Genomic DNA, 56,333 nt, shown 5'->3' on the forward strand with positions numbered 1-56,333 from the left:
CCGGCGGCATCACCCAGGCGCCGGCCGGCTACCGGCCCGGCATGCATCACCTCGACCCGTTCGCCGCCGATCGTCCGCGCCTGGTCGTCGACAGCCGCAACATGGCCGCCTACCAGGCGCTGCTGACGCCGGGCACCCAGGCCTTGCTGCAGGCCAACCCGGACTACCACCTGCGGGTCTTCCCCACCCGCCGCAGCGCATCCCTGCCGCAGCGCCTGTACGACGCTACCCGCGCCAACGCCAGCCGCGCCGAGCTGATCGCCGACGGCAACGGCGTGCAGGGCGCTGCCGCCGGCGTGCCCTTCCCCCTGCCGCAGAGCGGCCAGGAAGCGATCTGGAACCACATCATGCGCTACCGCGGCGAGCAACTGCACCTGCAGACCAACCAGGCGGCGGTGCTGGCCAACGGCAGCTACAACCTGCTCAAGCTAGACCGCTACCTGTACTTCGTCTATGGCCGCGAGGGGATGATCCCGGAGAACCTCGACAACACGTTGTTCTACTACAAGTACAAGGTGGTCGCGCCGGCGCGCCTGGCCGGTTCGGCGCTGGTGGTGCAGGAAACCCTCGACCAGGTGCTGTCGATCCGCAAGGCCTGGCGCTTCAACCGTGGCGAGCGGCGCGTGCGGCGCTTGCCGACCCTGGCCTACGACAGCCTGCAGCCGGATACCAACGGCATGGCCACGGCGGACACCGTGGATGTCTACAACGGCGCACCGGACCACTACGAGTGGGCGTTGCTCGGCAAGCGCGAGATGCTGGTGCCTTACAACAGCTACGCGGTGCACCAGAAGGGCCTCGCCTATGGCGACATCCTCAAGAGCCGCTTCATCAATCCCGACCTGCTGCGCTACGAGCTACATCGCGTCTGGGTGGTCGAGGCGACCCTGCGCAAGGGCTTCAGCCATCCCTACGCCAAGCGCCGCTTCTACCTCGACGAAGACAGCTGGCAGATCCTCGCCGCCGACATCTACGACAAGGATGGCGTGCTGACCCGGGCCCAGGAGGTCCATCCGATCAACTACTACGATGTGCCGCTGGTCTCCAGCACCCTGGAAGCGATCTACGACTTCAAGGGCGGCCGCTACTTCGTCGATGGGCTGGACAACAACGAGCCGATGTACGACTTCGGCGTGCAGGTCGGGCCGCGCGACTTCACCCCGCAGGCGCTGCGCCGGGAGGGTAACTGAGGCGGACGGCCCTCAGACGATCAGCTCGGCGCCGCGCAGCGTGCCGTCGTCGTCCAGGCGCGCCGGCGCCGGGCTGATCTGCAGGTACTTGATGCTGTCCCGCGGGATCAGCAGCAGGTCGCCGTCGACCTCGACGCTGAGATAGGGCGTGTCCAGTTGCTGGCGGATGCTGCGGGCGACCTCGGCCGGGTCGTCCTGCTGGCGCGGGAAGCGCAGCGACAGGCGCTGGCCGTCGGTGAAATGCAGATAGAGGTGCTTGATCGGTTTCATGCGGGCTCCCGGAGGCCATGACGCTCTTGGGGACGGCGCTGGCCGCCGGGAGACCGGGGGCTCAGCTGCGATCGGCGATCATGCCGATCACGAAGAACACTAGCAGGAGCACGGGCGCCAGGGTGTAGTTGTTGAAGTAGCCGAGGCCCTTGGCCAGCCAGGGGGTGACGAAGACCATCGCCAGGCCGTAGCCGACCGCGCAGATCAACACGAACAGCAGGGTGCGGAAGACGAAGTTGAGGCTGCCGATGCGCTGCTGTACCCAGGCGTTGATCGCCGGGCCGAACAGCACCAGCAGGGTGGCCATGATGGCCAGGGAAATGTCCGACAGGTGGCTGCGGCTCCAGCGCGACAGGGTGGCGATCAGGTCCAGCGCGTAATCCATCGAGGGTTCCTTGTAACGAATCGGCGTGTCGGTCGGCGGAGTTTACCTGCCTGCCGGCACGGATGGGCGTGCATCCGTCGTCACGGCAGGAAATGTTGCAGCAGGTCATTGAGGAACAGCTGGCCGCGTTCGCTGGGACGCAGGCGCTGCGGGTCGTCGGCGAGCAGCCCGGCGTCGCGCGCGGCGGCGCAGGCATCGGTGATCGTCGCCAGCGGCTGGCCGGTGCGCTGCGGGTAGAGCGCGGCGGGGACGCCGTCGACCAGGCGCAGCACGTTCATCATGAACTCGAATGGCAGGTCGGCCGCTTCCAGCGGGCGCTCGCCGGCCTGGAAGGCCTTTTGCGGGTTGAGGTAGTCCTTCGGCAGGCGGGTCTTCCAGGTCCGCACGATGCGTCCGTCCGGCGCGCTCAGCTTGGAGTGGGCGCCGGCGCCGATGCCGAGGAAGTCGCCGAAGCTCCAGTAGTTCAGGTTGTGCCGGGCGCGCAGGCCGTCGCGGGCGTAGGCGGAGGTCTCGTACTGGCGGTAGCCGTGCGCGTCGAGCAGGGCCTGGCCGGCTTCCTGGATGTCCCAGAGGATGTCGTCCTCGGGCAGCTCCGGCGGCTGGCTCCAGAACACCGTGTTCGGCTCCATGGTCAGTTGGTACCAGGAGAGGTGCGTGGGGGCCAGGGCGAGGGCCTGGCGCAGGTCGGCCAGGGCGTCGTCGAGGCTCTGCCCGGGCAGGCCGTGCATCAGGTCGAGGTTGAAGTTGTCGAAGCCGGCCTGGCGCGCCATGTCGGCGGCGCGCACTGCCTCGGCGCCGTCGTGGATGCGCCCCAGAGCCTGCAGCTTGTCGGCCTGGAAGCTCTGCACGCCGATGGACAGGCGATTGATGCCGAGGCGCCGGTAGTCGGCGAACTTGACCTGTTCGAAGGTGCCGGGATTGGCTTCCAGGGTGATCTCGATGCCGTCGGCGAAGCCGACCCTGCGCTCGACGCCTTCCAGTAGCCGGCCCAGGGCCTTGGCCGAGAACAGGCTGGGCGTGCCGCCGCCGAAGAAGATCGAACCCAGGCGCCGGCCGTGGACATGGCGCAGGTCCTGCTCCAGGTCGGCGAGCAGGGCGTCGACATAGGCCTCTTCGGGCAGCTCCGGGCCAGCGGCGTGGGAGTTGAAGTCACAATACGGGCACTTGCGCACGCACCAGGGGATATGCACGTACAGGGCCAGGGGCGGGAGCTGGAACGGGGTGGCTTGGGTCACGGCGGGGCAGGGTGGGGGCGGTTTCGGGGCGCTATCGTGGCATGAGTTCGGCCAACCTCCAAGGCGGCCGGACGAAACGCCGTGCCGACGCCGCCCGGGGGCGGCGCCGGCGGTTGCGGCTCAGAGACCCAGGCGCTGCTTGAGCAGGGCCATGGCGCGGGCCCGGTGGCTGAGGCGGTTCTTCTCCTCGGGCGCCAGCTCGGCGCTGGAGCAGTCGCGTTCCGGCACCCAGAACAGCGGGTCGTAGCCGAAGCCGTGGGCGCCGCGGGCTTCGCGAAGGATGCGGCCTTCCCAGATGCCCTCGCAGAGGATCGGCAGCGGGTCGTCGGCGTGGCGCACCAGCGCCAGCACGCTGACGAACTGCGCGCCGCGCTCGGCGTCCGGGACATCCTTCATGGCCTCCAGCAGCTTGGCGTTGTTCGCCGCGTCGCCCCGGCCGTCGGCATAGCGCGCCGAGTAGATGCCCGGCGCGCCGCCGAGGAAGTCCACCGCCAGCCCGGAGTCGTCGGCCAGCGCCGGCAGGCCGGAGAGGCGTGCGGCGTTGCGTGCCTTGAGGATGGCGTTCTCGACGAAGGAAAGACCGGTTTCCTCCGGTTCCACCTGGCTGAACTCGCCGATCGAGCGCACCTTCACGCTGGCGCCGAGCATGGCCTGGAGTTCCTTGAGTTTGCCGGCATTGTGGCTGGCCAGCACCAGCTGTTCGAGCTTGATCATTCGTCCGGGAAGATTTCCTTGTTGAAACTGAAGGTTTGCGCAGGTTCGCCCTTGGCCTCGACCTTGATGGTGAAGACCAGGGTCTCGCGCTGGCTGATCGGGAATTGCGCCAGGTTGTAGATGGCGCCTTCCTCGCTGACCCGGCGGAACTCCAGGGGAATGACCTTGCCGGTCAGGTCCTTGGCCGAGCCGGTCACGCTGGCCTCCACCGGCTTGCCTTTCTCCATCGGCACCACGTTGATCACGCCCTGCGCCTTGCTGCGTACCAGGCCGACCGCGCTGGCCACGTTGGGTTGGAGGAAGCTGGAGTTGAACACGTTGTAGTGGACGTCCAGGTCGCCGAAGCGCTGCACCTGCTCGGCGAGGACCGGCAGGCTCAGGCAGAGGCCGAGGACGAAAGCGGTGAAGCGGCGCATGGTGGTTTCTCCTGAAAGGTGGCATGGACGTTGTCCATGGTCTGCTGCTGGCGGCCTTGGCCGGCTTCGGCAGCGCTCTCCCGAGGACGAGCGGAGGGGCGCCCGGCCCTGGCCCGCAGCCTGGCGCGTTCCTAGACGGCGAGGTTGCGGGTCTGCACTCCGGGTCCGGTGACCCGGTAGATTCCAATCTCACCCAATAGATTAGGCCACAGCCGGCTGGCCCAGCCATGCCGGTGGTCACGGTCTACGGCCAGGCGGTCGAGCACGCGCATGCGCAACTGGCGGCACAGGCGCTCGAAGTCCTGGAAGGTGCAGAAATGGATGTTCGGCGTGTTGTACCAGGTATACGGCAGGAACTCGGAGACCGGCATCCGGCCGTTGCGCGCCAGGTACCAGCGGCAGCGCCAGTGGCCGAAGTTGGGGAAGGTGATGATGCAGGTCTTGCCGACCCGCAGCATCTCTTCGAGGATCTTGTCCGGATAGTGCACGGCCTGTAGCGCCTGGGTCATCACCACCACGTCGAAGCTGTCGCTGGCGAAGTTGCCCAGGCCCTTGTCGAGGTCCTGCTCGATCACGTTCACCCCGTTTTCGATGCAACGGGCGATGTTGTCGGGGTCGATCTCCAGGCCGTAGCCGCTGACCTGCTTGTGGTCGCGCAGCCAGGCCAGGAGTTCGCCGTCGCCGCAGCCGAGGTCGAGGACGCGGCTGCCGGCGGGAATCCATTCCTGGATGATTTCGAGATCGGCGCGCATCGGGTCCTCACACGCTGATGCGGTTCATGTAACCGCTGAAGGCTTGCAGGTACCGGGGGATCGGCATGAGGAAGGCGTCGTGGCCTTGCGGGGCGTCGATCTCCAGGTAGCTGACGTTCTTTTTCGCCGCGATCAGGGCGTCGACGATTTCCCGCGAGCGGGCCGGCGAGAAACGCCAGTCGGTGGTGAAGGACATCAGGCAGAAGTCCGCCTCGACGCCCTCCAGGGTGCGCACCAGGTCGTCGCCGTGGGCGGCGGCGGGGTCGAAGTAGTCCAGCGCCTTGGTCATCAGCAGGTAGGTATTGGCGTCGAAGCGGGTGGAGAACTCCTCGCCTTGGTAGCGCAGGTAGCTCTCGACCTGGAACTCGACGCTGTGCAGGTCGTAGTTGAGCTTCTCGGTCTTCAGTACACGGCCGAACTTGGCGCCCATGGCGTCGTCGGACAGGTAGGTGATATGGCCGACCATCCGCGCCAGCTTGAGACCGCGCTTGGGAATCACGCCCTGTTCCTGGAAGTAGCCGCCGAGGAACTCAGGGTCGGAAAGAATCGCCTGCCGGGCGACTTCGTTGAAGGCGATGTTCTGCGCCGACAGCTTCGGCGCGCTGGCGATGCACAGGCAGTGACGGACGCGTTCGGGGTAGCTGATGGTCCATTGCAGCGCCTGCATGCCGCCGAGGCTGCCGCCGACCACCGCGGCCCACTGGCGGATGCCGAGGCGGTCTGCCAGGCGCGCCTGGCTATGCACCCAGTCTTCCACCGTGACCATCGGGAAGTCCGCGCCGTAGACCTTGCCGGTCGCCGGATTGATGCTGGCGGGGCCGCTGGATCCGTTGCAACCGCCGAGGTTGTTGAGGGCGACGACGAAGAACTTGCGGGTGTCGATCGGCTTGCCCGGACCGATGCAACTGTCCCACCAGCCCGGCTTGCGCTCGTCGACGCTGTGGTAGCCGGCGGCGTGGTGGTGGCCGGAGAGGGCGTGGCAGATCAGCACCGCGTTGCTCTGCGTGGCATTCAGCTCGCCGTAGGTTTCGATCACCAGGTCGTACTCGGCCAGGGACTTGCCGCTGGTCAGCTCGAGCGGTTCGTTGAAGTGCAGCGTCTGGGGGGAGACCAGACCGACGGAGTCGTCGGGGAAGACTGTGGGCATCGACCCTGCTCTCGAACAAAGGAGGGCGCCAGTCTAAAGAGCGTCGCCCCCAGCGGCAAGCGCGCTGGCGCGCGCCGTGGGAGCGGGGTCAGGCGCGCTGCGAGCCGGGCAGGTTGACCACCTTGGCCTGGCGCTGCAGGGGCGAGGGGCGGCGCAACTGGCGGAGAATGTCGCCGGCTTCGCGCAACTGTTCCTGCAATTCCTCGGCGAACCCGGCGAAGGCCTGGCTGCGCTGGCGTACCTGCTGGGTCTCCTGGGCCAGGCCCTTGAGGCGGAGCATGTGGCTTTCGAGCAACTGTTTGTTTTCCAGGGTGTGCTGCATCAGCGGCATCAGCGCGTCGTTGGCCCAGCGCTCGGTTTCCTCGCGCAGACGCTGGTGCAGGCCGACCACCTCCTGCACCAGGGTGGCGAAGAAGCGCCGGGTCAGCAGGCGTTGCTCGGTAAGCACGGTCTTCAACTGCAGGCGGAACTGGTCGCCCTTCTTCTTCAGTTGCAACAGTTCGCGCTGGTAGCGCTGGACCCGCAGCTGCGGCGCGTCGAGGGCGTAGAGCGGGTTCTCCTCGTTGTGCCGGCGGTAGATGGCGGCGACCATGCGGTTGGCCATGCCGGCCTCGTGCTCGAGGTTGTCGAGGTCGTGCTCCACCGCGCGGAAGAACGCCAGGATCGCCTGGTTGATGCCGACCGTGGTCAGGCTGCCGTTGAGGTTGCGCCGCACCTTCTGCAGGTGCTGTTCCATGCGTTCGCTACGGATCGTCTCGCGCAGCGTCGCGCCCTGGTGCTGCAACAGGCGCTGGTTGGTCTTCAGGTTGAGCAGGCGGCGGTGGTGGCGGCCGTGGTCGTCCTTGGTCTTCGCGGTCAGTTCGAACAGCAGTTGGCCGCTGTCGCGCTGCTTGTCGTCGAGCAGCGCGCGCTGTTCCTCGACCTTCTCCAGGCGCAGGCGCAGCAGATGCTGGCTGTTGTGCAGCAGGCCGAGGACCTGGCCGAGCACGGCGTTCTCCAGCAGCGCTTCCTTCTGCGCGACGATGCGCTCGCAGAGCAGCGCTTCCAGCCGATCCAGGCGACTGCGTTCGAGCAGCGCCGGTTCGCCGCGGACCTTGGCCAGCAGCGCCTGCTTCGCCGACAGCGGCAGCACGTCGCCGCGCTGCAGGCCGAGCTGGCGGGCCGTGCCGTCCTGGATCAGGCGGATGGCGTTCTGTACGAAGCGCTCGCCGGAGAGGTCGTCCCAGAGCACGTCGATCTTGTTCAGCACGGCGAACAGGCTGCTATGGCCGTCCTCGCGCAGTGGCTGGATGTACTTCTGCCAGATTTCCATGTCCGAGGCGGTGACACCGGCGTCGGCGGACAGCAGGAACAGGATCGCCTGGGCGTTGGGCAGCATCGACAGGGTCAGCTCCGGCTCGCTGCCGAGGGCGTTCAGGCCGGGCGTGTCGAGGATCCGCAGGCCCTGGCGCAGCAGCGGGTGGTCGAAGTTGACCAGGGCGTGGCGCCAGGCCGGGACGCGCACCTGGTCGGGCTCGTCGGCGGCTTCCAGGGCATCCGGATGGAAGCCGAGCTGGATCGCCTGTTCCACCGGCAGCGCCTTGGTCTTGGCGACCTGGGCGAAGGCCTGGGCCATGCCCTCCGGGTCGCCGGTGTCCAGCGGAATGTTCACCCAGTGGCGCGGCACGCGCTTGAACTGGGCGACGCTGGCGTCGGCCAGGCGCGTCTCGATCGGCAGCAGGCGGATGTAGCTGCGCTCGGCGCGCGGATCGTGGAACAGCTCGGTGGGGCACATGGTGGTGCGCCCGGCGTGGGACGGCAGCATGCGCTGGCCGTAGCCGGCGAAGAACAGGCTGTTGATCAGCTCGGTCTTGCCACGCGAGAACTCGCCGACGAAGGCCAGGGTGATGTGGTCCGCGCGCAGTTGGCGCAGGGCGCGTTCGAGCTTGGCCTCGACCGCCGGGCTGTTCAGCCGGCTGCGCTCCAGCCAGCCGCGATAGCGGGTGATTTCCCGCATCAGCTCGCGCTTCCAGGCGACGTAGGCGTCGATTTGATGGCTGAGTCTTTCCATGCTCATCCAGGGGCTCCAGGGCGCGGGACCGGCGGGGGAAGGATGGCGTGGATTATGCGGGGGAGCGGGGGAGCGTCAATTGGCCTGCTTCACATTCCTGCACGTAAGGTCGGTCAAGCGGGTCGAGCGGCGATCCCCAGTTCCTCCGGCAATCGGGTCGGACGGCGGATGCGCACCCGTTTCTGCCGGTTCAGCTCGCCGCTTTCGAGACTCACCAGGCTCTTGGCCACGCCGAAGGCCTTGCCGAGGAAGGCCAGCAGATGGGCGTTGGCCTTGCCCTCCACCGGCGGTGCGGTGAGGCGGATCTTCAGGCGTTCGCTGTGCAGCCCGGCGAACTCGTCGCGGCTCGCCTTGGGCTGCAGGTGGCAATCGAGGAGCAGGTCCTCGCCGTCCCAGCGGTAGAAGCTCAGAGGAAGATGCTCAACTGCTGGGGCATGCCGGTCATGGCCGCCAGGTTGTTGATCACCAGCATGTCGATCAGCTTCAGCGCGAGGAACGCGAAGATCGGCGAGAGATCCAGTCCGCCGAGGTTCGGCAGGAGCTTGCGGAACGGCATCAGCAGCGGTTCGCAGATCTGGTTCACCAGTTGCGCGCCGGGGTTGTAGCTGCCCGGGGCGACCCAGGAAAGGATCACGCTGATGATCAGGGCGAAGAAGAACACCTTCAGGAACAGCGAGGTGACGGCGATGATCGACCAGATCAGCAGTTGCATGATGAAGCCGCCGACGCCGTAGCCCATCAGCATCAGGATCAGGATCATCAGCACTAGCTGGATCAGGATCGCCAGCACCAGCGAGGCCAGGTCGATCCCGCCGAAGCCGGGGATGATCCGCCGCAGCGGGTTCAGCAGCGGCTTGGTGGCGCGCACGATGAACTGGCTGAGGGGGTTGTAGAAGTCCGCGCGGACCAGTTGCAGGATGAAGCGCAGCAGCACGATCAGCAGGTAGAGGCTGCCGAGGGTCTGGAGGATATAGATAGCAGCGGTGTTGAGGCCGATCATCGACTACTCCTTATTGGCCAAGCTGTTCGGCCAGCTCGGCGGAGCGCTGGCTGGCGGCGTTCAGGGCCTGCTCCACCAGTGCTTCGAAGCCGTTGGCCTGGAAGGATTTGATCGCCGCCTCGGTGGTGCCGTTGGGCGAAGTCACCCGGCGCCGCAGTTCGGCCGGCTCGACCTCGCTGGACAGCGCCATCTGCGCCGCGCCGAGGGCGGTCTGCAGGGTCAGGCGCGAGGCTGTCTCGCGGGACAGGCCGAGCTTCTCGCCGGCGTCGGTCATGGCCTGCATCAGCAGGAAGAAATACGCCGGGCCGCTGCCCGACACCGCGGTCACCGCGTCGATCTGCGCTTCGTCGTCCAGCCACAGGGCGATGCCTACCGCAGACAGCAGCTGCCCGGCCTGCTCGCGTTGCGCGGCGCTGACCTGCGCGTTGGCGTACAGCCCGCTGGCGCCCTGGCGCAGCAGCGCCGGGGTGTTGGGCATGCAGCGGACCACCGGGCGCGGCTGGCCGAGCCAGGCTTCGAGGCTGGCGCAGGGGATGCCGGCGGCGATGGAGACGATCAGTTGCTCCGGCTTCAGCGCCGGCGCCAAGGCCTGGCACACGGCTTTCATGGCCTGCGGCTTGACCGACAGGACCACGACGTCGGCGTCGGCCACGGCCTCGGCGTTGGACTCGACCACGTCGATGGCGAACTCGCCGGCGATCTTCGCGCGTTGCTCGGCGCCCGGGTCGCTGGCGCGGATCTGCGCCGCCGGCACGCCTTGGGCGCGCAGGCCGCCGATCAGGCTGGCGGCCATGTTGCCGGCGCCGATGAACGCTATGCGGGGTGTGCTCATAGGGGATTCCTTCAAGAAGCCGGCGCGCCGTAGTCGCGGGCGCCGAACAGGGCGGTACCGATGCGGACCCAGGTCGCACCTTCGCCGATGGCTGCCTCGAGGTCGTCGCTCATGCCCATGGACAGGGTGTCCAGGCCAAGGTTCAGGTCTAGCAGCAGTTCGCGCAGGCGGGCGAACGCGGCGTGTTGCGCGGCGCGTTCGGCGGTGGGTTCGGGGATGGCCATCAGGCCACGCAATCGGAGGTTGGGCAGTTGCTTCACGGCCTCGGCCAGGGCCGGCAGGTCCTCGGGGGCGCAGCCGGACTTGCTGGCTTCGCCGCTGACGTTGACCTGCAGGCAGACATTCAGGGGCGGCAGCCCGGCCGGGCGTTGCTCCGACAGGCGCTGCGCGATCTTCAACCGGTCCACCGAGTGCACCCACTGGAAATGCTCGGCGATGGGCCGCGTCTTGTTCGACTGGATGGGGCCGATGAAGTGCCAGTTCAAGGGCAGGTCGGCCAGTTCGGCCTGCTTGCCGAGGGCCTCCTGCAGGTAGTTTTCGCCGAAGTCGCGAAGGCCGGCGGCGTGCGCCTCGCGCACCGCGGCGGCGGGCTTGGTCTTGCTCACGGCGAGCAGGCCGACCGTGGCCGGATCGCGCCCCGCAGCTTGCGCTGCCTCACGGATGCGCGCGGCAACCTTTGCAATATTCTCTGCTATCGTGGACATTACCTGCGCCCTATGGAAGTGCGGTCGGCGTCGGCTCGACGCCCTCGAAACCGCCGGCCTCGATGGCCATCTTCCTGTTCCAGTGTCGAGGTTCCGCGTCTGGCGCAGGACACCACGCGTGTCCTGGAAGCACCCTGGTTCATCCGGTGTTTTCCTTGTCCGAGACGGCGGCTTTGGCGGCATTCTACCTGCTTGCTTGTAATTGGGGAGTCCCATGGATATTACCGAGCTGCTCGCCTTCAGTGCCAAACAGGGCGCTTCGGACCTGCACCTCTCCGCCGGCCTGCCGCCCATGATCCGGGTGGATGGCGATGTACGCCGGATCAACCTGCCACCGCTGGAACACAAGCAGGTGCATGCGCTGATCTACGACATCATGAACGACAAGCAGCGCAAGGACTTCGAGGAATTCCTCGAGACCGACTTCTCCTTCGAGGTGCCGGGCGTCGCGCGTTTCCGGGTCAACGCCTTCAACCAGAACCGTGGCGCCGGCGCGGTATTCCGGACCATTCCCTCCAAGGTACTGACCATGGAGGAGCTTGGCATGGGAGAAGTGTTCAAACGTGTTTCAGACGTCCCGCGCGGGCTGGTACTGGTCACCGGGCCGACCGGTTCGGGCAAGTCCACCACCCTGGCGGCGATGCTCGACTACCTGAACAACACCAAGTACCACCACATCCTCACCATCGAGGACCCGATCGAATTCGTCCACGAATCGAAGAAGTGCCTGGTCAACCAGCGCGAGGTGCATCGCGACACCCTCGGCTTCAGCGAAGCGCTGCGCTCGGCGCTGCGGGAGGACCCGGACATCATCCTGGTCGGCGAGATGCGCGACCTGGAAACCATCCGCCTGGCCCTGACCGCGGCGGAGACCGGCCACCTGGTATTCGGCACCCTGCACACCACCTCGGCGGCGAAGACCATCGACCGGGTGGTCGACGTGTTCCCGGCCGAGGAAAAGGCCATGGTTCGCTCGATGCTCTCCGAGTCGCTGCAATCGGTGATCTCGCAGACCCTGATCAAGAAGATCGGCGGCGGCCGGGTGGCGGCCCACGAGATCATGATCGGCACCCCGGCGATCCGCAACCTGATCCGCGAGGACAAGGTCGCGCAGATGTATTCGGCGATCCAGACCGGCGGCTCGCTGGGCATGCAGACCCTCGACATGTGCCTCAAGGGCCTGGTCGCCAAGGGCCTGATCAGCCGCGAGAATGCCCGCGAGAAGGCGAAGATCCCGGAAAACTTCTGATCCTGGCGCCGATCCGCCGCGCTTCGCCCGAATCCCGGAACTGCGTCTAGGATTCAAGAGCGGGAGAGCGGTACCGTAGGCGCATTCCTACCTATCCTTGCCGGCGAGCGCGTCCAGCGCCCGCTCGCCCGCATCCGGCTCGCCGTCGCGGCGCGCCCCTGAGTGAGCGAGAACATCATGGAATTCGAAAAGCTGCTGCGCCTGATGGTGGAAAAGGGCGGCTCCGACCTGTTCATCACCGCCGGCGTACCGCCGTCGATGAAGGTCAACGGCCGGGTGATGCCGGTGACCAAGACGCCGCTGTCGCCGGAGCAGACCCGCGAGACCGTGCTAGGCGTGATGAACGAGCAGCAGCGCCGCGATTTCGCCGAGAACCATGAGTGCAACTTCGCCATCAGCGCCCGCGGCATCGGCCGCTTCCGGGTCAGTGCCTTCTACCAGCGCAACCTGGTGGGCATGGTATTGCGCCGGATCGAGACCAACATCCCGACCCTGGAAGAGCTGAAGCTCCCGGAAATCCTCAAGAAGCTGGCGCTGACCAAGCGCGGCCTGGTGATCTTCGTCGGCGCCACCGGCACCGGCAAGTCCACCTCGCTGGCGGCGATGATCGGCTACCGCAACAAGAACTCCACCGGGCACATCATCTCCATCGAGGACCCGATCGAGTACATCCACCAGCACCAGGGCTGCATCGTCACCCAGCGCGAGGTGGGGCTGGACACCGACTCCTTCGAGGTGGCGCTGAAGAACACCCTGCGCCAGGCGCCGGACGTGATCATGATCGGCGAGGTGCGCTCGCGGGAGACCATGGACCACGCCGTGGCCTTCGCCGAGACCGGCCACCTGTGCCTGGCGACCCTGCACGCGAACAACGCCAACCAGGCGCTGGAGCGGATCATCCACTTCTTCCCGGCTGATCGTCATGGCCAGGTGTGGATGGACCTGTCGCTGAACCTCAAGGCCATCGTCGCCCAGCAACTGGTGCCGACCCCCGACGGCAAGGGGCGGCGGGCGGTGATCGAGGTGCTGCTGAACACCCCGCTGGCCGCCGACCTGATCCGCAAGGGCGAGGTGCACGAGCTGAAGCCGCTGATGAAGCGCTCCACCGAGCAGGGCATGCAGACCTTCGACCAGGCGCTGTACCAGCTCTACACCCAGGGCGAGATCACCTACGAGGACGCCCTGGCCCACGCCGACTCGGCCAACGACCTGCGCCTGATGATCAAGCTCGGTTCGGAAAGCGACGCCGACCACCTGTCGAACCTGACCCAGGGCCTGAGCCTGGAAATCACCGACGACGACCCTGCCGGCCGGCGCTTCCGCTGAACCGCCTTCAGTAGGCCAGCGGCTCCTCGGCCTGGGCGCAGGCCGAGGTTTCCAGTTGCAGGGTGCTGTGTTCGATCTCGTAGCGGTCGTGCAGCAGCGCCTTCACCGTGCCCAGCAGCGCCTCGGCGTCGACCAGGGCCGGGTCGTAGACCAGATGGCTAGTCAGGCTGATCTTGCCGCTGGTGATCGACCACACATGCAGGTCGTGCAGCCCGGTCACGCCGGGAATCCCCAGCAGCGCTTCGCGCAGCTCGGCCAACTGGATTTCCTTCGGCACCCCTTCGAGCAACACATGCAGGCTCTCGCGCAGCAGGATCCAGGTGCGCGGCAGGACCCAGAAACCGATCAGCACCGCCACCAGCGAGTCGACCCAGGCCCAGCCGGTGAAACGGATCACGATCGCGGCGACGATCACCCCCAGCGAGCCGAGCATGTCGCTCCAGACCTCCAGGTAGGCGCCCTTGACGTTCAGGCTGTTGCCCTGGGCCGGCGCCAGCAGGCGCATGCTGGCCAGGTTCACCAGCAGACCGAGCACGGCGATCACCAGCATGCCCACGGACTGGATCTCCGCCGGCTGGTTGAGCCGCTCGTAGGCCGCGTAGAGGATATAGAAGGCCACGCCGAACAGCAGGAACGCGTTGAACGCCGCGGCGAGGATCTCGAAGCGGTGGTAGCCGTAGGTCAGGCGATCGTTGGTCGGGCGCCTGGCGATGTTGATCGCGGCCAGGGCGATGGCCAGGGCCACGGCGTCGGTGAGCATGTGCGCGGCATCGGAGATCAGCGCCAGGCTGCCGGTGAGGATGCCGCCGACGACCTCGGCGACGAGGAAGCTTCCGGTCAGCAGCAACGCCCATTTCAGGCGGGTCGAGTTGGTCTGGGCGAAGCTGTGCTCGTGTCCGGCACTCATGGCGGCTCCTGTGGGGCGGTGGCGGCAGCACCAGCCTACAGGATAGGCAATTGCAAAACTGTCATGCGCCGGGCCGCTCTGGCGCGGCGTCCGCCGCTCCGCTAACCTGCGGCTCAAGCGCGGCCGCAGCCGCGCACGGAACGAGGGGGACGCATGACTCAACAGCACGACACCCATAGCAAGGCCATCGGCTACCTGCTGTGGATCTTCGGTTTCACCGGTTCGCACCGCTTCTATTACGGCAAGCCGATCACCGGGACGATCTGGTTCTTCACCTTCGGCCTGTTCTTCATCGGCTGGATCATCGACCTGTTCCTCATCCCGTCGATGGACCGCGAGGCCGACCGGCGCTTCCAGGGCGGCAACCTGGACTACAACGTGGCCTGGATCCTGCTGACCTTCCTCGGCGTGCTCGGCGTGCACAGGATGTACATGGGCAAGTGGATCACCGGGATCATCTACCTGTTCACCGGCGGCCTGTTCTTCCTCGGCGTGCTCTACGACTTCTGGACCCTCAACGGACAGGTGTCCGAGCGCAACGGGCCGCAGCGCATCTGAGGCTCGTCGCCAGGTGCGAGAAGCCCGCCATCCGGCGGGCTTTTTCATGGGTGGCGCCACGGTCGGCAGGGAATTCCTCCGGCGGGACTTAAGGAACCAAAGGTTCTAACGTTCTACCTGTAGGTTATTGGCGCCCGCGCGCGCCAGCCCCTATGGTCTGCAAGCCCCAGAACGGATAGGTGCAATGGCTCACGAGGCCGCGCACCGTATCGCTCCGTGCGGAAACACCGAAAGGAGAAAAGATGACTTCCGACTCACGTCCCGCCGTGCTCGACCTGATCGGCAACACCCCGCTGGTTCGCGTGACGCGCTTCGATACCGGCCCCTGCACCCTGTACCTCAAGCTCGAATCGCAGAACCCCGGCGGCTCCATCAAGGATCGCATCGGTGTCGCCATGATCGAGGCCGCCGAGCGTGACGGCCGCCTGCGGCCCGGTGGCACCATCGTCGAGGCCACCGCCGGCAACACCGGTCTCGGCCTGGCCCTGGTCGGCCGCGCGAAGGGCTACCGGGTGGTGCTGGTGGTGCCGGACAAGATGTCCACCGAGAAGGTCCTGCACCTGCGCGCCATGGGCGCCGAGGTGCACATCACCCGCTCGGACGTCGGCAAGGGCCATCCGGAGTACTACCAGGACGTTGCCGCGCGCCTGGCGCAGGACATTCCCGGCGCCTTCTTCGCCGACCAGTTCAACAACCCGGCCAACCCGCTGGCCCACGAGTGCGGCACCGGCCCGGAGCTCTGGGCGCAGACCGGCCACGATCTCGACGCCATCGTCGTCGGCGTCGGCTCCTCCGGTACCCTGACCGGCCTTACCCGGTTCTTCCAGAAGGTCCAGCCGGAGCTGGAGATGGTGCTCGCCGACCCCGAGGGCTCGATCATGGCCGAGTACTCCCGCTCCGGCACCCTGGGTACGCCGGGTTCCTGGGCGGTGGAGGGCATCGGCGAGGACTTCGTACCGGCCATCGCCGACCTCTCCAGCGTGCGCCATGCCTATTCCATCAGCGACGAGGAAAGCTTCGCCATGGCCCGCGAACTGTTGCGCGTCGAGGGCATTCCCGGCGGCTCCTCCACTGGCACCCTGCTGGCCGCGGCGCTGCGCTTTTGCCGCGAGCAGAAGGAGCCGAAGCGGGTGGTCAGCTTCGTCTGCGACACCGGCACCCGCTACCTGTCGAAGATCTACAACGACCAGTGGATGACCGACCAGGGCCTGCTGCAACGCAAGCACTACGGCGACCTGCGCGACATCATCGCGCGGCGCTTCGAGGAGGGCCGGGTGATCAGCGTCGGTCCGGACGACACCCTGCTCACCGCCTTCCAGCGCATGCGCCTGGCCGACGTTTCGCAATTGCCGGTGCTGGACGATGGAAAACTGGTCGGTGTGATCGACGAGTCGGATATCCTGCTCGGTGTCCACGCCGACGCGCCACGCTTCCGCGATGCGGTAAGCAGCGCGATGAACGCCGCGCCGGAGACCCTCGCGCCCGGCGCCAGCCTGGCCCAGTTGCAGGCGGTCCTGGACCGCGGCCTGGTGGCGATCGTCGCCGACGCCAGCGGCTTCCACGGCCTGATCACCCGTTTCGACCTGTTGAACCATTTGCGGAGAAAGCTCGCATGAGCCAGCACGACCAGCATCCCGACGCCCCGGCCCAGGCCTTCGCGACCCGGGTCATCCACGCCGGGCAGGCCCCCGATCCCTCGACCGGCGCGATCATGCCGCCGATCTATGCCAACTCCACCTACATCCAGGAAAGCCCCGGGGTACACAAGGGGCTCGACTACGGCCGCTCGCACAACCCGACCCGCTGGGCCCTGGAGCGCTGCGTGGCCGACCTCGAGGGCGGCGCCCAGGCCTTCGCCTTCGCCTCCGGCCTGGCGGCGATCTCCTCGGTGCTGGAGCTGCTCGACGCCGGTTCCCACATCGTTTCTGGAAATGACCTCTACGGCGGTACCTTCCGCCTGTTCGAGCGGGTCCGCCGGCGCAGCGCCGGGCATCGCTTCAGCTTCGTCGACCCGACCGACCTGCAGGCCTTCGAGGCCGCGCTGACCCCGGAAACCCGCATGGTCTGGGTGGAAACCCCGAGCAACCCGCTGCTGCGCCTCACCGACCTGCGCGCCATCGCCCAGCTCTGCCGCGCCCGCGGCATCATCAGCGTGGCCGACAACACCTTCGCCAGCCCCTACATCCAGCGCCCCCTGGAACTGGGCTTCGACGTGGTGGTGCACTCCACCACCAAGTACCTGAACGGCCATTCCGACGTGATCGGCGGCATCGCCATCGTCGGCGACAACCCGGACCTGCGCGAGCGCCTGGGCTTCCTGCAGAACTCGGTGGGCGCCATCTCCGGGCCGTTCGACGCCTTCCTCACCCTGCGCGGGGTGAAGACCCTGGCGCTGCGCATGGAGCGCCATTGCAGCAACGCCCTGGCCCTGGCCCAGTGGCTGGAGCGCCAGCCGCAGGTGGCGCGGGTCTACTACCCCGGCCTGGCTTCGCACCCGCAGCATGAGCTGGCGAAACGGCAGATGCGTGGCTTCGGCGGGATGATCTCCCTCGACCTGCGCTGCGACCTGGCCGGCGCCCGGCGCTTCCTGGAGAACGTGCGGATCTTCTCCCTGGCGGAGAGCCTGGGCGGGGTGGAAAGCCTGATCGAGCATCCGGCGATCATGACCCACGCCAGCATCCCGGCGGAAACCCGCGCCGACCTGGGCATCGGTGACTCGCTGATCCGCCTGTCGGTGGGCGTCGAGGCGCTGGAGGACCTGCAGGCCGACCTGGCGCAGGCGCTGGCGAAGATCTGAGGCTCCGCAGGGAGCGGCGCCGACCGGCGCGGCTGCCGGCCATCGGGTGTTCCCGGCGAGCATGCCTCGGCGGATAACGCTCCGCGTTATTCGCCCTGCCGTTGAGGCGGGTTGGTGGCAGAGGCTGGGATAGGGCGCCCACCCCGGCAACGGATACGCCCCCGGAATCGCGAACGCGAAGATGAAAAAGCCCGCCGGATGGCGGGCTTTTTCGTGGTGGCAGGGATCAGCCCTCGTGGGTCAGGTGTCCGTCCACCAGGGTGTAACGCACTCGTCCCGGCAGGCAGTGACCGACGAACGGGCTGTTCTGCCCCTTCGAGTACCAGCTCTCACCGGCCAGGGTCGAACCCTGCGGGTCGAACAACACTAGGTCGGCGGCCTGGCCGACCGCCAGGCGCCCGGCAGGCAGGCGCAGGGCCTGGGCCGGGCCGTGGGAGAGGCGGGCGAGCAGGGTCGGCAGGTCGAGCAGGCCGTCCTGCACCAGCGTCATCGCCAGCGGCAGCAGCAGCTCGGCGCCGCTGATGCCCGGCTCGGTGGCGGCGAACGGCGCGTTCTTGGCGTCCGCCTCGTGGGGTTGGTGGTGGCTGGCGATGGCTTGTACCACGCCGTTCTTCACCGCCTCGCGCAGGGCTTCGCGGTCGGCCCTGGTGCGCAGCGGCGGTTGCACGTGGTAGAGGCTGGAGAAGCCCACCAGCGCTTCGTCGGTGAGGATCAACTGGTACAGCGCCACGTCGCAGGTCACCGGCAGGCCACGGGCCTGGGCCTGGGCGACGAGTTCGATGCCGCGGGCGCTGGTCAACTGGCTGAAGTGCGCGCGCACGCCGCTCTGTTCCACCAGCAGCAGGTTGCGGGCCAGGGCCACGGTCTCGGCGGTTTCCGGGATCCCCGCGAGGCCGAGGAAGCTGGCGGTCGGGCCTTCGTGGGCGAGGCCGCCTTCGGCGAGATCGGTGTCCTGCGAGGTGAAGATCACCGTCAGGTCGAAGGTCGCCGCGTACTCCAGGGCGCGCCGCAGGATGCGGTTGCTGGCGAAGCCATGCAGGCCATTGGTGAAGGCCACGCAACCGGTGTCGCGCAGGGCCACCAGTTCCGACAGTTGCTCGCCGCCGAAGCCGCGGGTCAGCGCGCCGATGGGGTAGACCTTGGCGTTGCCGGCCTCGCGGGCGCGGTCGAGGATCAGCTCGGCCACCGCCGGGGTGTCCAGCACCGGCCGGGTGTAGGGCGGGCAGCACAGGCTGGTGGTGCCGCCGGCCGCGGCGGCGCGGGTCTCGCTTTCGACGTTGCCCTTGCGTCCGTAGCCCGGCTCGCGCAGGGCGACGCTGAGGTCGACCAGTCCCGGCGCGGCCACCAGGCCGGCGCCGTCGAGGGTCTTCTGGGCGCTGAAGCCGGCCGGCGCGGCGCCGATGGCGACGATCTTGCCAGCCTCGATGTGGAGGTCGCCGACCTGGTCCAGGCCGCTGGCCGGGTCGATGACGCGGGCGCCTCGGATACTGATGGTCATTCGGCGTCCTCCTGTTCCAGCTGGCGTTGGGTGTTCTGGCCGCTCATGGCCATGGACAGCACCGCCATGCGGATGGCGATGCCGTAGGTGACCTGGTTGAGGATCACCGACTGGGCACCGTCGGCCACCGCCGACTCGATCTCCACGCCACGGTTGATCGGGCCAGGGTGCATGACGATGGCATCCGGCTTGGCCAGCTTCAGGCGCTTCTCGGTCAGGCCGTAGAGCTTGAAGAACTCGCCCTCGCTGGGTAGCAGGCCACCCTGCATGCGCTCGCGTTGCAGGCGCAGCATGATCACCACGTCGACGTCCTTCAGGCCTTCGTCGGCGTTGGTGAACACGCGCACGCCGTACTGCTCTTCCAGTCCGATCGGCAACAGGGTGCGCGGGGCGATCACGCGGATGTCCGGGCAACCCAGGGTCTTGAGCGCCAGCATGTTCGAACGGGCTACTCGCGAATGCAGGATATCGCCGACGATCGCCACCGATAGCTGCTCGAAGTTCCCTTTGTGCCGGCGGATGGTCAGCATGTCGAGCATCCCCTGGGTGGGGTGCGCGTGGCGGCCGTCGCCGCCGTTGATCACCGCCACGTTGGGGCTGACGTGCTCGGCGATGAAGTGCGCCGCGCCCGAGTCGCTGTGGCGCACCACGAACATGTCGGCGGCCATCGCCTCCAGGTTGCGCAGGGTGTCGGTGAGCGTCTCGCCCTTGCTGGTGGAAGAGGTGGATACGTTCAGGCTGATCACGTCGGCCGACAGCCGCTGGGCGGCCAGCTCGAAGGTGGTGCGGGTGCGCGTGGAGTTCTCGAAGAACACGTTGCAGACGGTCTTGCCGCGCAGCAGCGGGACCTTTTTCACCGCGCGGGCGCCGACCTCCAGGAAGGAATCGGCGGTATCGAGGATTTCGGTGAGCAGCTCGCGGGGCAATCCGTCGAGCGAGATGAAGTGGCGCAGCTGGCCCTGGTCGTTGAGCTGCAGCGGGCGCTTGGCGTCTGTCGGCATGGGGCAGGCCCTAGTGAAGAGGATCAGGAAGCGGAGGAAAGGACCTTGCGCTCGAGGGCGAGCGGTGCGGGACCGACCAATTTTACCCGTTCATCGCGACCCAGGGACAGGGTCTGGCCGACCACGTCGGGGCGGATAGGCAACTCCCGGGCGTTCAGGTCGAGCAGGCAGACCAGGGTCACGCTGGCCGGACGGCCGTAGTCGAACAGTTCGTTGAGCGCGGCGCGGATGGTGCGGCCGCTCATCAGCACGTCGTCCACCAGTACCAGGTGCTGGCCGTCGATCTCGAACGGCAGCGCCGACGGGCGGACCTGCGGATGCAGGCCGTTCTGGGTGAAGTCGTCGCGGTAGAAGGAGACGTCGAGGGTGCCCAGCGGCTCTTGGTTGCCCAGTTCCCTCAGCAGCGCCTCGGCGACCCAGATGCCGCCGGTATGGATGCCGACGAAGCGCGGCCGCTCGATGCCGCGCTCGGCGAGATGGGCGCGCAGGTCGCTGGCCATGCGCGGCAGGAGTTCGGCGGGATTGGGTAGGCTCATGGTGGCTCCTCGCTGACATCGATGGGATGGCCGCCGGGAGAGCCCGCTGTAGGGAGGCGCCCGCGGTGGCGAAAGCATAATGGCAACCGGCGGCGTGCCGGCTGCCATGGGTCAATCCGGGTGTTCGGCCAGCCAGCCTTCCAGCAGCAGGGCGGCGGCCAGGGCGTCCACCGGTCGCTCGCGGTAGCCGTCGCGCTGGCCCTGGGCCAGGCGCTCGCCCTTGGCGGCATAGGTCGTGAGGCGTTCGTCGTGGGTAAAGACCGGCAGGTTGAAACGGCCGTTGAGGCGGCGGCCGAACTTTTCCGCGCGCTCGCTCATCTCGCTTGGGCTGCCGTCCATGTTCAGCGGCAGGCCGACGACGATGGCGTCCGGCTGCCATTCCTTGATCAGCGCTTCCACCCGGTTCCAGTCCGGCACGCCGTTCTGCGCCTTCAATACGCACAGCTCGCGGGCCTGGCCGGTCACCGCCTGGCCGACGGCGACGCCGATCTGCCGGGTGCCGTAGTCGAAGCCCAGCAGCAGGCGCAGCGGCTTGTCGCTGGCCATCAGGCGTGACCGGCCTGGGCGGTGAGCAGGCTGAGGTTGACGCCCAGGCGCGCGGCGGCGGCGCTGAGGCGCTCCTCGGCCGGCAGGTCGAAGAGGATCGCCGGGTCCGCCGGGCAGGTCAGCCAGGCGTTGTCGCTCAGCTCGGCCTCCAGCTGGCCGGCTTCCCAGCTGGCATAGCCGAGGCTGATCAGGCTCTTTTCCGGGCCGGTGCCGGCGGCGATGGCGAACAGCACGTCCTGCGAGGTGGACATCGCCAGCTCGCCCAGTTCCAGGGTCGACTGGTAGCTCAGGCCGCTGGGATGGAGGACGAAGCCGCGGTCGGTCTGCACCGGGCCGCCGTTGTAGATGTCGATGTGCTGGCAGCGCGCCGGCGGCAGGGCGTCCGGCTTGAGCTGTTCGAGGACTTCCGCCAGGTTGAGGCCGCTGGGACGGTTGATCACCAGGCCCATGGCGCCCTGCTCGTTGTGTTCGACCAGGTAGGTCACGGTCTGGGCGAAATTGGGGTCGGCCATGTGCGGCATGGCGATCAGGAAATGATGCTTGAGGTAGGTTGGGCTGCTCTGTTTCATGGCCGCTAGTGTCCTGCTTCGGACGCGAGAAAGCCAGCCTTGCCGGCGCTACTTGCTGGACAGCCGGTCGCCGCGTTCGAAGCGCCAGGTACGGATGATCTCCAGCCGGTCGATGTCGGCCAGGTCGCCGCTGAACGGCGCATAGGGCGCGGCCAGGCGGACGATGCGCTGGGCGGCCTGGTCGAGGATCGGCTCGCCGGAAGACTCCAGCACCTGCACCTCGTAGATGGTGCCGTCGCGGTTGATCGACACCAGCAGCCGCAGGCTGCCGTAGAGCTTCTGCCGGCGGGCCTCGTCGGGGTAGTTGAGGTTGCCGATGCGTTCGATCTTCTTGCGCCAGTCTTCCTTGTACCAGGCGCCCTTGTCGCGCATGGTCGAGGCGGCGCTCAGGCGGTGGATGCGCGGGCGCTTGGCGTAGGCCTGCTGCTCCTTGGCCAGGTCGGCCTCGAGGCTGGCGATTTCCGCCGACAGCTGGGTTGAGTCGAAATGCGGCGCCGGCTTGGCGACCTGCTCGGCCTTCTGTGCCTGGGTCTTGCTCGGTGCCTTCTGCTGGCGCTGGCGGGTGGTGGTCACCGCGGCCTTGGGCGCCTCTTCGCTCCTGGCCTGCTTCGGCGTAGCCGGCGGCGCGACTTTCTTCACCTGGTTGTCCTGGAACGGCGCGACCTCGGTGGTCTTCGGCGCGGCCTTGTGCTCCAGGGTACCGCTGCCCTGCTGGTTCATCTGCGCGAGGTAGTCGGCCTTCTCCGGCGCCTTGTCGCTCTTGAAGGTGGCCAGGGTGATTTCCAGGGTCTTGCTGATCTGGCTCGGCGCGGGCATGGAGAAGCCCACCCCGAGGATGAAGGCGACGTGCAGGATGGCTGCGATGAACAGGGTGAAGCCCAAACGGTCCGCCGGGCGGACGCCGGCAGCGGCGGAGGGGGACTTGAGGACGGCGGCGTTCATTGCGGATCGTGGTGGCTGGCGTGGGGCGAAGTCTGCCGATGGGGGGCGGAAAAGTCTATGACGCACTCCGCGCCTTGGACACGCGGTCGCTCGCCGTGGCGCATCGGCCGGGCCGAGGCGGGCGGACCGAGGCCCGCCCGCGCGATTCAGCGGGCAGCCAGTTGGGCGGCGATGGCGTCCATCAGCTTGTCGCCGATTCGGGTGTCGAAGGCCTGGTCGATCTCGCGGATGCAGGTCGGGCTGGTGACGTTGATTTCCGTCAGATAATCGCCGATCACGTCGAGGCCGACGAACAGCAGGCCGCGCTCGCGCAGGTACGGGCCGACCTCGGCGGCGATCCAGCGGTCGCGCTCGCTCAGCGGCTGGGCCACGCCGCGGCCGCCGGCGGCGAGGTTGCCGCGGGTCTCGCCCTGGGCGGGGATGCGCGCCAGGCAGTAGGGCACCGGTTCGCCGTCGATCATCAGGATGCGCTTGTCGCCGTCCTTGATTTCCGGCAGATAGCGCTGCGCCATGATCTGCTGGCTGCCATGCTGGGTGAGGGTCTCGAGGATCACCGAGAGGTTCGGGTCGCCTTCGCGGTGACGAAATATCGACGAACCGCCCATTCCGTCCAGGGGTTTGAGAATGATGTCACGATGCTCGGCGGCAAACTCGCGCAGAATATCGGATCGCCGGCTGACCATCGTCGGCGGAGTGCACTGGGTGAACTGCGTGGCGAAGAACTTCTCGTTGCAGTCGCGCAGGCTCTGCGGCCGGTTCACCACCAGGGCGCCGGCACGCTCGGCCTGTTCCAGCAGGTAGGTCGAATAGACGAATTCGTTATCGAAGGGCGGGTCCTTGCGCATCAGGATCACGTCCAGTTCGTGCAGCGGTTGGTCGCTTTCCGCTTCCAGTTCGAACCAGCGGGAGGCATCGTTGAAGACCTTCAGCGGGCGCATGCGTCCACGCGCGACGCCGGCCTTCTGGTAGAGGTCCTGCTGTTCCATGTAGAACAGCGACCAGCCGCGGGCCTGGGCAGCCAGCAGCATGGCGAGCGAGCTGTCCTTCTTGAAGTTGATGCGCGCGATGGGGTCCATGACGATCCCGAGGCGTACGCTCATGGGAATTCCTCCGAAAGGGGGGTGGGTTGTCCGGTCGCGGCGGGGAGGCCGCGTGGCAAGCGGGTTTGACGCTCAGGTTGGCGCCCCGTTTGCGCTTGGTCAAGGAAAAAGCCGGCCTGTTCCGGGCATTATGGATAGAGTTGCGTCGAGTGTGCTAAAAAGGCCCGCGATTGGGTCGCAGCCCGTCGGTGACAGGGCGTTAGCGCACTGAAGAAAACACAGAAGAATGATTCACCGAGTCGATATAGGGCGAACATGGAACAGCAATCCGACGGTTTGAAAGTGATGGTGATCGACGATTCGAAAACGATTCGTCGCACCGCCGAAACACTGCTGAAAAAGGTCGGTTGCGACGTGATCACGGCAATCGACGGCTTCGATGCCCTGGCGAAGATCGCCGATACCCATCCGAACATCATTTTCGTCGACATCATGATGCCGCGCCTGGATGGCTATCAGACCTGCGCCCTGATCAAGAACAACAGCGCGTTCAAGTCCACCCCGGTGATCATGCTGTCCTCCAAGGACGGCCTGTTCGACAAGGCCAAGGGGCGCATCGTCGGCTCCGACCAGTACCTCACCAAGCCGTTCAGCAAGGAAGAGCTGCTGGGCGCGATCAAGGCACACGTACCCAGCTTCACCCCGGTGGACGCCGTTTCCTGATATCCGGCCGCATGGCCGTTGATGCTTATTTCGTGATGGGGATCCCATGGCTCGTATTTTGATTGTTGATGACTCTCCGACCGAGATGTACAAGCTGACCGCCATGCTGGAAAAGCATGGTCACCAGGTACTCAAGGCCGAGAACGGCGGCGACGGCGTCGCCCTGGCCCGCCAGGAAAAGCCCGACGTGGTCCTGATGGACATCGTCATGCCCGGCCTCAACGGCTTCCAGGCGACCCGTCAGTTGACCAAGGACGCCGAGACCAGCGCCATCCCGGTGATCATCGTCACCACCAAGGACCAGGAGACCGACAAGGTCTGGGGCAAGCGCCAGGGCGCTCGCGACTACCTGACCAAGCCGGTGGACGAAGAGACCCTGCTGAAAACCATCAATGCGGTGCTGGCGGGCTGAGCCCGTCGCAGCGCATCGCTCACCCTGACCCCGGAAAGACCAGGCCCCGCATGTCGGACGTTCAGACCCCCTTCCAGCTCCTCGTCGACATCGATCAGCGCTGCCGACGCCTGGCCGCCGGCCTGCCGGCCCAGCAGGAGGCGGTGCAGAGCTGGAGCGGGATCGGCTTCCGCATGGGCGGGCGGTTCTTCGTCGCCCCCATGGGGGAGGTCGGCGAAGTCCTGCACGAACCGCGCTATACCCAGCTGCCGGGCGTGAAGACCTGGGTCAAGGGGGTGGCCAACGTACGTGGCCGCCTGCTGCCGATCATGGACCTCTGCGGTTTCCTCGGCACCGAACTGTCGCCCTTGCGCAAGCAGCGGCGGGTGCTGGTGGTGGAGCACCTGGACGTGTTCGCCGGCCTCATCGTCGATGAGGTGTTCGGCATGCAGCACTTCCCGGTGGACACCTTCAGCGAACAGCTGCCGCCACTAGAAGCGGCACTGCAACCCTTCATTCATGGCGTCTTCCATCGAGAGCAGCCGTGGCTGGTGTTCAGCCCGCATGCGCTGGCGCAACACCAGGGCTTCCTCGACGTCGCCGTATAAACAGCTTCACCGGTTGGGCCGGTCTGCCGGCCCGTGTCGTGACATGGAAATCGTAATCGTGGTCGGTCCGGGCGGGGGCCAAATATGAAGAAAATCAACGCAGGCAATCTTTTCGCGGGCATGCGCAGCAGCTCGGTGATCGCGGGGCTGTTCATCGTCCTCATCGTCTCGATCGTGTTGCTGTTCGCCAACTTTGCCTACCTCAACACCCAGTCGAACCATGACAAGCAGTACATCGGCCATGCCGGCGAACTGCGCGTCCTGTCGCAGCGGATCGCGAAGAACGCCACCGAAGCGGCGGCGGGCAAGGGCGAGGCGTTCAAGCTCCTGAAGGATGCGCGCAACGACTTCGAGAAACGCTGGAACATCCTGGTCAACGGCGACGAGAGTACATCCCTGCCGCCCAGCCCCGAAGCGGTGAAGCCGCAGATGGACGTGGTGCAGCAGGACTGGGACGGCCTGCGCAAGAACGCCGACTCCATCCTCGCCAGCGAACAGACCGTACTGTCCCTGCACCAGGTGGCCTCGACCCTCGCCGAAACCATCCCGCAGCTGCAGGTGGAATACGAAGAGGTGGTCGACATCCTGCTGGAGAACGGTGCCCCGGCCGACCAGGTCGCGGTCGCCCAGCGCCAGTCGCTGCTCGCCGAGCGTATCCTCGGCTCGGTGAACAAGGTGCTGGCCGGCGACGAGAACTCGGTGCAGGCCGCCGACAGCTTCGGCCGCGACGCCAGCCTGTTCGGCCGCGTACTGAAGGGCATGCAGGAAGGCAACGCGGCGATGAGCATCTCCAAGGTGACCAACGCCGAGGCGGTGGATCGCCTGAACGAGATCGCCGAACTCTTCGAGTTCGTCTCCGGCTCGGTGGACGAGATCCTCGAGACCTCGCCCGACCTGTTCCAGGTCCGGGAAGCGGCGAACAACATCTTCAGCGTTTCGCAGACCCTGCTGGACAAGGCCTCGCAACTGGCCGACGGCTTCGAGAACCTGGCCGGCGGGCGTAGCATCAACCTGTTCGCCGGTTACGTCCTCGGCGCCCTGGCCCTGGCCTCGATCATCCTGATCGGCCTGGTGATGGTGCGCGAGACCAACCGCCGGCTGGCCGAGACCGCCGAGAAGAACGACCGCAACCAGGCCGCGATCCTGCGTCTGCTCGACGAGATCGCCGACCTCGCGGACGGCGACCTGACCGTGGCCGCGACCGTGACCGAGGACTTCACCGGCGCCATCGCCGACTCGATCAACTACTCCATCGACCAGCTCCGCGAACTGGTGGAGACCATCAACCAGACCGCCGTGCAGGTGGCCGCAGCGGCCCAGGAAACCCAGTCCACCGCGATGCACCTGGCCGAAGCCTCCGAGCACCAGGCGCAGGAAATCGCCGGCGCCTCGGCGGCGATCAACGAAATGGCGGTGTCGATCGACCAGGTATCGGCGAACGCCTCGGAATCCTCGGCGGTAGCGGAACGTTCGGTAGCCATCGCCAACAAGGGCAACGAGGTGGTGCACAACACCATCACCGGCATGGACAACATCCGCGAGCAGATCCAGGACACCTCGAAGCGAATCAAGCGCCTCGGCGAGTCGTCCCAGGAGATCGGCGACATCGTCAGCCTGATCAACGACATCGCCGACCAGACCAACATCCTCGCCCTGAACGCCGCGATCCAGGCGTCGATGGCCGGGGACGCGGGCCGCGGCTTCGCCGTGGTAGCGGACGAGGTACAGCGACTGGCGGAACGTTCCTCGGCGGCGACCAAGCAGATCGAGGCGCTGGTGAAGACCATCCAGACCGACACCAACGAAGCGGTGATCTCGATGGAGCAGACCACCTCCGAGGTGGTCCGCGGCGCGCGCCTGGCCCAGGACGCCGGTGTGGCCCTGGAGGAGATCGAGAAGGTATCCAAGACCCTCGCGGCACTGATCCAGAACATCTCCAACGCCGCCCGTCAGCAGGCATCGTCGGCCGGCCACATTTCCAACACCATGAACGTCATTCAGGAGATCACCTCGCAGACCTCCGCCGGTACCACCGCCACCGCGCGGAGCATCGGCAACCTGGCGAAGATGGCGAGCGAGATGCGCAACTCGGTATCCGGCTTCAAACTGCCGGAGGGCGTGGAGCAGGCCTGAGCATAGGCGCGGCGGCCGCCTGGCGGGCGCCGCGTCGACACCTTGGACGAGGGGCACGGCATGCAGGCGAACGGCGTCTGGTCACTGCAGCCGCTGGCCGATATGTCGGCAGCGGAGTTCCGCGACTGGCAGGTCCTGTTGGAGAACCGCACCGGCGTGGTGCTCAACGAGCAGCGCCGGACGTTCCTGCAGGCCAGCCTGACCGCGCGCATGCGTGAACTGGGCATCGGCGACTACCACAGCTACTACCGCCAGGTGACCGACGGTCCGCGTGGCGCAGTGGAGTGGGCGACCCTGCTGGACCGCCTGACCGTCCAGGAAACCCGTTTCTTCCGTCATCCCCCGTCTTTCGAGCTGCTCGAGCGCTACCTGGGCGATCGCCTGCGCCGCGAAGGCATGCCGCGGCCCTGGGCCCTGTGGAGCGTCGGCTGCTCCAGCGGCGAGGAACCCTACTCGCTGGCGATGTGCGCCGCGCAGGCGTTGCGCGGGCAGGAACGGGAAGATTTTTTCGGCGTCACCGGGACGGATATCAGCCTTCACGCCCTGCAGCGGGCGCGGCAGGCGAACTATCCGGCCCGCAAGCTGGAGCAACTGGAGGCCGGGCTGGTCGAACGCTATTGCGAACGCCAGGCCGACGGCAGCTTCAGCGTGAAAACGATACTGACCGAGCGCGTCTGCTGCGCCCGGCTGAATGTGCTGGACCTGGCGAAGGCGCCCTGGTCCGGCATGGACGTGATTTTTTGTCAGAACCTGCTGATCTACTTCCGTCGCTGGCGACGGCGCGAGATCCTCAACCGGTTGGCCGAACGGCTGGCGCCGGGAGGCTTGCTGGTGATCGGGGTCGGCGAAGTGGTCGACTGGAGCCATCCGGAGCTCGAGCCGGTCGCCGACGAGCGGGTCCTGGCCTTTACCCGTAAGGGGTACTCAGGCACATGAATGGAGTGGCTATGGGTGACCGGCACGACTACGTCGCTCTGGAATGGGTGAAAGGCGAGATCGCCGAAACCCTGAAACAGGCGCGCCAGGCGCTGGAAGCGTTCGTCGAGAACCCGCAGGACCCGACCCGCATGCGGTTCTGCCTGACCTACGTGCACCAGGTGCAGGGCACCCTGCAGATGGTCGAGTTCTACGGCGCGGCCCTGCTCGCCGAGGAAATGGAGCAGTTGGTCCAGGCCTTGCTGGACGGTCGCGTGCCGAACCAGGGCGAGGCCCTGGAAGTGCTGATGCAGGCGATCCTGCAACTGCCGGTCTACCTCGACCGGATCCAGACCGCCCGGCGCGACCTGCCGATGGTGGTCCTGCCGCTGCTCAACGACCTGCGCGCCGCGCGCGGCGAGAAGCTGCTCTCGGAAACCAGCCTGTTCGCGCCCGACCTGTCGCAGCGCCAGCCGCAACTGGACGGCGAGGCCATCGCGCAACTGCGCACCGACGAACTCGGCGGCTTGCTGCGCAAGCTGCGCCAGACCCAGCAGATGGCCCTGGTCGGCCTGCTGCGCAACCAGGACGTGGCGACCAGCCTCGGCTACCTGGCGCGTGTCTATGCGCGCCTGGAGGGCCTGTGCCGCGAGGCACCGCTGGGGCCGCTGTGGAGCATCGCTTCCGGCCTGGTCGAGGGCCTGGCCAACGGTAGCGTGGTCAACAGCGCCTCGGTGCGCACCCTGCTGCGCCAGCTCGACCGCGAACTCAAGCGCCTGGTCGAGCAGGGCGCCGACGGCCTGAACCAGGCCGCGCCGGACGAGCTGGTGAAGAACCTGCTGTTCTACGTGGCCAAGGCGCCTTCGCAGTCGCCGCGAATCCGCGCACTGAAGGAACAGTACCGCCTCGACGAGGCGCTGCCCGACCACGAGACGGTGGACGCCGAGCGCGCCCGCCTCGCCGGACCCGACCGCGACGCGATGCGTTCGGTGGTCGGTGCGTTGTGCGAGGAACTGGTGCGGATCAAGGACAGCCTCGACCTGTTCGTGCGCAGCGACCGTGGCCACCCCTCGGAACTGGACGCCCTCCTGGCGCCGCTCAAGCAGATAGCCGATACCCTGGCGGTACTCGGCTTCGGCCAACCGCGCAAGGTCATCCTCGACCAGTTGGACGTCATCCACGCCCTGGCCCAGGGCCGCCGCGAGCCGAGCGACGCGATCCTGATGGACGTCGCCGGCGCGTTGCTCTACGTCGAGGCCACCCTGGCCGGCATGGCCGGTCCCGGCGACGAGCGCAACAGCGAGGAAAGCCGCCTGCCCACCACCGATGTGGCGCAGATCCACCAGTTGGTGATCAAGGAAGCGCGCAACGGTCTGGAGCAGGCCAAGGACGCGATCATCGAGTTCATCGCCTCGCAGTGGAACCACGAGCACCTGGCCCGCGTGCCGGAGCTGCTGACCCAGGTCCGCGGCGGCCTGGCGATGATCCCGCTGGAGCGCGCCGCGACCCTGCTGGAAACCTGCAACCGCTATATCCAGGAACAGCTGCTGGCGCGCAAGGCGGTGCCGGACTGGCAGAGCCTGGATACCCTGGCCGATGCCATCACCAGCGTCGAGTATTACCTGGAGCGCCTGAGCGAGGACCATGCCAGCCAGAGCGACCTGATCCTCGACGTCGCCGAGGACAGCTTGGCGAACCTCGGCTATACGCTGAAACCGAATTCGTCGGCCCCGGCCGAGCCCGGCCTGTCCGGGCCCGCTGCCATCGCGTCCCCGGCTGCCGAGCCGGAGAGGCCGGAGGCGGTCGTCGAGGTCGCCGAGACAGCGGAGCAACCGCCCGCCGACACGGCTCCTGCCGAGGCGGCGAGGGGAGATGCCCCGCTGCTGGCCAGCGACGACAACTGGACCCTTGGCGAAGTCGCGCCCGACGCCGGCGAGCCGTCCCTCGACCTGGCCCTGGACCTGCCGCTGGACGATTCCGCCGAAGTGCCGCCGGCGTTGCCGGAGGTGGTCGAGGAGAGCGGCCAGCCGCAGTCGACCCCGGCGCCTGCCCGCAGCCTGGACGATTTCAGCCTCGACGAGATCGATCTCTCCGGCCTCGACCTGCCCGCCGATGCGGCCCCGGCCTCCGGGCCGGCGGCCCTGGCGGACTGGTCGCTGCCGGAGCAGTGGGGGCTCGGCGATGACCTGGCGCAGCCGGCGCAGGCCGACGAGACGTTGGATCTGAGCCTGGAGGAGCCGGCGCTGTCCTTCGACGCGCCGCTGGAAAGCCTCGAGCCGTTGCCGGCGCTGGAGCCTTTCGACGGCTCCGCTGAACAGGAGCTGGTTCTCGATGCGCTCGATCCGCTGCCGCTGGATGTAGCCTTGCCGGAGGCGGAGGGCGAGGTGTCCGCCTGGGAGGGCTCGAGCCTGGAGGAACTGGATCTTTCCGACCTCGATCTCCCCGAGGTGCAATTGCCCGAGGCCGAGGCGCCGCCTGCCGCCGAGGCGCTCGCCAGCGCAGCGCCGGCCCTGTCTCTGGCCGAGGTGATGGCTGCGCCGGTGCAGCCGATCAACCCGCCGGCGCAGAACGTTCCGGTCAGCCTGCTGCCGCCGCCGGCCGACGAGGAGCCGGTGGACGAGGAACTGCGCGAGGTCTTCATCGAGGAGGCCGGCGAGGTCCTGGAGACCCTCGGCCGCTACCTGCCGGCCTGGAAAGCCGACCACGACGACCGCGACGCGCTGACCGAGGTACGCCGTGCCTTCCATACCCTCAAGGGCAGCGGACGGATGGTCCGTGCCCTGGTGATCGGCGAACTGGCCTGGTCGATAGAGAACCTGTTCAACCGCGTGCTCGATCGCAGCATCGCCGCCAGCGAGCCGGTGCAGCGAGTGGTGGACCAGGTCGTGGCCCTGTTGCCGGAGCTGGTCGAGGAGTTCGCCGCCAATGCCCAGCGCCAGCGCGACGATGTCGACCTGCTGGCGGCCACCGCGCATGCCCTGGCCAAGGGCGAGCCGCTGCCGGAACCGCCGGCGCCGGACGACGGCGGAGTACCGCCGGAAGCCGGGGCGGAGCAGCCGTCGAGCCAGGAGAACGGCGTCCAGGCGCCGCCATTGGCCGACGCGCCGCAGGCCGCTGCCGAGGCGCAGAGCGACGTCGAACTGCTCGATCCGCAACTGCTGGAGATCTTCACCAACGAGGCGGAGACCCATCTCGAGGCCCTGGTCGGCTTCCTCGCCGACTGCGCCCGCGAACTGCCGCAGCCGGTCACCGATGCCTTGCAGCGTGCCCTGCATACCCTCAAGGGTAGCGCGCACATGGCCGGCATCCTGCCGATCGCGGAGATCGCCACGCCGCTGGAAAAACTGGTCAAGGAATACAAGTCCAACCTGCTCGCCTTCGACCTGCGCGAAGCCGAGTTGCTGCATGACGCCGAGCAACTGTTCCGCATCGGCCTGGAACAGGTCGGTGCGCACCGGCCGTTGAACCCGATCCCCGGCAGCGATGCGCTGCTGGAGCGTATCGAGGCACTGCACCAGGAGCGCATCGCCTCGCTCGAGGCCGAGCGCTACAGCGATGCCGGCGAGCGCCGCGATCCGTTGCTGATCGAGGCGTTCCTCGTCGAAGGCATGGACATCCTGCTGGACGCCGAGGACTTGCTCGAGCGCTGGCACGAGCATCCGCAGGAGCGCCAGGAGCTGAGCGCGCTGCGCGAGGAACTCAGCGCTCTGGACCAGGGCGCCCGGCATGCCGAGCTGCCGCAGGTGGAAGAACTCTGCCAGGCCTTGCTGGCGCTCTACGATGCCGTCGAGGAAGGCCGCCTGGCGGTCAGCCCGGCGTTCTTCGAGGAAGCCCGCCAGGCCCATGAGGCGCTGATCGGGATGATGGACCAGGTCGCCGCCGGCCTGCAGGTCACGCCGCGTCCGGAGCGGGTCGCGGCCCTGCAGGAACTGTTGGAAGCGCCCGCCGCCGAGGCCGTTCCGTTCATCGACCCGGAGAGCCTCGGCGCCGACGATTTCCCCCCGGAAGACGAAGAGCTGGCCCTCCCCGAGGCGGTCTTCGAAGAGGCCGGGACGCCTGCCGAGGAGACCGTACCGGCAGCGCCTGCACCGGCTCCCGGCCGCGAGCTGGACGAGGAAATGGTGTCGATCTTCCTCGAAGAGGCGGTGGACATCCTCGAAAGCGCCGGCCAGGCACTGGCCCAATGGCAGGCCGAGCCGGGCGCGCTGTCTTCGCTCAGCGCCCTGCAGCGCGACCTGCACACCCTCAAGGGCGGCGCACGAATGGCCGAGATCGCCGAGATCGGCGACCTGGCCCACGAGCTGGAGGCCCTCTACGAAGGACTGGTCGACCGCCGTTACCAGCACTCCCCGCAACTGGCCGGATTGCTGCAAGCCTGTCACGACCGCCTGGCCGAACAGCTCGACCAGTTGAGCGCCGGCCAGCCCCTGGCCGACCCGCACGACCTTATCCAGGCGATCCGCCGGTTCCGCCAGGGCCCGCTGGCCGAGGCCGCGACACCGGGCGAGGCGGAAAGCCCCGTCGAGGAACTCGTTGCACCGGCCGTCGAGGAGCCCGCCGTGCCTGCCGCGACGCAGCCGCCCGCTGCGGAGGCGTTCGAAGAGCGCGATCCCGAACTGGTGGAGATCTTCCTCGAGGAAGGCTTCGATATCCTCGACAGCGCTGCCGCCGCGTTGCAGCGCTGGATCGACGACGTCGACAACACCATCGAACTGGAAGCCTTGCAGCGCGACCTGCATACCCTCAAGGGCGGTGCGCGGATGGCCGAGATCGGCGAGATCGGCGACCTCGCCCATGAGCTTGAATTCCTCTACGAAGGCCTCTGCGGCGGACGCCTGCGCGCCAGCCCGGCCTTGTTCGGCCTGCTGCAGCGCTGCCACGACGAGCTGGCCGAGATGCTCGAGGCGGTGCGTGGCCATCGCACGCTGCCCGACGGGCAGGCGCTGATCGCGGAGATCAGGCGCCTGCGCAGCGATCCCGACGAGCAACTGAGCGTACCCACCAGCGTCAGCCTCAAGCCGCTGGCGGCGAAGGGTGCGGCGGCCGACGAGAGCGAGATCCTCGACATCTTCCTCGAGGAAGCCGACGACCTGCTGGAGAACCTCGAACTGGCGCTCGGCCGCTGGGACGGCGGCAACGGCGACGCCCAGCCGCTGGACGACCTGCTGCGGATCCTGCACACCCTCAAGGGCGGCGCGCGCCTGGCCGGGCAGACCGAGCTGGGCAACCTGGCCCACGACCTCGAGCAGCATCTCACCGATGCGCAGCAACAGGGCGCGCCGTGGCCGGACAGCCTGCTGCTGGATGCGCAGTCGGGGCTGGAAGGCCTGCAGCGGCAGGTCGACCTGTTGCGCGAGCGGCTGGCCGAGGACGACGAGGCCGGTGAACGGCCCGAGCCCGCCCAGGCGCTGGTCCAGGCCGACGATACCGACCGCGCGGTGGCCTCCGCGCTGGCCGAGCTGACCCGCCTGGCCCCGGCGGCCGGCGCGATCATGGCGGCCGAGGCGGCGCCTCCGGCTGCCCCGGCCACCACCCTGCCGTTCGTGCGCAAGGCCCAGGAGGCGGCCCAGGAGGCCGCTTCCCGGCGTGCCCCGCAGGAACTGGTGAAGGTGCCGGCGGAACTGCTGGAGAACCTGGTCAACCTGGCGGGCGAGACCTCGATCTTCCGCGGCCGGGTCGAGCAGCAGGTGAGCGACGTCGGCTTCACCCTCGGCGAGATGGAGTCCACCATCGAGCGGGTGCGCGACCAGTTGCGCCGCCTCGACACCGAGACCCAGGCGCAGATCCTCTCGCGTCACCAGGCCGATGCCGAACGCGCCGGCTACGAAGAATTCGACCCGCTGGAAATGGACCGCTATTCGCAGTTGCAGCAGCTCTCGCGCGCACTCTTCGAATCGGCCTCCGACCTTCTCGACCTGAAGGAAACCCTGGCGGCGAAGAACCGCGACGCGGAGACCCTGCTGCTGCAACAGGCGCGGGTCAACACCGAACTCCAGGAAGGCCTGATGCGCACCCGCATGGTGCCGTTCGATCGGCTGGTACCGCGTTTGCGGCGGATCGTCCGGCAGGTGGCCGGCGAACTCGGCAAGCAGGTCGAGTTCGTGGTCGGCAACGCCGACGGCGAGATGGATCGTACCGTTCTCGAACGCATCGTCGCGCCGCTGGAGCACATGCTGCGCAACGCCGTGGACCACGGCATCGAGTCCGGCGAGACGCGCCGCGCGGCGGGCAAGCCGGAGCACGGTACGATCCGCCTGAACATCGGCCGCGAGGGCGGCGACATCCTCCTCACCCTCTCCGACGACGGCGCCGGCATCCGCCTCGACGCGGTACGGCGCAAGGCCATCGAGCGTGGCCTGATGAGCGCCGACAGCGACCTCAGCGATCATGAAGTGCTGCAGTTCGTGCTCGAGTCCGGTTTCTCCACCGCCGAAAAGGTCACCCAGATCTCCGGGCGCGGCGTCGGCCTCGACGTGGCCAACTCCGAGGTCAAGCAGCTCGGCGGCTCGGTGAGCATCCAGACCGAGCCGGGCCAGGGCACCCGCTTCAACGTGCGGCTGCCGTTCACCGTGTCGGTGAACCGGGCGCTGATGGTGCTATCCGGCGAGGATCTCTACGCGGTGCCGCTGAACACCATCGAGGGCATCGTGCGGGTTTCGCCCTACGAACTGGAGGCGCTCTACGACCAGCGCGGCGAGGCGGGGCTGGATACGCCCAGCTTCGAATACGCCGGGCAGTCCTACGAACTGAAGTACCTCGGCGAGCTGCTGAACAACGGCCAGGAACCCAAGCTGGTCGGCCAGTCGCTGCCCTTGCCGGTGATCCTGGTGCGCTCCTCGGAGCATGCGGTGGCGGTGCAGGTCGACTCGCTGGCCGGTTCCCGCGAGATCGTGGTGAAGAGCCTCGGTCCGCAGTTCGCCGGGGTCGCCGGGATTTCCGGGGCGACCCTGCTCGGCGATGGCCGGGTGGTGGTGATCCTCGACCTGCTGGCGACCATCCGCTCCCGGCACGCGCTGCTCGGCCAGGAAAACCGTCGCGAACGCCTGGCGCTGCGCCAGGAAATGGCGGCGAGCGAAAGCGAGCAGCAGCGGCCGCCGCTGGTCATGGTGGTGGACGACTCGGTCACCGTGCGCAAGGTCACCACCCGCCTGCTGGAGCGCAACGGCATGAACGTGCTGACCGCGAAGGACGGCGTGGACGCCATCGCCCAGCTCCAGGAGCACCGTCCGGACATCCTCCTGCTGGACATCGAGATGCCGCGCATGGACGGTTTCGAGGTCGCCACCCTGGTGCGCCACGACGAGCGCCTGGGCAACCTGCCGATCATCATGATCACCTCGCGGACCGGCGAGAAACACCGCGAGCGCGCGCTGGGCATCGGCGTCAACCAGTACCTCGGCAAGCCTTACCAGGAAACCGAGCTGCTCGAAGCCATCCAGTCCCTGGTCGGCCAGCATGAGTGAGCGCGCCACGCCACGGGTCGCGGTGATCGCCGACACCTCGTTGCAGCGCCACGTGCTGCAACAGGCGCTGCTCGGCCATGGCTACGAGGTGGTGCTCAACGCCGACCCGGCCAGGGTCGACGACGCCGCGCTGGAGTGCGCGCCTGACCTGTGGCTGGTGGACCTGACCCAGCAGGACGACTCGCCGCTGCTGGACAGCCTGCTGGAGCAGGACCGTGCGCCGGTGCTGTTCGGCGAGGGCCACGCGCCGGAGCGGCATACCGAACATTACCCGCGCTGGGAGCGGCGGCTGATCGGCAAGCTGAAGCGCTTGATCGGCGACCCCAGCGATGGCGTTGGCGACAGCCTCGGCGCATTGCTCGACGAGGAGCGTCCGCCGCGCCTGGAGATTCCCGGCGACCTCGCGGCGATGCCGCTGCAGGCCGGCGAAGCGGCCCGCGAGGTGTGGCTGCTGGCGGCCTCGCTCGGCGGCCCGGCGGCGGTGAAGGCATTTCTCGACGCCTTGCCCGGCGGCCTGCCGATCGGCTTCCTCTATGCCCAGCACATCGACGCCAGCTTCGAGCAGAACCTGCCGCAGGCAGTCGGCCGGCACAGCCAGTGGCATGTGAAGAACGTCCGCGACGGCGAAGCGCTGCGTTGCGGCGAGGTCATGGTGGTGCCGGTGCTGCACGAACTCGGTTTCCACCACGACGGGCGGCTGAAATGCAGCCAGCGTCCCTGGCCGGAACCCTACACCCCGTCCATCGACCAGATGATGCTCAACCTGGCCCAGCAGTTCGGGCCCGACTGCGGGGTGATCGTCTTCAGCGGCATGGGTAGCGACGGCAGCGCCGCTGCCGCCTACGTGCGGCGCCAGGGTGGCGAGGTATGGACCCAGCGCGCCGACAGTTGCGTCTGTTCGAGCATGCCGGACAGCTTGCGCGAAGCCGGTTACAGCAGTTTCAATGCCAGCCCCCGCGAACTGGCCGAGGCATTGGTCAAGCATCTGGCCGCACGCTGCGCGCCGACAGGAGTCGAAACATGAACCAGGCCGTGATCGAGCAGGATGGCATGAGCCGGAACACCCCAGCCAACCCGACCCCGGACAGCCTCACCGGGCTGCTCCTGCCGCTGAGCGACCGCACCCTGCTGTTGCCCAACGTCGCCGTGGCCGAACTGATCGCCTATCGCAACCCGCAGGTCGCCGCCGGCGTGCCGCAGTGGTACCTGGGCCAGGTGGCCTGGCGCGACCTGCGCCTGCCGCTGCTGTCCTTCGAGGCGGCCTCCAGCGGCGAACAGCAGCCGGTACTCGGCAGCAGCGCGCGGGTGGTGGTCATCAACGCCCTCGGCGGACGACCCCATGTGAAATTCCTCGCCCTGCTGGTGCAGGGCATTCCGCGCTCGGTGCGGCTGGACGCCAATCTCGCGAGCACCGCCGCGCCGCTGGCGGCGCTGGAACTGGCGGCGGTGGACATCGGCGGCGAAACCGCGCGGATTCCGGACCTGGCCGGGCTCGAAGAGAAGCTCGCCGACGCCGGCCTGATCTGAGCCGTCCATGGCCGGCCTGCAGCACGCGCGGATCGGCGCCTCCCTCGAGGTCGCCAGCGCCAGCCTGGCCGGGCACCGCTTCGAGAAGCACAGCCACGACGAGTTCGTCATCAGCGCCAACCTCTGCGGATTGGAAGATGTCTGGCTGGATGGCCGTACCTTCCAGGCCGACAGCGGCGACCTGACCCTCTACAACCCGGGGCAGATCCAGGGCGGCGGCGTCCGCGACGGCCAGCCCTGGCGCTTCGCCAGCCTCTATCTGCCTGCCGCCGAACTGGCGAGCAGCCTGGATCTTTCCTCCGTCGAGTTCGACCGCCCGCTGCTGCGCAATCCGGCGCTGGGCCGCGAGTTGGCCGCCAGCATCGAAGCCTTGCTGGCCAGCGACCGCTTCGCCCGCGAACGGGGCGAGGAGCGCCTGCTGGAGTTCCTCGGCCGCCTGCTGGCGGCGAGCGGCACCCGCCTGCCGCAGAGGGCCGATCCTGGGCGCCCGGCTGTCGCCCGCCTGCAGGCGCTGCTCGCCGAGCGCCTGGCCGAGCCGCCGGACCTGGATGGGATGGCGGAGCAGGTGGGCCTGTCGAAATACCACCTGCTGCGGGCGTTCAAGAAGGCCACCGGGCTCAGCCCGCGACAGTGGAGCATGCAATTGCGCACCCGCCGCGCCCTCGGCCTGTTACGCCGTGGCCTGGCGGTGGGCGAGGTGGCCCACGCCCTGGGCTTCGCCGACCAGAGCCACCTGACCCGTTACTTCACCAGCGCCTACGGCATTTCGCCGGGCCGCTACCAGCGCGCCGTGCGCGGCTGAACTGCGCAATCCGGTTCAAGTCGGCGCCGCCGCCGGCCGGGATAATCCGACGACCCACCACGGAGTCGTCGTTCCATGCTCGCCATCTTCCTCGCCGCCCTGCTGTTCGGTTTCGCCTTCAATGTTTCCCCTGGCGCGGTGTTCAGCGAAACGCTGCGCCGCGGTTTGACCGGCGGCTTCCGCCCGGCGTTGCTGGTGCAACTGGGGTCGCTGATCGGCGATGCCGTCTGGGCCCTGCTCGGGCTCACCGGGCTGGCGCTGCTGCTGGGCTACGAACAGGTGCGGATTCCCCTGACCCTGGCCTGTGCCGCCTACCTGGCCTGGCTCGGCGTGCAAGGCTTGCGCGACGCCTGGAGTCCGCCGCTGGCGGCGGAGGATGCCGGCGAGCAGGGGCGCAACGCCTTCGGCGCCGGCGCGGCGATCTCCCTGTCCAATCCGAAGAACGTGGTCTATTGGGGCGCCCTCGGCAGCGCCCTGGCGGGGATCGTCGACGGCACGCCGAACCAGGCGCAGTCGCTGGTGTTCTTCGCCGGTTTCATGCTCTCGTCGCTGATCTGGTGCTTTTGCTGCGCGGCGCTGGTGGACTGGCTGCGGCGCAACACCTCGCTGTTCTGGCACCGCGTCAGCTACGCCGGTTGCGGCGTGCTCCTGCTCGGCCTGGCAGGACTGGCGCTGCGCGGGCTGTAGCCGCGCCTCAGGCCGGCGCCAGGCGCCGCCGCAGCAGGCGTTGGCGCAGGCTTTCGAACCTGCCGAGGTCGACATGCCGGGCATGGTCGCCGACGACGATCCGGCCGTCGGGCAGCTCCGCCCAGTGCTGTAGTCCGCCCTCCAGGTCCAGTTCGCCGTAGCGGATGCGCAGCGCCCGGCCGGATTCGAGGTGCCAGAGCTGGGCGAGGTCCCGCGAGCGATGCGGTTCCAGCCACGGTGCCAGGAGCAGCCAGCCTCCGTCCAGGGCCTGGAGCTTCAGGTAGGGACCTTCGGCCAGGCCGTCCAGCGAGTGGCTGCGGATCTCGCCGCTGTCGAGCCGGCCTTCGCAGAGCGTTTCACGCTCCAGCCAGACGATGGTCCCGGGCGCCGCCGAGGTCGGTTGCGCCGGATCGGCGGGCAGATCCTTGCCGACGGGGAACGGCAGGGGCTGGATGCGTGCCTCGCGCCATTCGAAGAACTGCCCGCGGGAGAGCAGGCAGACGCGCTGGTCCGGAGTGGTGAAGACCGCCGGCGGATTCTCGATGGAGTGCCGCGCTTGCGGCACCTCGAAGAGCAACCGTGGTTCGTCGTTGCCCTGGGCGAAGCCCGGATAGAGGAAGAACAGGCCGCGGTCGGCCAGGAGCAGGTCGTCCCCGGCCAGGCCGATGGCAAGTTCCGGGGTGCGGCGTTGGCGCAACGACTGCGCCGGCGGCAGCGGCAAGGGCGGTAGTTCGGGCGTCAACGAGGCGAGGTCGCGGGAGCGATGCAGCCAGGCGTAGGGGCTTCCCGAACGGGTCATCCTGACCCAGGCGTGCAGGCCGTCCGCCGAACTGGCCCGGCAGAGCAACGCGCCCTGGGTTTCCTCCGCGCCATCGGGCAGGCGTTGCAGCCTGGGCCATTGGCGCAGGTCCAGCAGGTTGCGGCTGTCCTCGCCCGGCAGGCGGGCGATGGCCAGGCCGGGCGCCAGGTGCTCGGCGTGTTCGAGGCAGATGTAGGCCGAAGCCGGCGCCAGGCCGGCCGGCGCGGCGGCGGGGAGGGCCGCCCGGGCGCCCTCGGGGGCGTTTTCCTGGCGCAGCGTGCGGGCGTTGTGGCCCTGCGCTGCGAGCGCATCGAGGAGGCGCTGGCTGTGGGTGGCGCCGACCACGTACAGGTTCAGGCTGTCGTCTTCGTCCAGGCGTTCCACCAACGCCAGTCCGAGGGATTCCAGCTCCTGGCCGAGGGCTGGCAGGAAATCCTCGGGAAGGTCGTCGCGCAGGCGCTCCAGCAGCGTCTCCAGTGCGGCGGAGGCCAACTGCGGGAAGCGTCCGGCATAGTCTCGGCGGAGTACGCCGAGCACGTCGGGCAGGCGGATCTTCCAATCGAAGGTAACGGGCGTGTCCATGCGTGCGATCCGTTGCGAAGTGGGTTGCGCAACGGTATTCACTGGCTGTCGCCGTTGTAAAGCGGCGGGAGAGATATCAGGCGAAGTCGCCCCAGAGTTGCTGGGCCACCGCCAACGCTACCACCGGCGCGGTCTCGGTGCGCAGCACTCGCGGGCCGAGGCGCGCGGCGTGGAAGCCGGCCGCCTTCGCCTGCTCCACCTCGGCATCGCTCAGGCCGCCTTCGGGACCCACCAGGAAGGCCAGGCGCGACGGCGGCACATGGCTGGCCAGGGGGGCGGCCACAGGGTGCAGGACCAGCCTGAGCTCATCGTCCCGCCCGCGCAGCCAGTCCTCCAGGGCCAGCGGCGGATGGATCAGCGGCAGGCTCGAACGGCCGCACTGCTCGCAGGCGCTGATCGCCACCTGGCGCCAGTGTTGCAGGCGCTTGTCGGCGCGCTCGTCCTTCAGGCGCACTTCGCAACGCTCGCTGACGATCGGGGTGATTTCCGCCACCCCCAGCTCGGTGGCCTTCTGGATCGCCCAGTCCATCCGCTCGCCGCGCGACAGGCCTTGCCCCAGGTGGATACGCAGGGGCGAGTCGGGCTGGCCGGCGAACTGCTCGCGGAGTTCGACGCGGACATTCTTCTTGCCGACCTCGACCAGCTCGCCGAGGTATTCCCGGCCGCTGCCGTCGAACAGTTGCACGGCGTCGCCCGTGGCGTGCCGCAGCACGCGGCCGATGTAGTGGGCCTGGGTCTCGGGCAGGTCGTGCTGGCCGAGGGCGAGGGGCTGGTCGACGAAGAAGCGGGACAGGCGCATGGCGATTCGAGGGTAGTGGCGACAGGCGCGCAGTTTACTGCCTGCCGCGGGGCGCTGGAACCGGCCCCCTCGGGACGAAGGGGCGGCGACGTTCAGCCCGGATCGCGGTGGTCCGGGTGGAAGTCGCTGACCGCCACGCTGACCGCGTCGCGGGTGGCGATGTCGATGCCTTCGCTGGCCACCTCGGCGAGGAAGTCGATCTGCTCCGGGGTAATCACGTAGGGCGGCAGGAAATACACCACGCTGCCCAGCGGGCGCAGCAGCGCGCCGCGCTCCAGGCCATGCTGGAAGACCTTCAGGCCGCGGCGCTCCTGCCAGGGGTAGGGCGTCCTGGACGCCTTGTCCTGGACCATTTCGATGGCCAGGACCATCCCGGTCTGGCGCACCTCGGCGACATGCGGGTGGTCGGCCAGGTGCGCGGTGGCCCTGGCCATGTGGGTGGACAGCGCGCGGTTGGCCTCGATCACCTTGTCTTCCTCGAAGATGTCCAGGGTCGCCAGGGCGGCGGCGCAGGCCAGCGGGTTGCCGGTATAGGTGTGCGAGTGGAGGAAGGCGCGCAGGGTCTGGTAGTCGTCGTAGAAGCCCCGGTAGATGGTCTCGCTGGTCAGCACCGCGGACATCGGCAGGTAGCCGCCGGTGAGGGCCTTGGACAGGCAGAGGAAATCCGGGGCGATGCCGGCCTGCTCGCAGGCGAACATCGTCCCGGTGCGGCCGAAGCCCACCGCGATCTCGTCGTGGATCAGGTGCACGCCATAGCGGTCGCAGGCTTCGCGCAGCAGCTTGAGGTAGGCCGGATGGTACATGCGCATGCCGCCGGCGCCCTGGATCAGCGGTTCGACGATGACCGCGGCGATCTCGTCGTGCCCTTCGGCCAGGGTGCGCTCCATGTGGGCGAACATGTTCCGCGAATGTTCTTCCCAGCACATGCCGTCCGGACGCAGGAAGCAGTCCGGGCTGGGCACCTTGATGGTGTCCAGCAGCAGCGACTTGTAGGTTTCGGTGAACAGCGCCACGTCGCCCACCGACATCGCCGCGATGGTTTCGCCGTGGTAGCTGTTGGTCAGGGTGACGAAGCGCTTCTTGCGCGGCCTGCCGCTATTGAGCCAGAAGTGGTAGCTCATCTTCAGCGCGACCTCGATGCCCGCCGAGCCGCTGTCGGCGTAGAACACCCGGTCGAGCCCCGGCGGGGTGATCTTCACCAGTCGCTCCGACAGCTCGATCACCGGCTGGTGGCTGAATCCGGCGAGGATCACGTGCTCCAACTGGTCGACCTGGTCCTTGATGCGCTGGTTGATGCGCGGGTTGGCGTGGCCGAACACATTGACCCACCAGGAACTGACCGCGTCGATGTAGCGCTTGCCTTCGAAATCCTCCAGCCAGACGCCTTCGCCGCGGCGGATCGGGATCACCGGCAGGCGTTCGTGGTCTTTCATCTGGGTACAGGGATGCCAGAGTACGTTCAGGTCGCGCTGCATCCAGTCGGCGTTAAGGCCCATGGGCTGTCTCCTCGGATCGATCGGCAAAGCCTATGCAATGGGGGTGAGATGAACAACCCGGTGGGTTGGGACACATCCGACAGCAGCCGCCGACGGACTCCTATGGTGGCCCAAACGGCTCTGGCGTATGCTGCGCGCCGTTGCGTCTTTGCTTTTTTTCTGGGGAGTCCGGTATGTCGTTAAGGTGGCTGCGCGCCGCGGCGTTTCTCATGTTGGGGGTGTTCAGCGCGGTGGCGCTGGGCAAGGATAAACAGCCTACGGCGATCGTCGTCGGCGCGGGCCTGGCAGGCCTGAGCGCGGCCTACGAATTGCAGAAGGACGGCTGGCAGGTCACGGTGCTCGAGGCGCGGCCGCAGGTGGGCGGGCGTTCCGGCCTGGCCACCAGCGAATGGGTCGGCAACCAGAAGGTCCAGCCCACGCTCAATGCCTACCTGGACACCTTCAAGCTGAAGCCGGTGCCGGCGCCGGACTTCGTCCGCACCCCCAGCTACCTGATCGACGGCCTGTACTACAGCAGCAGCGATCTCGCGCTCAAGCAGCCGAACGTCGCCGCCGACCTCAAGCGCTTCGAGTCGACCCTGGACGATCTCTCGGCATCGATCTCCGATCCGCTCAACCCCGCCTCGAGCAATACCCTGTTCGCCCTCGACCAGATGAACGCCGCGCGCTGGCTGGACAAGCTGAACCTGTCGCCGACCGCGCGCCTGCTGGTCAACCAGCGTATCCGCTCGCGCTACGACGAACCGTCGCGCCTGTCGCTGCTCTACCTCGCCCAGCAGGGCCGCGCCTACCGTGGCGTCGATGACCGCGACCTGCGCGCGGCGCGCCTGCCCGGCGGCAGCCAGGTGCTGGCGGAAGCCTTCGTCAAGCAGATCAAGACGATCAAGACCAAATCCAAGGTGTCGAGCATCGTCCAGGCCAAGGACGGCGTCGCCGTCAAGGCCGGCAGCGAGACCTACAAGGCCGACTACGTGGTTCTCGCCGTGCCGCTGAAGGCGCTCGGCCAGATCCAGATGACCCCGTCCCTGAGCGGTACCCAGATGTCCGCGCTGAAGGGCACCAACTATGGCTGGCGCGACCAGATCCTGCTGAAGTTCAAGCGCCCGGTGTGGGACGACAAGTCGCGCCTCTCCGGCGAGATCTTCAGCGACCAGGGCCTGGGCATGATCTGGGTCGAGCCGGCGCTGAAAGGCGGCGCCAACGTGCTGATCAACCTGTCCGGCGACAACGCCCGCGTGCTGCAGGCTTTCGGCGACCGGCAGATGGTCGACCAGGTGCTGATCCGCATGAACAAGTTCTATCCGAAGATGCGCGGTGCCTTCGCCGGCTACGAAATTCGTCGCTACAGCGCCGACCCGGGCACCGGCGGTTCCTACCTGGCCTACGGTCCGGGCCAGGTGACGCGCTTCTGGCGGATCTGGGAACAGCCGCTGTCGCGGGTCGCCTTCGCCGGCGAGCACACCGATGCGCTGTACCCCGGCACCATCGAGGGGGCGCTGCGCAGCGGCAAGCGCGCCGCCAGCCAGGTGCGCGACCTGTACGCCGGCAAGACTCCGGTGATCGAGGGCGCGCCGATGGTGGCGAAGGCCGAGAAGGTAGCCGCACCGACGACCGGCGGCGAGAAGAAGAACCCGTTCGCCTGGTTCACCCGCCTGTTCGATTGATTCCCTTCGCCGGCGCCGGAAGCTCCGGCGCCTTGCGCTTCCCGGTTCGCAGCGCAATCCAGGGTTTTTTCTTAGCCTGCGAACCTATCTTGTGAATCGATGTTTCAAAGCAGAATTTTCTGCTTTAACTCGATGGATTTGCCGCTAGTCTTGAGGCTTCGCTTTTCAAGGAAGTTTTTCATGCAGTGGCGCAATACCTCATCCCGTTACGGCGTATTCAGCCTGTTCCTGCACTGGGGCAGCGCGCTGGTGGTCTTCGGCCTGTTCGGCCTGGGCCTGTGGATGCGCGAACTGAGCTATTACGACCCCTGGTACCACCCCGCGCCGGCGCTGCATAAAAGCATCGGCATCCTGCTGGCCATCGCCCTGCTGGTGCGGATCGTCTGGCGTTTCGTCAGCCCGCCGCCGCCGGCGCCGGCCAACCACGGTCCGCTCACGCGGGTAGCGAGCAAGCTTGGCCACCTCGCGCTGTACGGGCTGCTGCTGGCGGTGATCGTCGCGGGCTACCTGATTTCCACCGCCGACGGCGAACCGATCAGCGTGTTCGGCTGGTTCTCCGTGCCGGCAACCCTCAGCGGGCTGCCCGACCAGGCGGACGTCGCGGGTGAAATCCATCTCTACCTGGCCTGGGCGCTGGTGGTCTTCGCCGTCCTCCATGCCCTGGCCGCCCTCAAGCATCACTTCGTCGACCGCGACCCGACCCTAAAGCGCATGCTCGGTCGCTCGTCGAATGATCAACAACCACGTTAAGGAGAATGTCCATGCTGAAGAAGACCCTTGCCGCGCTGGCGCTCGGCTCCGCACTGTTCACCGCCGGCCAGGCAATGGCCGCGGACTACAAGATCGACAAGGAAGGCCAGCACGCCTTCATCGAGTTCCGCATCAAGCACCTGGGCTATAGCTGGCTGTACGGCCGCTTCAACGACTTCGACGGCAGCTTCACCTTCGACGAGAAGAACCCGTCGGCCGACAAGGTCAAGGTGACCATCAACACCAACAGCGTGGACACCAACCATGCCGAGCGTGACAAGCACCTGCGCAGCGGTGATTTCCTCAACGTCAGCAAGAACCCGACCGCTACCTTCGAATCCACCGAAGTGAAGGCCAACGGCGACAGCGCCGACATCACCGGCAACCTGACCCTGAACGGCGTGACCAAGCCGGTCACCATCAAGGCCAAGCTGATCGGCCAGGGCGACGACCCGTGGGGCGGCTACCGTGCCGGCTTCGAAGGCAGCGCCACCCTGAAGCTGAAAGACTTCGGCATCAAGATGGACCTCGGCCCCGCATCCCAGGAAGTCGAGCTGCTGCTCTCCGTCGAAGGCATTCGCCAGTAAGCGGATACCTGAAACGAAAAACGCCGGCGATCGCCGGCGTTTTTCATTGTGCTTCGAAAAGAATGTTCTTAAATATCCTCAAGCGGTTGCGCGGCCAGGCATTGGTCGAGGAGATGCACCAGGGTGGCTTGTTCCTCCGGGGTGAGCGGGGCAAACAACTCGTCATGCACGCGTGACATGATGGCTTCCGCATGCTGGTGGATGGCCAGCCCCTCGTCGGTGAGGAAGAGCTGGAAGCTGCGCTGGTCACTGGGGTTGCGCTCGCGGCGGACCAGGTTTCTTCCCTCCAGCTCGCGGATCTTCCGGGTGATCAGTGCCTTGTCGCGGCACATCTGGCGTCCCAGGTCCTGCAGGTTCAGCCCGCGTTGTTCGTCGATAAGCTTCAATACATGGACGTCGGGCGGGGTCAGGTCGAGTCGCTGGCAATCGAGCTCGCTCTGGATGCGCGTCCGCACATGCTGGAAGACCGCCATCAGCGCGGGCATCAGGTCGGGATTCACGGGGTAGTTCATTGGTCTGGCCGAGTAAACCTAATGTAAATGTGGTTGATCCAGTCAACCATTTTGCTTATTTTAGTTGACCTTATCAACCTTGTTTCAGGTTCTGAATATGGGCCATGGCGCCGGGTGGATAACCGGCCATCGAGCTAAAACGTTTCAGGTGTTTTCACGCGAGGCTTTCGGACGTTTACAAACACCTATGAATGTAAGTATTTTGCCTGCCTTCTTCGAGCCGGTGCAGCGCCTTCACGCTGCATCGGCCGCTTTCGCTCATGAGGACAACGCTATGCAACGAACGCCAGCCATGCGTGTACTGGTTCCGGCCCTGCTGGTCGCGATTTCGGCCCTTTCCGGGTGCGGAAAAAGCGAGGCGCCGCCGCCGGCGCAAACGCCGGAGGTCGGAATCGTGACCCTGGAAGCGCAGACGGTGACCCTGAATACCGAGCTGCCGGGCCGGACCAATGCGTTCCGCATCGCCGAGGTGCGTCCCCAGGTGAACGGCATCATCCTCAAGCGCCTGTTCAAGGAAGGCAGTGACGTCAAGGCCGGGCAGCAGCTCTACCAGATCGACCCCGCCACCTACGAGGCCGACTACCAGAGCGCCCAGGCCAACCTGGCCTCGACCCAGGAGCAGGCCCAGCGCTACAAGCTGCTGGTCGCCGACCAGGCAGTGAGCAAGCAGCAGTACGCCGACGCCAATGCCGCCTACCTGCAGTCCAAGGCGGCGGTGGAACAGGCGCGGATCAACCTGCGCTACACCAAGGTGCTGTCGCCGATCTCCGGCCGCATCGGCCGTTCCGCGGTGACCGAAGGCGCCCTGGTGACCAACGGCCAGGCCAACGCGATGGCCACCGTGCAACAGCTCGACCCGATCTACGTCGACGTCACCCAGCCGTCCACCGCCCTGCTGCGCCTGCGCCGCGAACTGGCCAGCGGCCAGCTGGAGCGCGCCGGCGACAACGCGGCGAAGGTCTCCCTGAAGCTGGAGGACGGTAGCCAATACCCGCTGGAAGGCCGCCTCGAATTCTCCGAGGTTTCCGTCGACGAAGGCACCGGCTCGGTCACCATCCGCGCCGTGTTCCCCAACCCGAACAACGAGCTGCTGCCCGGCATGTTCGTTCACGCGCAGTTGCAGGAAGGCGTCAAGCAGAAGGCCATCCTCGCTCCGCAGCAAGGCGTGACCCGCGACCTCAAGGGCCAGGCTACCGCGCTGGTGGTGAACGCGCAGAACAAGGTCGAGCTGCGGGTGATCAAGGCCGACCGGGTGATCGGCGACAAGTGGCTGGTTACCGAAGGCCTGAACGCCGGCGACAAGATCATTACCGAAGGCCTGCAGTTCGTGCAGCCGGGTGTCGAGGTGAAGACCGTGCCGGCGAAGAATGTCGCGTCCGCGCAGAAGGCCGACGCCGCTCCGGCGAAAACCGACAGCAAGGGCTGATCAAGGGGATTCGTAATGTCGAAGTTTTTCATTGATAGGCCCATTTTCGCGTGGGTGATCGCCTTGGTGATCATGCTCGCGGGCGGCCTGTCGATCCTCAGTCTGCCGGTCAACCAGTACCCGGCCATCGCCCCGCCGGCCATCGCCGTGCAGGTGAGCTACCCGGGCGCCTCGGCCGAGACGGTGCAGGACACCGTGGTCCAGGTGATCGAGCAGCAGATGAACGGGATCGACAATCTGCGCTACATCTCCTCGGAGAGTAACTCCGACGGCAGCATGACCATCACCGTGACCTTCGAACAGGGCACCGACCCCGACATCGCCCAGGTCCAGGTGCAGAACAAGCTGCAACTGGCCACCCCGCTACTGCCGCAGGAAGTGCAGCGCCAGGGGATCCGGGTGACCAAGGCGGTGAAGAACTTCCTCATGGTGGTCGGTGTGGTTTCCACCGACGGCAGCATGACCAAGGAAGACCTGTCGAACTACATCGTTTCCAACATCCAGGACCCGCTCTCGCGGACCAAGGGCGTCGGTGACTTCCAGGTGTTCGGTTCGCAGTACTCGATGCGCATCTGGCTCGACCCGGCCAAGCTGAACAGCTACCAACTGACCCCGGGCGACGTGAGCAGCGCGATCCAGGCGCAGAACGTGCAGATCTCCTCCGGCCAGCTCGGCGGCTTGCCGGCGGTCAAGGGCCAGCAGCTCAACGCCACCATCATCGGCAAGACCCGCCTGCAGACCGCGGAGCAATTCGAGAACATCCTGCTCAAGGTCAATCCCGACGGTTCCCAGGTGCGCCTGAAGGACGTCGCCGATGTCGGCCTGGGCGGCCAGGACTACAGCATCAACGCGCAGTTCAACGGCAGCCCGGCGTCCGGTATCGCGATCAAGCTGGCCACCGGCGCCAACGCGCTGGATACCGCCAAGGCGATCCGCCAGACCATCGCCAACCTGGAACCGTTCATGCCGCAGGGCATGAAGGTGGTCTACCCGTACGACACCACCCCGGTGGTCTCGGCCTCGATCCATGAGGTAGTGAAGACCCTCGGCGAGGCGATCCTCCTCGTGTTCCTGGTGATGTACCTGTTCCTGCAGAACTTCCGCGCCACGCTGATCCCGACCATCGCCGTACCGGTGGTGCTGCTGGGGACCTTCGGCGTGCTCGCCGCGTTCGGCTTCTCGATCAACACCCTGACCATGTTCGGCATGGTGCTGGCCATCGGCTTGCTGGTGGACGACGCCATCGTGGTGGTGGAGAACGTCGAGCGGGTGATGGCCGAGGAAGGCCTGTCGCCAAGGGAAGCGGCGCGCAAGTCCATGGGCCAGATCCAGGGCGCGCTGGTCGGTATCGCCATGGTGCTCTCGGCGGTATTCCTGCCGATGGCGTTCTTCGGCGGCTCCACCGGGGTGATCTACCGGCAGTTCTCCATCACCATCGTGTCGGCCATGGCCCTCTCGGTGATCGTGGCGCTGATCCTCACCCCGGCGCTCTGCGCGACCATGCTCAAGCCGATCGAGAAAGGCGACCATGGCGAGCACAAGGGCGGCTTCTTCGGCTGGTTCAACCGGATGTTCCTTTCCACCACCCACGGCTACGAGCGGGGCGTGGCGTCGATCCTCAAGCATCGCGCGCCGTACCTGCTGATCTACGTGGTGATCGTGGCCGGGATGATCTGGATGTTCACCCGCATTCCCACCGCGTTCCTCCCCGACGAGGACCAGGGCGTACTGTTCGCCCAGGTACAGACCCCGCCGGGCTCCAGCGCCGAGCGTACCCAGGTGGTGGTGGACTCGATGCGCGAATACCTGCTGGAGAAGGAAAGCTCTTCGGTCAGCTCGGTGTTCACCGTGACCGGCTTCAACTTCGCCGGCCGCGGCCAGAGTTCGGGCATGGCGTTCATCATGCTCAAGCCCTGGGAAGAGCGTCCCGGTGGTGAGAACAGCGTGTTCGAGCTGGCCAAGCGCGCGCAGATGCACTTCTTCAGCTTCAAGGACGCGATGGTGTTCGCCTTCGCGCCGCCGTCGGTACTGGAACTGGGTAACGCCACCGGCTTCGACCTGTTCCTCCAGGACCAGGCGGGCGTCGGCCACGAGGTCCTGCTCCAGGCGCGCAACAAGTTCCTCATGCTCGCCGCGCAGAACCCGGCGCTGCAACGCGTGCGCCCCAACGGCATGAGCGACGAACCGCAGTACAAGCTGGAGATCGACGACGAGAAGGCCAGCGCCCTCGGCGTGTCCCTTGCCGACATCAACAGCACCGTGTCCATCGCCTGGGGTTCCAGCTACGTCAACGACTTCATCGACCGTGGCCGGGTCAAGCGGGTCTACCTGCAGGGCAGGCCGGACGCGCGGATGAACCCGGACGACCTGAGCAAGTGGTACGTGCGCAACGACAAGGGCGAGATGGTGCCGTTCAACGCCTTCGCCACCGGCAAGTGGGAATACGGTTCGCCGAAGCTGGAGCGCTACAATGGCGTGCCGGCGATGGAGATCCTCGGCGAGCCGGCGCCCGGCCTGAGTTCCGGTGACGCCATGGCGGCGGTCGAGGAGATCGTCAAGCAATTGCCGAAAGGCGTTGGCTACTCCTGGACCGGCCTGTCCTACGAGGAGCGCTTGTCCGGCTCGCAGGCGCCGGCGCTGTATGCGCTGTCGCTGCTGGTGGTGTTCCTCTGCCTGGCGGCCCTGTACGAAAGCTGGTCGATTCCGTTCTCGGTGATGCTGGTGGTGCCGTTGGGCGTGATCGGCGCGCTGCTGGCGACGTCCATGCGCGGCCTGTCCAACGACGTGTTCTTCCAGGTGGGCCTGTTGACGACCATCGGCCTGTCGGCGAAGAACGCCATTCTCATCGTGGAGTTCGCCAAGGAGCTGCACGAGCAGGGCAAGGACATCGTCGAGGCGGCCATCGAGGCCTGCCGCATGCGTCTGCGGCCGATCGTGATGACCTCCCTGGCGTTCATCCTCGGTGTGGTTCCGCTGGCGATCTCCACCGGCGCCGGCTCGGGCAGCCAGCATGCGATCGGTACCGGCGTGATCGGCGGCATGGTCACTGCGACCGTCCTGGCGATCTTCTGGGTACCGCTGTTCTACGTGGCGGTCAGCACGCTGTTCAAGGACGAGGCGTCCAAGCAGCAGGCTGAGGCCGAAAAGGGGCAATGATATGAAAAGGTCCTTCCTTTCCCTGGCGGTAGCCGCTGTCGTTCTGTCCGGCTGCTCGCTGATTCCCGACTACCAGCGCCCCGAGGCGCCGGTAGCCGCGGCCTACCCGCAAGGGCAGGCCTACGGGCAGAACACCGGCGCGGCGGCCGTTCCGGCCGCCGACATCGGCTGGCGCGAGTTCTTCCGCGACCCGCAGTTGCAGCAACTGATCGGCGTGGCGCTGGAAAACAACCGCGACCTGCGGGTCGCCGCGTTGAACGTCGAGGCCTTCCGGGCGCAGTACCGCATCCAGCGGGCCGACCTGTTCCCGCGGATCGGCGTGGACGGTAGCGGCACCCGCCAGCGTTTGCCGGGCGACCTGTCGACCACCGGCAGTCCGGCGATTTCCAGCCAGTACGGGGTGACCCTGGGCACTACCGCCTGGGAACTCGATCTCTTCGGCCGCCTGCGCAGCCTGCGCGACCAGGCCCTGGAGCAGTACCTGGCGACCGAACAGGCGCAGCGCAGCGCGCAGACCACCCTGGTGGCCAGCGTGGCGACCGCCTACCTGACGCTGAAGGCCGACCAGGCGCAGTTGCAACTGACTAAGGACACCCTGGGCACCTACCAGAAGAGTTTCGACCTGACCCAGCGCAGCTACGACGTCGGCGTCGCCTCCGCGCTCGACCTGCGCCAGGCGCAGACCGCCGTGGAAGGCGCCCGCGCGACCCTGGCGCAGTACACCCGCCTGGTAGCCCAGGACCAGAATGCACTGGTCCTGCTGCTGGGTTCCGGGATCCCGGCGAACCTGCCGCAAGGCCTGGGCCTGGACCAGACCCTGCTGACCGAAGTGCCGGCGGGCCTGCCGTCGGACCTGCTGCAACGGCGCCCGGACATCCTCGAGGCCGAGCACCAGCTCATGGCCGCCAACGCCAGCATCGGCGCCGCGCGCGCGGCGTTCTTCCCGAGCATCAGCCTGACCGCCAACGCCGGCACCATGAGCCGCCAGCTGTCCGGCCTGTTCGACGCCGGTTCGGGCTCCTGGTTGTTCCAGCCGTCGATCAACCTGCCGATCTTCACCGCCGGCAGCCTGCGCGCCAGCCTGGACTACGCGAAGATCCAGAAGGACATCAACGTCGCGCAGTACGAGAAGGCGATCCAGACCGCCTTCCAGGAAGTCGCCGACGGTCTGGCCGCGCGCGGTACCTTCACCGAGCAGTTGCAGGCACAGCGCGATCTGGTCAAGGCCAGCGACGAGTACTACCAGCTCGCCGACAAGCGCTACCGCACGGGGGTGGACAACTACCTGACCCTGCTCGACGCGCAACGCTCGCTGTTCACCGCGCAGCAGCAACTGATCACCGACCGCCTCAACCAGCTGACCAGCGAGGTCAACCTGTACAAGGCCCTCGGCGGCGGCTGGAACCAGCAGACCGTGACCCAGCAGCAGACCGCGAAGAAGGAAGATCCGCAGGCCTGATCGCCTTCCGCGCCATGCAAGAACGCCGACCCTAGGGTCGGCGTTTTTTTATCCTCGCGGAAGTCGGCGGGTCCGCGTCACGGACCCGCTCGGCCTTAGCGGTTGCGGGTCAGCAGTGCGGGGCGCTCGCCCTTGCGCCGCGGCTCCAGCTCGTCGAGCTGCTCGGCGGTGGGGAAGCGATCCATGCGCACCAGGTCGCGCTTGTTGATCACCACCGGCTGGCGGCTCGGCTGCTTGCCGGTGCCGTACTCGGACGGCTCGCGCAGCGGCGCGTCGCTCATCCGCGAGGCATTCTCGCGACCCTGGCCGCGCGGCTTGCTGGCGCGCGGTTTCTTCGCCTTGCCCTGGCCGGCACCCTGACCGCGAGCGCCGCCTTGAGCGGCGCCCTGGCTCTTGCCGCGAGCTTGGCCCTGGCCTTGGCCACGACCCTGCTGGCCGGTGCCACCCTGGGGTTTCTGCTGGCCACCGCGGCGTCCGCGTCCCTTGTTTTCCTGACCCTGGTAGGGGCTGACGTAGTCGGCGCGGTTGCCGAAATTGTCGAAGTCGTCGTCGAGGAACTCTTCCGGATCGCGATTACCGTCGACTTCCGGCGGCCGATTGGGCTTGGCCGGACGCGCTTCGCGGCTCTGCCGCGGCTGCTGCGCTTGGCCGGCCTCGCGGTTTTCCTTGTTCTTGCCACCACGACGGCGGCGCTTGCTGGCCGGCTTCTCGGTACCGTCCTGGGCCGCAGCGACATTGCTGTCGGGGTTGCTCGCCTGGGCGTCTTTCGGCTTGCGCTCGCGGCTGCTGCGCCGTTCCTTGTCGCGGCGCGGCTGCTTCTGCGGCGCCTCGCGGGGCTCCGGCTGGGCCACCTCGGGCAGCACGGCCTCGGGGTCGAAACCCTGGGCATCGCCATCGGGAATACGCTGTCTGGTCATCTTCTCGATGGCCTTGAGCAGCTTCTCTTCGTCCGGCGCCACCAGCGAGATCGCCTCGCCGCTGCGTCCGGCGCGGCCGGTACGGCCGATGCGGTGGACGTAGTCTTCCTCGACGTTGGGCAACTCGTAGTTGACCACATGGGGCAACTGGTCGATATCCAGGCCGCGGGCGGCGATGTCGGTCGCCACCAGGATGCGCACGTCGTTGGCCTTGAAGTCGGCCAGCGCCTTGGTCCGCGCGTTCTGGCTCTTGTTGCCATGGATCGCGGCGGCCGGCAGGCCGTGCTTGGTCAGGTACTCGGCGAGACGGTTGGCGCCGTGCTTGGTACGGGTGAAGACCAGCACCTGTTCCCAGGCGCCGACGGTCACCAGGTGCGCCAGCAGGGCGCGCTTCTGCGGCGCCGGCAGGCGGAACACGCGTTGCTCGATGCGCTCGACCGTGGTGTTCGGCGGCGTTACCTCGATGCGTTCCGGGTTGTGCAGGAGCTTGTTGGCGAGGTCGACGATGTCTTTCGAGAAGGTAGCCGAGAACAGCAGGTTCTGGCGCTTGGGCGGCAGCTTGGCGAGAACCTTCTTCACATCGTGGATGAAGCCCATGTCGAGCATGCGGTCGGCTTCGTCGAGGACGAGGATTTCCACGTGGGACAGGTCGACCTTGTTCTGCCCGGCCAGGTCGAGCAGGCGGCCGGGGCAGGCGACGAGTACGTCGACGCCCTTGGCCAGGGCCTGGATCTGCGGGTTCATGCCAACCCCGCCGAAGATGCAGGTGCTGTTCAGCGGCAGGTCGCGGGCGTAGACCTTGAAGCTGTCATGCACCTGGGCGGCCAGCTCACGGGTCGGGGTCAGTACCAGCACGCGCGCCTGGCGCGGGCCGTGGCGGTGTTCGCGGTCGGGATGACCGGCGGGGAACAGGCGCTCCAGTACCGGCAGGGCGAAACCACCGGTCTTGCCGGTGCCGGTCTGTGCCGCAACCATCAGGTCGCGACCTTGCAACACGGCGGGAATCGCCCGCTGTTGCACGGGAGTGGGCTGGCTGTAGCCCGCAGCCTCCACAGCGCGGGCAAGCGCCTCGGAGAGTCCGAGGGAAGAAAAGGACATGCGGGTTTTCCTATATGGGCCGGGGCGAGGCCGGCTGCTGTGAAATCACCAAGTTCTGCGAACTCCTGTCTACCTTCGGGCCCTGTCGGCCAGGGCGGAAGGTCTGGCCGCGGCGCTGCGTATGCGCTCGGTGGCCGGTGTCGAACGGGTGCCCTCGCGGGCATGGCCGCGCACCTGGTCGGGGGCGCTGGCCGGTTCGCTCCCGGCCCTGGGTGGGGGGGCCGGGGGCAGCGTCAACGGAGGGCTGCGGTCAGAGCAGGTCACGCTGGCGCAAATGCTGGCGGATCTCGTTGGCCCGGGAGCCAAGGAGGTTGCGCAGCAAGCTGTGATTCAGCCAATCCTCGATTTGTTCCGCAATCGGTTCCTGCGGATAGCGTTCGATGGCATTGGTCGCGGCTTTCTCCCACCAGACGGGGCCGCAGGCCCGGTCGAACTCGTTACTGTATTCGTGGCAACCGTAGAGCAGTTCGATACTGAACTGGCGCATCGGAGCCGGCAACGGCAGGGTTCCCAGCTTGTACAGCAGACGCTTGGCACGCGGTGGGCGTGGCAGTCGATCGGTCACCTTGAGGGTGTCGTCGAGGGCTGCAGCGCTGAGAAGGGAGGAACCGTGCTTGCACAACCAGGCCTGGATCTTCGCGCGGAACAGCTGTTTCCGGCTCCAGTAATGGTGGATCAGGTCGGTACAACCCACCAGCTCCAGCCGCTTGTGGGCGGCGACGGCCAGGACGAATTCCTCAAGAGTATAGGCACCGTTGGCAATTGGATAGAGTTCATCCATTAATTCCAACGAACGGTCGAGTATTTTCGCCTCTTCCCGAGGCAGGCCGATGACGCCGGAGTTGAGCTGGTGCATCTCGTCGTCGGCCCAGCCGCGCTCGAACAGGTAGGGCGAGAGGTCGCGGTAGAGCGGGAAGTTACGGTGTTCGCCATAGCGCGCGCCGATCGCGTTGCACAGCAGGCTGCCGGGCTGGATGCGGTCGAACAGGCGCAGGGGCGAACTGTGGAAGAAGGTATCGGTGTCGATCAGCAATGCCTGGTCGGCGTCTTCCAGGGCGTCGCGCAGGGCCACGTGCTTGGCGCGGAAGTGATAGCCGTGCGGTTGGCACCAGGCGACCAGCTCCTCGGCCGTCACTTCGCGGACCTGCACCGGCAGGCCGGCGTAGGGACTGGGGTCGTCGGTATAGACCCTGACCGTCAGGCCATGCGCCGCCCCGTCGCGGAGGTGGGCGAAGGCGCTGGCGATGCTGAACAGGGCTTCCTGGTGGTAGGTCTGTCGCCCGTAGACCAGGTAGATCAGATGCTTGCGTGAGTTTGCCATGTCTGTCGTGGATCGCGTGAGAGGCTTCCCTGCCGGTATACGCTGCCGGGCCGAACCGCGTGGGCGGTATCAGCGTGGCAGCTGGAGATTCTTCCAGATCGCCAGGCTCGGATCGGCCTGGTTCAAAGTATAGAAATGCAGTCCCGGTGCGCCGCCCTCCAGCAGGCGTTCGCACATCTCGCTGATGACCTGCTCGCCGAAGGCCTGGATGCTGCGGCTGTCGTCGCCGTAGGCTTCCAGTTGCTTGCGGATCCAGCGCGGCAGTTCGGCGCCGCAGGCGTCGGAGAAGCGCGCCAGCTTGGAGTAGTTGGTGATCGGCATGATGCCGGGGACCACCGGGATGTCCACGCCGAGCTTGGCGACCCGCTCGACGAAGTAGAAATAGGCATCGGCGTTGAAGAAGTACTGGGTGATGGCGCTGCTGGCGCCGGCCTTCACCTTGCGCACGAAGTTCGCCAGGTCATCCTCGAAGCTGCGCGCCTGGGGGTGGACTTCCGGATAGGCGGCGACCTCGATGTGGAAGTGGTCGCCGGTCTCGGTGCGGATGAAGTCCACCAGTTCGTTGGCGTAGCGCAGTTCGCCGCTGGCCATGCCCATGCCCGACGGCAGGTCGCCGCGCAGGGCGACGATGCGGCGGATGCCGGCCTCGCGGTAGCGGCCGAGCAGTTCGCGCAACTCGGCTTTCGAGTCGCCGACACAGGACAGGTGGGGCGCGGTCGGCACTTTCACCTCGCCGTCCAGTTGCAGCACGGTACTCAACGTGCGGTCGCGGGTGGATCCGCCGGCGCCGTAGGTGCAGGAGAAGAAGTCGGGCTTGTAGCCCGCCAGGTTGCGGGCGGTGGCCAACAGCTTTT

General features: G+C 67.3%; 49 protein-coding genes (1 of these 49 only partly in view). 22 read left to right on the top strand and 27 right to left on the bottom strand.

Annotation, left to right across the window (positions count from 1 at the left end):
• Window positions 1-1,190, top strand: a 1,190-nt coding sequence (locus tag HMPREF2924_RS25540; protein WP_070700720.1) for a DUF1329 domain-containing protein, incomplete at its 5' end; no start/stop codon positions are given.
• Window positions 1,191-1,202: 12 nt separating this feature from the next.
• Here the strand turns inward: HMPREF2924_RS25540 and HMPREF2924_RS25545 are convergent.
• The 12 genes from HMPREF2924_RS25545 to HMPREF2924_RS25600 all read right to left on the bottom strand — a co-directional run bounded on the left by HMPREF2924_RS25545 (window position 1,203) and on the right by HMPREF2924_RS25600 (window position 10,695).
• Window positions 1,203-1,460, bottom strand: coding sequence for a hypothetical protein (locus HMPREF2924_RS25545; RefSeq protein ID WP_003084524.1), 258 nt, complete (start codon window positions 1,458-1,460; stop codon window positions 1,203-1,205).
• Between the two features lie 61 nt (window positions 1,461-1,521).
• Window positions 1,522-1,845: a DUF3392 domain-containing protein gene (locus HMPREF2924_RS25550; RefSeq protein ID WP_003084525.1), complete on the bottom strand. Its 324-nt coding sequence runs from the start codon at window positions 1,843-1,845 to the stop codon at window positions 1,522-1,524.
• Window positions 1,846-1,925: 80 nt separating this feature from the next.
• Entirely contained in the window at window positions 1,926-3,080 is a 1,155-nt protein-coding gene (gene hemW, locus HMPREF2924_RS25555) for a radical SAM family heme chaperone HemW (protein ID WP_003128950.1), read from the bottom strand.
• Window positions 3,081-3,200: 120 nt separating this feature from the next.
• Window positions 3,201-3,794 carry an RdgB/HAM1 family non-canonical purine NTP pyrophosphatase gene (rdgB, locus tag HMPREF2924_RS25560; protein WP_003084527.1) on the bottom strand — a complete coding sequence of 198 codons (594 nt, stop codon included), beginning with the start codon at window positions 3,792-3,794 and terminating at the stop codon, window positions 3,201-3,203.
• Window positions 3,791-4,210, bottom strand: coding sequence for a DUF4426 domain-containing protein (locus HMPREF2924_RS25565; protein ID WP_003084528.1), 420 nt, complete (start codon window positions 4,208-4,210; stop codon window positions 3,791-3,793). Before HMPREF2924_RS25565 ends, rdgB begins: the two co-directional genes overlap by 4 nt.
• A 131-nt stretch (window positions 4,211-4,341) precedes the next feature.
• Complete coding sequence (metW, locus tag HMPREF2924_RS25570) at window positions 4,342-4,962, bottom strand: methionine biosynthesis protein MetW (RefSeq protein WP_003084530.1); 621 nt, start codon at window positions 4,960-4,962, stop codon at window positions 4,342-4,344.
• A 7-nt stretch (window positions 4,963-4,969) separates the two neighbouring features.
• Window positions 4,970-6,109: a homoserine O-succinyltransferase MetX gene (locus HMPREF2924_RS25575; RefSeq protein WP_003084535.1), complete on the bottom strand. Its 1,140-nt coding sequence runs from the start codon at window positions 6,107-6,109 to the stop codon at window positions 4,970-4,972.
• Between the two features lie 88 nt (window positions 6,110-6,197).
• Window positions 6,198-8,165 carry a dynamin-like GTPase family protein gene (locus tag HMPREF2924_RS25580; protein ID WP_003084539.1) on the bottom strand — a complete coding sequence of 656 codons (1,968 nt, stop codon included), beginning with the start codon at window positions 8,163-8,165 and terminating at the stop codon, window positions 6,198-6,200.
• A gap of 107 nt (window positions 8,166-8,272) precedes the next feature.
• Window positions 8,273-8,569, bottom strand: coding sequence for a DUF167 domain-containing protein (locus HMPREF2924_RS25585; RefSeq protein WP_031627661.1), 297 nt, complete (start codon window positions 8,567-8,569; stop codon window positions 8,273-8,275).
• The gene (locus HMPREF2924_RS25590) at window positions 8,566-9,159 is read right to left on the bottom strand and encodes a YggT family protein (protein ID WP_003084544.1); all 594 of its coding nucleotides are present in this window, start codon (window positions 9,157-9,159) and stop codon (window positions 8,566-8,568) included. Before HMPREF2924_RS25590 ends, HMPREF2924_RS25585 begins: the two co-directional genes overlap by 4 nt.
• 10 nt (window positions 9,160-9,169) lie before the next feature.
• Complete coding sequence (gene proC, locus HMPREF2924_RS25595) at window positions 9,170-9,991, bottom strand: pyrroline-5-carboxylate reductase (RefSeq protein WP_003084546.1); 822 nt, start codon at window positions 9,989-9,991, stop codon at window positions 9,170-9,172.
• 11 nt (window positions 9,992-10,002) lie between these two features.
• A complete protein-coding gene (locus tag HMPREF2924_RS25600) occupies window positions 10,003-10,695 on the bottom strand; it encodes a YggS family pyridoxal phosphate-dependent enzyme (protein WP_003084549.1) in 693 nt (230 codons plus the stop codon).
• A gap of 214 nt (window positions 10,696-10,909) precedes the next feature.
• Between HMPREF2924_RS25600 and pilT the strand changes: the two genes are divergently transcribed.
• Window positions 10,910-11,944, top strand: a complete 1,035-nt coding sequence (gene pilT / locus HMPREF2924_RS25605; protein ID WP_003084552.1) for a type IV pilus twitching motility protein PilT — start codon at window positions 10,910-10,912, stop codon at window positions 11,942-11,944.
• A 177-nt stretch (window positions 11,945-12,121) separates the two neighbouring features.
• Complete coding sequence (pilU, locus tag HMPREF2924_RS25610; RefSeq protein WP_003110016.1) at window positions 12,122-13,270, top strand: type IV pilus ATPase PilU; 1,149 nt, start codon at window positions 12,122-12,124, stop codon at window positions 13,268-13,270.
• Window positions 13,271-13,277: 7 nt separating this feature from the next.
• Here pilU and czcD read toward each other — a convergent pair whose 3' ends face one another.
• Window positions 13,278-14,177 carry a CDF family zinc transporter CzcD gene (czcD, locus tag HMPREF2924_RS25615; protein WP_003100957.1) on the bottom strand — a complete coding sequence of 300 codons (900 nt, stop codon included), beginning with the start codon at window positions 14,175-14,177 and terminating at the stop codon, window positions 13,278-13,280.
• Window positions 14,178-14,330: 153 nt separating this feature from the next.
• Between czcD and HMPREF2924_RS25620 the strand changes: the two genes are divergently transcribed.
• From HMPREF2924_RS25620 to HMPREF2924_RS25630, 3 genes are all read left to right on the top strand, one after another.
• Complete coding sequence (locus HMPREF2924_RS25620; protein ID WP_003084560.1) at window positions 14,331-14,735, top strand: NINE protein; 405 nt, start codon at window positions 14,331-14,333, stop codon at window positions 14,733-14,735.
• Between the two features lie 242 nt (window positions 14,736-14,977).
• Entirely contained in the window at window positions 14,978-16,351 is a 1,374-nt protein-coding gene (locus tag HMPREF2924_RS25625; RefSeq protein WP_003100955.1) for a pyridoxal-phosphate dependent enzyme, read from the top strand.
• Window positions 16,348-17,532: a cystathionine gamma-synthase gene (locus HMPREF2924_RS25630; RefSeq protein ID WP_003110017.1), complete on the top strand. Its 1,185-nt coding sequence runs from the start codon at window positions 16,348-16,350 to the stop codon at window positions 17,530-17,532. The genes HMPREF2924_RS25625 and HMPREF2924_RS25630 overlap by 4 nt, the downstream gene beginning before the upstream one ends.
• 226 nt (window positions 17,533-17,758) lie before the next feature.
• Here the strand turns inward: HMPREF2924_RS25630 and HMPREF2924_RS25635 are convergent, their stop codons facing one another.
• From HMPREF2924_RS25635 to gshB, 7 genes are all read right to left on the bottom strand, one after another.
• A complete protein-coding gene (locus HMPREF2924_RS25635; RefSeq protein WP_003128956.1) occupies window positions 17,759-19,030 on the bottom strand; it encodes a dihydroorotase in 1,272 nt (423 codons plus the stop codon).
• Window positions 19,027-20,031 carry an aspartate carbamoyltransferase catalytic subunit gene (locus tag HMPREF2924_RS25640; protein ID WP_003084569.1) on the bottom strand — a complete coding sequence of 335 codons (1,005 nt, stop codon included), beginning with the start codon at window positions 20,029-20,031 and terminating at the stop codon, window positions 19,027-19,029. Before HMPREF2924_RS25640 ends, HMPREF2924_RS25635 begins: the two co-directional genes overlap by 4 nt.
• Window positions 20,032-20,054: 23 nt before the next feature.
• Window positions 20,055-20,567: a bifunctional pyr operon transcriptional regulator/uracil phosphoribosyltransferase PyrR gene (gene pyrR / locus HMPREF2924_RS25645; RefSeq protein WP_003084574.1), complete on the bottom strand. Its 513-nt coding sequence runs from the start codon at window positions 20,565-20,567 to the stop codon at window positions 20,055-20,057.
• Window positions 20,568-20,678: 111 nt separating this feature from the next.
• A complete protein-coding gene (ruvX, locus tag HMPREF2924_RS25650; RefSeq protein WP_003084575.1) occupies window positions 20,679-21,113 on the bottom strand; it encodes a Holliday junction resolvase RuvX in 435 nt (144 codons plus the stop codon).
• Entirely contained in the window at window positions 21,113-21,682 is a 570-nt protein-coding gene (locus HMPREF2924_RS25655; protein ID WP_023124801.1) for a YqgE/AlgH family protein, read from the bottom strand. Before HMPREF2924_RS25655 ends, ruvX begins: the two co-directional genes overlap by 1 nt.
• Before the next feature lie 48 nt (window positions 21,683-21,730).
• A complete protein-coding gene (locus HMPREF2924_RS25660; protein WP_003084580.1) occupies window positions 21,731-22,624 on the bottom strand; it encodes a TonB family protein in 894 nt (297 codons plus the stop codon).
• 146 nt (window positions 22,625-22,770) lie between these two features.
• Entirely contained in the window at window positions 22,771-23,724 is a 954-nt protein-coding gene (gene gshB, locus HMPREF2924_RS25665) for a glutathione synthase (RefSeq protein ID WP_003110019.1), read from the bottom strand.
• Window positions 23,725-23,979: 255 nt separating this feature from the next.
• On the opposite strand from gshB, the gene pilG reads away from it, so the two are divergent.
• The 10 genes from pilG (at window position 23,980) to HMPREF2924_RS25715 (ending at window position 38,913) form a co-directional block, all read left to right on the top strand.
• A complete protein-coding gene (gene pilG, locus HMPREF2924_RS25670; RefSeq protein ID WP_003084583.1) occupies window positions 23,980-24,387 on the top strand; it encodes a twitching motility response regulator PilG in 408 nt (135 codons plus the stop codon).
• Between the two features lie 46 nt (window positions 24,388-24,433).
• Window positions 24,434-24,799 carry a twitching motility response regulator PilH gene (gene pilH, locus HMPREF2924_RS25675; protein ID WP_003084587.1) on the top strand — a complete coding sequence of 122 codons (366 nt, stop codon included), beginning with the start codon at window positions 24,434-24,436 and terminating at the stop codon, window positions 24,797-24,799.
• A gap of 50 nt (window positions 24,800-24,849) precedes the next feature.
• Complete coding sequence (locus tag HMPREF2924_RS25680; RefSeq protein WP_003084590.1) at window positions 24,850-25,386, top strand: chemotaxis protein CheW; 537 nt, start codon at window positions 24,850-24,852, stop codon at window positions 25,384-25,386.
• Window positions 25,387-25,470: 84 nt separating this feature from the next.
• Window positions 25,471-27,519, top strand: a complete 2,049-nt coding sequence (gene pilJ / locus HMPREF2924_RS25685; protein WP_003084592.1) for a chemotaxis chemoreceptor PilJ — start codon at window positions 25,471-25,473, stop codon at window positions 27,517-27,519.
• A 60-nt stretch (window positions 27,520-27,579) separates the two neighbouring features.
• Entirely contained in the window at window positions 27,580-28,455 is an 876-nt protein-coding gene (pilK, locus tag HMPREF2924_RS25690) for a type 4 fimbrial methyltransferase PilK (RefSeq protein WP_003128960.1), read from the top strand.
• Between the two features lie 11 nt (window positions 28,456-28,466).
• Window positions 28,467-35,897 carry a chemotaxis signal transduction system protein ChpA gene (gene chpA / locus HMPREF2924_RS25695; RefSeq protein WP_023094491.1) on the top strand — a complete coding sequence of 2,477 codons (7,431 nt, stop codon included), beginning with the start codon at window positions 28,467-28,469 and terminating at the stop codon, window positions 35,895-35,897.
• Window positions 35,890-36,921, top strand: a complete 1,032-nt coding sequence (locus tag HMPREF2924_RS25700) for a chemotaxis protein CheB (protein ID WP_003084598.1) — start codon at window positions 35,890-35,892, stop codon at window positions 36,919-36,921. The genes chpA and HMPREF2924_RS25700 overlap by 8 nt, the downstream gene beginning before the upstream one ends.
• Window positions 36,918-37,424 carry a chemotaxis protein CheW gene (locus HMPREF2924_RS25705; RefSeq protein ID WP_003084602.1) on the top strand — a complete coding sequence of 169 codons (507 nt, stop codon included), beginning with the start codon at window positions 36,918-36,920 and terminating at the stop codon, window positions 37,422-37,424. Before HMPREF2924_RS25700 ends, HMPREF2924_RS25705 begins: the two co-directional genes overlap by 4 nt.
• Before the next feature lie 7 nt (window positions 37,425-37,431).
• Window positions 37,432-38,226 carry an AraC family transcriptional regulator gene (locus HMPREF2924_RS25710; RefSeq protein ID WP_003128976.1) on the top strand — a complete coding sequence of 265 codons (795 nt, stop codon included), beginning with the start codon at window positions 37,432-37,434 and terminating at the stop codon, window positions 38,224-38,226.
• 75 nt (window positions 38,227-38,301) lie between these two features.
• Window positions 38,302-38,913, top strand: a complete 612-nt coding sequence (locus HMPREF2924_RS25715) for a LysE family translocator (RefSeq protein ID WP_003084610.1) — start codon at window positions 38,302-38,304, stop codon at window positions 38,911-38,913.
• A gap of 7 nt (window positions 38,914-38,920) precedes the next feature.
• On the opposite strand, the gene HMPREF2924_RS25720 is transcribed toward HMPREF2924_RS25715, so the two are convergent.
• From HMPREF2924_RS25720 to HMPREF2924_RS25730, 3 genes are all read right to left on the bottom strand, one after another.
• Window positions 38,921-40,336 carry a hypothetical protein gene (locus HMPREF2924_RS25720; RefSeq protein WP_003128978.1) on the bottom strand — a complete coding sequence of 472 codons (1,416 nt, stop codon included), beginning with the start codon at window positions 40,334-40,336 and terminating at the stop codon, window positions 38,921-38,923.
• A 34-nt stretch (window positions 40,337-40,370) separates the two neighbouring features.
• Complete coding sequence (locus HMPREF2924_RS25725; protein WP_003128980.1) at window positions 40,371-41,093, bottom strand: 16S rRNA (uracil(1498)-N(3))-methyltransferase; 723 nt, start codon at window positions 41,091-41,093, stop codon at window positions 40,371-40,373.
• 92 nt (window positions 41,094-41,185) lie between these two features.
• Window positions 41,186-42,589, bottom strand: coding sequence for an adenosylmethionine--8-amino-7-oxononanoate transaminase (locus tag HMPREF2924_RS25730; protein ID WP_023094492.1), 1,404 nt, complete (start codon window positions 42,587-42,589; stop codon window positions 41,186-41,188).
• A gap of 173 nt (window positions 42,590-42,762) precedes the next feature.
• Here HMPREF2924_RS25730 and HMPREF2924_RS25735 point away from each other — a divergent pair, with 173 nt between their 5' ends.
• From HMPREF2924_RS25735 to HMPREF2924_RS25745, 3 genes are all read left to right on the top strand, one after another.
• On the top strand, window positions 42,763-44,253 hold the full coding sequence (locus HMPREF2924_RS25735) for a flavin monoamine oxidase family protein (RefSeq protein ID WP_003118815.1): 1,491 nt from the start codon (window positions 42,763-42,765) through the stop codon (window positions 44,251-44,253).
• A gap of 180 nt (window positions 44,254-44,433) precedes the next feature.
• Window positions 44,434-45,003: a cytochrome b gene (locus HMPREF2924_RS25740; RefSeq protein WP_003106133.1), complete on the top strand. Its 570-nt coding sequence runs from the start codon at window positions 44,434-44,436 to the stop codon at window positions 45,001-45,003.
• Window positions 45,004-45,014: 11 nt separating this feature from the next.
• Complete coding sequence (locus tag HMPREF2924_RS25745; protein ID WP_003084626.1) at window positions 45,015-45,590, top strand: YceI family protein; 576 nt, start codon at window positions 45,015-45,017, stop codon at window positions 45,588-45,590.
• A 68-nt stretch (window positions 45,591-45,658) separates the two neighbouring features.
• On the opposite strand, the gene mexR is transcribed toward HMPREF2924_RS25745, so the two are convergent.
• Window positions 45,659-46,102 (bottom strand): effux pump transcriptional repressor MexR, encoded by a 444-nt coding sequence (mexR, locus tag HMPREF2924_RS25750; protein WP_004365054.1) that lies wholly within the window; start codon window positions 46,100-46,102, stop codon window positions 45,659-45,661.
• A 274-nt stretch (window positions 46,103-46,376) separates the two neighbouring features.
• On the opposite strand from mexR, the gene mexA reads away from it, so the two are divergent.
• Genes mexA through oprM form a run of 3 tightly spaced genes read left to right on the top strand, consistent with a single transcriptional unit; the run spans window position 46,377 to window position 52,143 of the window.
• Window positions 46,377-47,528, top strand: coding sequence for a multidrug efflux RND transporter periplasmic adaptor subunit MexA (gene mexA / locus HMPREF2924_RS25755; protein WP_003118819.1), 1,152 nt, complete (start codon window positions 46,377-46,379; stop codon window positions 47,526-47,528).
• Between the two features lie 15 nt (window positions 47,529-47,543).
• Window positions 47,544-50,684: a multidrug efflux RND transporter permease subunit MexB gene (gene mexB / locus HMPREF2924_RS25760; RefSeq protein ID WP_003084631.1), complete on the top strand. Its 3,141-nt coding sequence runs from the start codon at window positions 47,544-47,546 to the stop codon at window positions 50,682-50,684.
• Window position 50,685: 1 nt separating this feature from the next.
• The gene (gene oprM, locus HMPREF2924_RS25765) at window positions 50,686-52,143 is read left to right on the top strand and encodes a multidrug efflux RND transporter outer membrane channel subunit OprM (protein ID WP_003084633.1); all 1,458 of its coding nucleotides are present in this window, start codon (window positions 50,686-50,688) and stop codon (window positions 52,141-52,143) included.
• 95 nt (window positions 52,144-52,238) lie between these two features.
• On the opposite strand, the gene HMPREF2924_RS25770 is transcribed toward oprM, so the two are convergent.
• The 3 genes from HMPREF2924_RS25770 to metF all read right to left on the bottom strand — a co-directional run.
• A complete protein-coding gene (locus HMPREF2924_RS25770) occupies window positions 52,239-54,158 on the bottom strand; it encodes an RNA helicase RhlE2 (RefSeq protein ID WP_003129006.1) in 1,920 nt (639 codons plus the stop codon).
• A 250-nt stretch (window positions 54,159-54,408) separates the two neighbouring features.
• Window positions 54,409-55,479 (bottom strand): hypothetical protein, encoded by a 1,071-nt coding sequence (locus tag HMPREF2924_RS25775; protein WP_003084637.1) that lies wholly within the window; start codon window positions 55,477-55,479, stop codon window positions 54,409-54,411.
• A gap of 69 nt (window positions 55,480-55,548) precedes the next feature.
• Window positions 55,549-56,333: the 3' portion of a methylenetetrahydrofolate reductase [NAD(P)H] gene (gene metF, locus HMPREF2924_RS25780; protein WP_003084639.1), read on the bottom strand. 64 nt of this gene lie beyond the right edge of the window; the window shows 785 of its 849 coding nt (coding positions 65-849); its start codon lies beyond the right edge, outside the window; the stop codon is at window positions 55,549-55,551.

The organism is Pseudomonas sp. HMSC063H08 (genome assembly GCF_001813645.1).
GTDB classification, from domain to species: domain Bacteria; phylum Pseudomonadota; class Gammaproteobacteria; order Pseudomonadales; family Pseudomonadaceae; genus Pseudomonas; species Pseudomonas aeruginosa.

Excerpts from the sequence above, each read along its gene's own strand:
- HMPREF2924_RS25545 (WP_003084524.1), bottom strand. The coding sequence starts at position 1,460 with ATGAAACCGATCAAGCACCTCTATCTGCATTTCACCGACGGCCAGCGC.
- HMPREF2924_RS25550 (WP_003084525.1), bottom strand. The coding sequence starts at position 1,845 with ATGGATTACGCGCTGGACCTGATCGCCACCCTGTCGCGCTGGAGCCGC.
- rdgB (WP_003084527.1), bottom strand. The coding sequence starts at position 3,794 with ATGATCAAGCTCGAACAGCTGGTGCTGGCCAGCCACAATGCCGGCAAA.
- HMPREF2924_RS25565 (WP_003084528.1), bottom strand. The coding sequence starts at position 4,210 with ATGCGCCGCTTCACCGCTTTCGTCCTCGGCCTCTGCCTGAGCCTGCCG.
- metW (WP_003084530.1), bottom strand. The coding sequence starts at position 4,962 with ATGCGCGCCGATCTCGAAATCATCCAGGAATGGATTCCCGCCGGCAGC.
- HMPREF2924_RS25575 (WP_003084535.1), bottom strand. The coding sequence starts at position 6,109 with ATGCCCACAGTCTTCCCCGACGACTCCGTCGGTCTGGTCTCCCCCCAG.
- HMPREF2924_RS25580 (WP_003084539.1), bottom strand. The coding sequence starts at position 8,165 with ATGAGCATGGAAAGACTCAGCCATCAAATCGACGCCTACGTCGCCTGG.
- HMPREF2924_RS25590 (WP_003084544.1), bottom strand. The coding sequence starts at position 9,159 with ATGATCGGCCTCAACACCGCTGCTATCTATATCCTCCAGACCCTCGGC.
- proC (WP_003084546.1), bottom strand. The coding sequence starts at position 9,991 with ATGAGCACACCCCGCATAGCGTTCATCGGCGCCGGCAACATGGCCGCC.
- HMPREF2924_RS25600 (WP_003084549.1), bottom strand. The coding sequence starts at position 10,695 with ATGTCCACGATAGCAGAGAATATTGCAAAGGTTGCCGCGCGCATCCGT.
- pilT (WP_003084552.1), top strand. The coding sequence starts at position 10,910 with ATGGATATTACCGAGCTGCTCGCCTTCAGTGCCAAACAGGGCGCTTCG.
- pilU (WP_003110016.1), top strand. The coding sequence starts at position 12,122 with ATGGAATTCGAAAAGCTGCTGCGCCTGATGGTGGAAAAGGGCGGCTCC.
- czcD (WP_003100957.1), bottom strand. The coding sequence starts at position 14,177 with ATGAGTGCCGGACACGAGCACAGCTTCGCCCAGACCAACTCGACCCGC.
- HMPREF2924_RS25620 (WP_003084560.1), top strand. The coding sequence starts at position 14,331 with ATGACTCAACAGCACGACACCCATAGCAAGGCCATCGGCTACCTGCTG.
- HMPREF2924_RS25625 (WP_003100955.1), top strand. The coding sequence starts at position 14,978 with ATGACTTCCGACTCACGTCCCGCCGTGCTCGACCTGATCGGCAACACC.
- HMPREF2924_RS25630 (WP_003110017.1), top strand. The coding sequence starts at position 16,348 with ATGAGCCAGCACGACCAGCATCCCGACGCCCCGGCCCAGGCCTTCGCG.
- HMPREF2924_RS25635 (WP_003128956.1), bottom strand. The coding sequence starts at position 19,030 with ATGACCATCAGTATCCGAGGCGCCCGCGTCATCGACCCGGCCAGCGGC.
- HMPREF2924_RS25640 (WP_003084569.1), bottom strand. The coding sequence starts at position 20,031 with ATGCCGACAGACGCCAAGCGCCCGCTGCAGCTCAACGACCAGGGCCAG.
- pyrR (WP_003084574.1), bottom strand. The coding sequence starts at position 20,567 with ATGAGCCTACCCAATCCCGCCGAACTCCTGCCGCGCATGGCCAGCGAC.
- ruvX (WP_003084575.1), bottom strand. The coding sequence starts at position 21,113 with ATGGCCAGCGACAAGCCGCTGCGCCTGCTGCTGGGCTTCGACTACGGC.
- HMPREF2924_RS25655 (WP_023124801.1), bottom strand. The coding sequence starts at position 21,682 with ATGAAACAGAGCAGCCCAACCTACCTCAAGCATCATTTCCTGATCGCC.
- HMPREF2924_RS25660 (WP_003084580.1), bottom strand. The coding sequence starts at position 22,624 with ATGAACGCCGCCGTCCTCAAGTCCCCCTCCGCCGCTGCCGGCGTCCGC.
- gshB (WP_003110019.1), bottom strand. The coding sequence starts at position 23,724 with ATGAGCGTACGCCTCGGGATCGTCATGGACCCCATCGCGCGCATCAAC.
- pilG (WP_003084583.1), top strand. The coding sequence starts at position 23,980 with ATGGAACAGCAATCCGACGGTTTGAAAGTGATGGTGATCGACGATTCG.
- pilH (WP_003084587.1), top strand. The coding sequence starts at position 24,434 with ATGGCTCGTATTTTGATTGTTGATGACTCTCCGACCGAGATGTACAAG.
- HMPREF2924_RS25680 (WP_003084590.1), top strand. The coding sequence starts at position 24,850 with ATGTCGGACGTTCAGACCCCCTTCCAGCTCCTCGTCGACATCGATCAG.
- pilJ (WP_003084592.1), top strand. The coding sequence starts at position 25,471 with ATGAAGAAAATCAACGCAGGCAATCTTTTCGCGGGCATGCGCAGCAGC.
- pilK (WP_003128960.1), top strand. The coding sequence starts at position 27,580 with ATGCAGGCGAACGGCGTCTGGTCACTGCAGCCGCTGGCCGATATGTCG.
- chpA (WP_023094491.1), top strand. The coding sequence starts at position 28,467 with ATGGGTGACCGGCACGACTACGTCGCTCTGGAATGGGTGAAAGGCGAG.
- HMPREF2924_RS25700 (WP_003084598.1), top strand. The coding sequence starts at position 35,890 with ATGAGTGAGCGCGCCACGCCACGGGTCGCGGTGATCGCCGACACCTCG.
- HMPREF2924_RS25705 (WP_003084602.1), top strand. The coding sequence starts at position 36,918 with ATGAACCAGGCCGTGATCGAGCAGGATGGCATGAGCCGGAACACCCCA.
- HMPREF2924_RS25710 (WP_003128976.1), top strand. The coding sequence starts at position 37,432 with ATGGCCGGCCTGCAGCACGCGCGGATCGGCGCCTCCCTCGAGGTCGCC.
- HMPREF2924_RS25715 (WP_003084610.1), top strand. The coding sequence starts at position 38,302 with ATGCTCGCCATCTTCCTCGCCGCCCTGCTGTTCGGTTTCGCCTTCAAT.
- HMPREF2924_RS25725 (WP_003128980.1), bottom strand. The coding sequence starts at position 41,093 with ATGCGCCTGTCCCGCTTCTTCGTCGACCAGCCCCTCGCCCTCGGCCAG.
- HMPREF2924_RS25730 (WP_023094492.1), bottom strand. The coding sequence starts at position 42,589 with ATGGGCCTTAACGCCGACTGGATGCAGCGCGACCTGAACGTACTCTGG.
- HMPREF2924_RS25735 (WP_003118815.1), top strand. The coding sequence starts at position 42,763 with ATGTCGTTAAGGTGGCTGCGCGCCGCGGCGTTTCTCATGTTGGGGGTG.
- HMPREF2924_RS25740 (WP_003106133.1), top strand. The coding sequence starts at position 44,434 with ATGCAGTGGCGCAATACCTCATCCCGTTACGGCGTATTCAGCCTGTTC.
- HMPREF2924_RS25745 (WP_003084626.1), top strand. The coding sequence starts at position 45,015 with ATGCTGAAGAAGACCCTTGCCGCGCTGGCGCTCGGCTCCGCACTGTTC.
- mexR (WP_004365054.1), bottom strand. The coding sequence starts at position 46,102 with ATGAACTACCCCGTGAATCCCGACCTGATGCCCGCGCTGATGGCGGTC.
- mexA (WP_003118819.1), top strand. The coding sequence starts at position 46,377 with ATGCAACGAACGCCAGCCATGCGTGTACTGGTTCCGGCCCTGCTGGTC.
- mexB (WP_003084631.1), top strand. The coding sequence starts at position 47,544 with ATGTCGAAGTTTTTCATTGATAGGCCCATTTTCGCGTGGGTGATCGCC.
- oprM (WP_003084633.1), top strand. The coding sequence starts at position 50,686 with ATGAAAAGGTCCTTCCTTTCCCTGGCGGTAGCCGCTGTCGTTCTGTCC.
- HMPREF2924_RS25770 (WP_003129006.1), bottom strand. The coding sequence starts at position 54,158 with ATGTCCTTTTCTTCCCTCGGACTCTCCGAGGCGCTTGCCCGCGCTGTG.
- HMPREF2924_RS25775 (WP_003084637.1), bottom strand. The coding sequence starts at position 55,479 with ATGGCAAACTCACGCAAGCATCTGATCTACCTGGTCTACGGGCGACAG.